The 54,909-nt window shown below is 69.8% G+C and carries 64 protein-coding genes and 1 riboswitch; of the genes, 57 read left to right on the top strand and 7 right to left on the bottom strand.

Annotated features, from left to right (window positions below; genetic code table 11):
* Nucleotides 1-133 precede the first annotated feature (133 nt).
* Nucleotides 134-988 carry an RluA family pseudouridine synthase gene (locus AC08OJ_RS01105; protein WP_476594859.1) on the top strand — a complete coding sequence of 285 codons (855 nt, stop codon included), beginning with the start codon at nt 134-136 and terminating at the stop codon, nt 986-988.
* On the opposite strand, the gene mug is transcribed toward AC08OJ_RS01105, so the two are convergent.
* Entirely contained in the window at nt 965-1,552 is a 588-nt protein-coding gene (gene mug / locus AC08OJ_RS01100; RefSeq protein WP_476591746.1) for a G/U mismatch-specific DNA glycosylase, read from the bottom strand. The genes AC08OJ_RS01105 and mug overlap by 24 nt on opposite strands.
* A gap of 553 nt (nt 1,553-2,105) precedes the next feature.
* On the opposite strand from mug, the gene rpsL reads away from it, so the two are divergent.
* From rpsL to truA, 36 genes are all read left to right on the top strand, one after another.
* Nucleotides 2,106-2,480 carry a 30S ribosomal protein S12 gene (gene rpsL, locus AC08OJ_RS01095; RefSeq protein ID WP_009740532.1) on the top strand — a complete coding sequence of 125 codons (375 nt, stop codon included), beginning with the start codon at nt 2,106-2,108 and terminating at the stop codon, nt 2,478-2,480.
* The gene (rpsG, locus tag AC08OJ_RS01090; RefSeq protein WP_009740531.1) at nt 2,480-2,950 is read left to right on the top strand and encodes a 30S ribosomal protein S7; all 471 of its coding nucleotides are present in this window, start codon (nt 2,480-2,482) and stop codon (nt 2,948-2,950) included. The genes rpsL and rpsG overlap by 1 nt, the downstream gene beginning before the upstream one ends.
* A gap of 6 nt (nt 2,951-2,956) precedes the next feature.
* A complete protein-coding gene (fusA, locus tag AC08OJ_RS01085) occupies nt 2,957-5,053 on the top strand; it encodes an elongation factor G (protein WP_476591747.1) in 2,097 nt (698 codons plus the stop codon).
* A 73-nt stretch (nt 5,054-5,126) separates the two neighbouring features.
* Nucleotides 5,127-6,320 (top strand): elongation factor Tu, encoded by a 1,194-nt coding sequence (gene tuf / locus AC08OJ_RS01080; RefSeq protein WP_011435038.1) that lies wholly within the window; start codon nt 5,127-5,129, stop codon nt 6,318-6,320.
* A gap of 339 nt (nt 6,321-6,659) precedes the next feature.
* Nucleotides 6,660-6,968 (top strand): 30S ribosomal protein S10, encoded by a 309-nt coding sequence (rpsJ, locus tag AC08OJ_RS01075; protein WP_007514815.1) that lies wholly within the window; start codon nt 6,660-6,662, stop codon nt 6,966-6,968.
* A gap of 17 nt (nt 6,969-6,985) precedes the next feature.
* The gene (gene rplC / locus AC08OJ_RS01070; protein ID WP_476591748.1) at nt 6,986-7,693 is read left to right on the top strand and encodes a 50S ribosomal protein L3; all 708 of its coding nucleotides are present in this window, start codon (nt 6,986-6,988) and stop codon (nt 7,691-7,693) included.
* Entirely contained in the window at nt 7,690-8,427 is a 738-nt protein-coding gene (rplD, locus tag AC08OJ_RS01065; RefSeq protein ID WP_476591749.1) for a 50S ribosomal protein L4, read from the top strand. The genes rplC and rplD overlap by 4 nt, the downstream gene beginning before the upstream one ends.
* Nucleotides 8,424-8,720, top strand: a complete 297-nt coding sequence (gene rplW, locus AC08OJ_RS01060; protein ID WP_011435041.1) for a 50S ribosomal protein L23 — start codon at nt 8,424-8,426, stop codon at nt 8,718-8,720. Before rplD ends, rplW begins: the two co-directional genes overlap by 4 nt.
* 46 nt (nt 8,721-8,766) lie before the next feature.
* A complete protein-coding gene (gene rplB, locus AC08OJ_RS01055) occupies nt 8,767-9,600 on the top strand; it encodes a 50S ribosomal protein L2 (protein ID WP_476591750.1) in 834 nt (277 codons plus the stop codon).
* Between the two features lie 93 nt (nt 9,601-9,693).
* Complete coding sequence (gene rpsS / locus AC08OJ_RS01050; RefSeq protein ID WP_011435043.1) at nt 9,694-9,975, top strand: 30S ribosomal protein S19; 282 nt, start codon at nt 9,694-9,696, stop codon at nt 9,973-9,975.
* Complete coding sequence (gene rplV, locus AC08OJ_RS01045) at nt 9,968-10,405, top strand: 50S ribosomal protein L22 (protein WP_476591751.1); 438 nt, start codon at nt 9,968-9,970, stop codon at nt 10,403-10,405. The genes rpsS and rplV overlap by 8 nt, the downstream gene beginning before the upstream one ends.
* Nucleotides 10,405-11,340, top strand: coding sequence for a 30S ribosomal protein S3 (rpsC, locus tag AC08OJ_RS01040; RefSeq protein ID WP_476591752.1), 936 nt, complete (start codon nt 10,405-10,407; stop codon nt 11,338-11,340). Before rplV ends, rpsC begins: the two co-directional genes overlap by 1 nt.
* Nucleotides 11,341-11,342: 2 nt before the next feature.
* Entirely contained in the window at nt 11,343-11,759 is a 417-nt protein-coding gene (gene rplP / locus AC08OJ_RS01035; RefSeq protein ID WP_009740521.1) for a 50S ribosomal protein L16, read from the top strand.
* Nucleotides 11,759-12,025 carry a 50S ribosomal protein L29 gene (gene rpmC, locus AC08OJ_RS01030; protein WP_462185695.1) on the top strand — a complete coding sequence of 89 codons (267 nt, stop codon included), beginning with the start codon at nt 11,759-11,761 and terminating at the stop codon, nt 12,023-12,025. Before rplP ends, rpmC begins: the two co-directional genes overlap by 1 nt.
* Before the next feature lie 5 nt (nt 12,026-12,030).
* Complete coding sequence (gene rpsQ / locus AC08OJ_RS01025) at nt 12,031-12,339, top strand: 30S ribosomal protein S17 (RefSeq protein WP_476591760.1); 309 nt, start codon at nt 12,031-12,033, stop codon at nt 12,337-12,339.
* 76 nt (nt 12,340-12,415) lie between these two features.
* Nucleotides 12,416-12,784 (top strand): 50S ribosomal protein L14, encoded by a 369-nt coding sequence (rplN, locus tag AC08OJ_RS01020; protein WP_009740518.1) that lies wholly within the window; start codon nt 12,416-12,418, stop codon nt 12,782-12,784.
* 2 nt (nt 12,785-12,786) lie between these two features.
* Nucleotides 12,787-13,113 (top strand): 50S ribosomal protein L24, encoded by a 327-nt coding sequence (rplX, locus tag AC08OJ_RS01015; protein ID WP_462185747.1) that lies wholly within the window; start codon nt 12,787-12,789, stop codon nt 13,111-13,113.
* 41 nt (nt 13,114-13,154) lie between these two features.
* Nucleotides 13,155-13,754, top strand: coding sequence for a 50S ribosomal protein L5 (rplE, locus tag AC08OJ_RS01010; RefSeq protein WP_462202438.1), 600 nt, complete (start codon nt 13,155-13,157; stop codon nt 13,752-13,754).
* A gap of 4 nt (nt 13,755-13,758) precedes the next feature.
* The gene (locus AC08OJ_RS01005) at nt 13,759-13,944 is read left to right on the top strand and encodes a type Z 30S ribosomal protein S14 (RefSeq protein ID WP_011435050.1); all 186 of its coding nucleotides are present in this window, start codon (nt 13,759-13,761) and stop codon (nt 13,942-13,944) included.
* Nucleotides 13,945-14,108: 164 nt separating this feature from the next.
* Nucleotides 14,109-14,519 (top strand): 30S ribosomal protein S8, encoded by a 411-nt coding sequence (rpsH, locus tag AC08OJ_RS01000; protein WP_476594858.1) that lies wholly within the window; start codon nt 14,109-14,111, stop codon nt 14,517-14,519.
* A gap of 12 nt (nt 14,520-14,531) precedes the next feature.
* Entirely contained in the window at nt 14,532-15,068 is a 537-nt protein-coding gene (gene rplF / locus AC08OJ_RS00995; RefSeq protein ID WP_476591753.1) for a 50S ribosomal protein L6, read from the top strand.
* A 10-nt stretch (nt 15,069-15,078) separates the two neighbouring features.
* Nucleotides 15,079-15,453: a 50S ribosomal protein L18 gene (rplR, locus tag AC08OJ_RS00990; protein ID WP_476591754.1), complete on the top strand. Its 375-nt coding sequence runs from the start codon at nt 15,079-15,081 to the stop codon at nt 15,451-15,453.
* 71 nt (nt 15,454-15,524) lie between these two features.
* A complete protein-coding gene (gene rpsE / locus AC08OJ_RS00985) occupies nt 15,525-16,133 on the top strand; it encodes a 30S ribosomal protein S5 (protein WP_462185699.1) in 609 nt (202 codons plus the stop codon).
* Complete coding sequence (gene rpmD / locus AC08OJ_RS00980; RefSeq protein WP_011435055.1) at nt 16,133-16,318, top strand: 50S ribosomal protein L30; 186 nt, start codon at nt 16,133-16,135, stop codon at nt 16,316-16,318. The genes rpsE and rpmD overlap by 1 nt, the downstream gene beginning before the upstream one ends.
* Nucleotides 16,319-16,320: 2 nt before the next feature.
* Nucleotides 16,321-16,851 (top strand): 50S ribosomal protein L15, encoded by a 531-nt coding sequence (gene rplO, locus AC08OJ_RS00975; protein ID WP_476594857.1) that lies wholly within the window; start codon nt 16,321-16,323, stop codon nt 16,849-16,851.
* A 261-nt stretch (nt 16,852-17,112) separates the two neighbouring features.
* Complete coding sequence (gene secY, locus AC08OJ_RS00970) at nt 17,113-18,405, top strand: preprotein translocase subunit SecY (RefSeq protein ID WP_476591756.1); 1,293 nt, start codon at nt 17,113-17,115, stop codon at nt 18,403-18,405.
* On the top strand, nt 18,405-19,076 hold the full coding sequence (locus AC08OJ_RS00965; RefSeq protein WP_476594856.1) for an adenylate kinase: 672 nt from the start codon (nt 18,405-18,407) through the stop codon (nt 19,074-19,076). Before secY ends, AC08OJ_RS00965 begins: the two co-directional genes overlap by 1 nt.
* A 142-nt stretch (nt 19,077-19,218) precedes the next feature.
* The gene (gene map, locus AC08OJ_RS00960; protein ID WP_462202436.1) at nt 19,219-20,064 is read left to right on the top strand and encodes a type I methionyl aminopeptidase; all 846 of its coding nucleotides are present in this window, start codon (nt 19,219-19,221) and stop codon (nt 20,062-20,064) included.
* A 282-nt stretch (nt 20,065-20,346) separates the two neighbouring features.
* The gene (gene infA, locus AC08OJ_RS00955) at nt 20,347-20,568 is read left to right on the top strand and encodes a translation initiation factor IF-1 (RefSeq protein WP_006541558.1); all 222 of its coding nucleotides are present in this window, start codon (nt 20,347-20,349) and stop codon (nt 20,566-20,568) included.
* Between the two features lie 79 nt (nt 20,569-20,647).
* Nucleotides 20,648-20,761 carry a 50S ribosomal protein L36 gene (gene rpmJ, locus AC08OJ_RS00950; protein WP_003956441.1) on the top strand — a complete coding sequence of 38 codons (114 nt, stop codon included), beginning with the start codon at nt 20,648-20,650 and terminating at the stop codon, nt 20,759-20,761.
* A gap of 201 nt (nt 20,762-20,962) precedes the next feature.
* A complete protein-coding gene (gene rpsM / locus AC08OJ_RS00945) occupies nt 20,963-21,343 on the top strand; it encodes a 30S ribosomal protein S13 (protein WP_462202433.1) in 381 nt (126 codons plus the stop codon).
* Between the two features lie 81 nt (nt 21,344-21,424).
* Nucleotides 21,425-21,829: a 30S ribosomal protein S11 gene (gene rpsK / locus AC08OJ_RS00940; protein ID WP_011435061.1), complete on the top strand. Its 405-nt coding sequence runs from the start codon at nt 21,425-21,427 to the stop codon at nt 21,827-21,829.
* Between the two features lie 95 nt (nt 21,830-21,924).
* Nucleotides 21,925-22,554, top strand: a complete 630-nt coding sequence (rpsD, locus tag AC08OJ_RS00935; protein ID WP_011435062.1) for a 30S ribosomal protein S4 — start codon at nt 21,925-21,927, stop codon at nt 22,552-22,554.
* 177 nt (nt 22,555-22,731) lie between these two features.
* Nucleotides 22,732-23,781 carry a DNA-directed RNA polymerase subunit alpha gene (locus AC08OJ_RS00930; protein WP_476591757.1) on the top strand — a complete coding sequence of 350 codons (1,050 nt, stop codon included), beginning with the start codon at nt 22,732-22,734 and terminating at the stop codon, nt 23,779-23,781.
* 133 nt (nt 23,782-23,914) lie between these two features.
* A complete protein-coding gene (gene rplQ, locus AC08OJ_RS00925) occupies nt 23,915-24,535 on the top strand; it encodes a 50S ribosomal protein L17 (RefSeq protein ID WP_462185706.1) in 621 nt (206 codons plus the stop codon).
* A gap of 222 nt (nt 24,536-24,757) precedes the next feature.
* A complete protein-coding gene (gene truA, locus AC08OJ_RS00920; RefSeq protein ID WP_476594855.1) occupies nt 24,758-25,582 on the top strand; it encodes a tRNA pseudouridine(38-40) synthase TruA in 825 nt (274 codons plus the stop codon).
* A 40-nt stretch (nt 25,583-25,622) separates the two neighbouring features.
* On the opposite strand, the gene AC08OJ_RS00915 is transcribed toward truA, so the two are convergent.
* Nucleotides 25,623-27,086 carry a hypothetical protein gene (locus tag AC08OJ_RS00915; protein ID WP_476594854.1) on the bottom strand — a complete coding sequence of 488 codons (1,464 nt, stop codon included), beginning with the start codon at nt 27,084-27,086 and terminating at the stop codon, nt 25,623-25,625.
* A gap of 325 nt (nt 27,087-27,411) precedes the next feature.
* Between AC08OJ_RS00915 and rplM the strand changes: the two genes are divergently transcribed.
* From rplM to glmS, 4 genes are all read left to right on the top strand, one after another.
* Entirely contained in the window at nt 27,412-27,855 is a 444-nt protein-coding gene (gene rplM, locus AC08OJ_RS00910) for a 50S ribosomal protein L13 (RefSeq protein ID WP_476594853.1), read from the top strand.
* 93 nt (nt 27,856-27,948) lie between these two features.
* On the top strand, nt 27,949-28,356 hold the full coding sequence (gene rpsI, locus AC08OJ_RS00905; RefSeq protein WP_476594507.1) for a 30S ribosomal protein S9: 408 nt from the start codon (nt 27,949-27,951) through the stop codon (nt 28,354-28,356).
* A 109-nt stretch (nt 28,357-28,465) separates the two neighbouring features.
* On the top strand, nt 28,466-29,833 hold the full coding sequence (glmM, locus tag AC08OJ_RS00900) for a phosphoglucosamine mutase (protein ID WP_476594508.1): 1,368 nt from the start codon (nt 28,466-28,468) through the stop codon (nt 29,831-29,833).
* 105 nt (nt 29,834-29,938) lie between these two features.
* A complete protein-coding gene (glmS, locus tag AC08OJ_RS00895) occupies nt 29,939-31,831 on the top strand; it encodes a glutamine--fructose-6-phosphate transaminase (isomerizing) (RefSeq protein ID WP_476594509.1) in 1,893 nt (630 codons plus the stop codon).
* 96 nt (nt 31,832-31,927) lie between these two features.
* Here the strand turns inward: glmS and AC08OJ_RS00890 are convergent, their stop codons facing one another.
* Entirely contained in the window at nt 31,928-32,497 is a 570-nt protein-coding gene (locus AC08OJ_RS00890; RefSeq protein WP_476594852.1) for an SWIM zinc finger family protein, read from the bottom strand.
* Between the two features lie 136 nt (nt 32,498-32,633).
* Between AC08OJ_RS00890 and AC08OJ_RS00885 the strand changes: the two genes are divergently transcribed.
* From AC08OJ_RS00885 to alr, 4 genes are all read left to right on the top strand, one after another.
* Nucleotides 32,634-33,551: a PadR family transcriptional regulator gene (locus AC08OJ_RS00885; protein ID WP_476594851.1), complete on the top strand. Its 918-nt coding sequence runs from the start codon at nt 32,634-32,636 to the stop codon at nt 33,549-33,551.
* A 128-nt stretch (nt 33,552-33,679) separates the two neighbouring features.
* Nucleotides 33,680-34,036: a holo-ACP synthase gene (locus AC08OJ_RS00880; RefSeq protein WP_476592311.1), complete on the top strand. Its 357-nt coding sequence runs from the start codon at nt 33,680-33,682 to the stop codon at nt 34,034-34,036.
* A 72-nt stretch (nt 34,037-34,108) separates the two neighbouring features.
* Complete coding sequence (locus AC08OJ_RS00875) at nt 34,109-35,737, top strand: NAD(P)H-hydrate dehydratase (protein ID WP_476594850.1); 1,629 nt, start codon at nt 34,109-34,111, stop codon at nt 35,735-35,737.
* Between the two features lie 4 nt (nt 35,738-35,741).
* Nucleotides 35,742-36,896, top strand: coding sequence for an alanine racemase (gene alr / locus AC08OJ_RS00870; protein WP_476592313.1), 1,155 nt, complete (start codon nt 35,742-35,744; stop codon nt 36,894-36,896).
* A gap of 62 nt (nt 36,897-36,958) precedes the next feature.
* Here the strand turns inward: alr and AC08OJ_RS00865 are convergent, their stop codons facing one another.
* Nucleotides 36,959-37,549: a hypothetical protein gene (locus tag AC08OJ_RS00865; RefSeq protein WP_476594849.1), complete on the bottom strand. Its 591-nt coding sequence runs from the start codon at nt 37,547-37,549 to the stop codon at nt 36,959-36,961.
* A gap of 12 nt (nt 37,550-37,561) precedes the next feature.
* A riboswitch (ZMP/ZTP riboswitch) is annotated at nt 37,562-37,648 on the top strand.
* A 27-nt stretch (nt 37,649-37,675) separates the two neighbouring features.
* Here AC08OJ_RS00865 and AC08OJ_RS00860 point away from each other — a divergent pair.
* From AC08OJ_RS00860 to rimI, 5 genes are all read left to right on the top strand, one after another.
* Nucleotides 37,676-38,938: a serine hydroxymethyltransferase gene (locus tag AC08OJ_RS00860; protein ID WP_476592326.1), complete on the top strand. Its 1,263-nt coding sequence runs from the start codon at nt 37,676-37,678 to the stop codon at nt 38,936-38,938.
* A 161-nt stretch (nt 38,939-39,099) separates the two neighbouring features.
* Complete coding sequence (locus tag AC08OJ_RS00855) at nt 39,100-40,341, top strand: alpha/beta fold hydrolase (protein WP_476592314.1); 1,242 nt, start codon at nt 39,100-39,102, stop codon at nt 40,339-40,341.
* Nucleotides 40,338-40,811 carry a tRNA (adenosine(37)-N6)-threonylcarbamoyltransferase complex ATPase subunit type 1 TsaE gene (gene tsaE, locus AC08OJ_RS00850; RefSeq protein WP_476592315.1) on the top strand — a complete coding sequence of 158 codons (474 nt, stop codon included), beginning with the start codon at nt 40,338-40,340 and terminating at the stop codon, nt 40,809-40,811. The genes AC08OJ_RS00855 and tsaE overlap by 4 nt, the downstream gene beginning before the upstream one ends.
* 112 nt (nt 40,812-40,923) lie before the next feature.
* Nucleotides 40,924-41,688, top strand: a complete 765-nt coding sequence (gene tsaB / locus AC08OJ_RS00845) for a tRNA (adenosine(37)-N6)-threonylcarbamoyltransferase complex dimerization subunit type 1 TsaB (RefSeq protein ID WP_476594848.1) — start codon at nt 40,924-40,926, stop codon at nt 41,686-41,688.
* A complete protein-coding gene (gene rimI, locus AC08OJ_RS00840) occupies nt 41,685-42,272 on the top strand; it encodes a ribosomal protein S18-alanine N-acetyltransferase (protein ID WP_476594847.1) in 588 nt (195 codons plus the stop codon). Before tsaB ends, rimI begins: the two co-directional genes overlap by 4 nt.
* On the opposite strand, the gene AC08OJ_RS00835 is transcribed toward rimI, so the two are convergent.
* Nucleotides 42,250-42,531, bottom strand: coding sequence for a hypothetical protein (locus AC08OJ_RS00835; RefSeq protein WP_476592318.1), 282 nt, complete (start codon nt 42,529-42,531; stop codon nt 42,250-42,252). The genes rimI and AC08OJ_RS00835 overlap by 23 nt on opposite strands.
* Nucleotides 42,532-42,832: 301 nt before the next feature.
* Here AC08OJ_RS00835 and groES point away from each other — a divergent pair, with 301 nt between their 5' ends.
* Both groES and groL read left to right on the top strand, forming a co-directional pair.
* On the top strand, nt 42,833-43,138 hold the full coding sequence (gene groES / locus AC08OJ_RS00830) for a co-chaperone GroES (protein ID WP_011435085.1): 306 nt from the start codon (nt 42,833-42,835) through the stop codon (nt 43,136-43,138).
* A gap of 124 nt (nt 43,139-43,262) precedes the next feature.
* The gene (gene groL / locus AC08OJ_RS00825; RefSeq protein ID WP_476592319.1) at nt 43,263-44,903 is read left to right on the top strand and encodes a chaperonin GroEL; all 1,641 of its coding nucleotides are present in this window, start codon (nt 43,263-43,265) and stop codon (nt 44,901-44,903) included.
* Between the two features lie 216 nt (nt 44,904-45,119).
* Here the strand turns inward: groL and AC08OJ_RS00820 are convergent, their stop codons facing one another.
* Both AC08OJ_RS00820 and AC08OJ_RS00815 read right to left on the bottom strand, forming a co-directional pair.
* Nucleotides 45,120-45,452 carry a WhiB family transcriptional regulator gene (locus tag AC08OJ_RS00820; RefSeq protein WP_462185725.1) on the bottom strand — a complete coding sequence of 111 codons (333 nt, stop codon included), beginning with the start codon at nt 45,450-45,452 and terminating at the stop codon, nt 45,120-45,122.
* 408 nt (nt 45,453-45,860) lie between these two features.
* Nucleotides 45,861-46,277 (bottom strand): DUF5319 domain-containing protein, encoded by a 417-nt coding sequence (locus AC08OJ_RS00815; RefSeq protein WP_476594846.1) that lies wholly within the window; start codon nt 46,275-46,277, stop codon nt 45,861-45,863.
* A gap of 383 nt (nt 46,278-46,660) precedes the next feature.
* On the opposite strand from AC08OJ_RS00815, the gene guaB reads away from it, so the two are divergent.
* The 5 genes from guaB (at nt 46,661) to AC08OJ_RS00790 (ending at nt 54,779) form a co-directional block, all read left to right on the top strand.
* Nucleotides 46,661-48,262 carry an IMP dehydrogenase gene (gene guaB / locus AC08OJ_RS00810; RefSeq protein WP_476594845.1) on the top strand — a complete coding sequence of 534 codons (1,602 nt, stop codon included), beginning with the start codon at nt 46,661-46,663 and terminating at the stop codon, nt 48,260-48,262.
* Nucleotides 48,263-48,452: 190 nt separating this feature from the next.
* Entirely contained in the window at nt 48,453-49,583 is a 1,131-nt protein-coding gene (locus tag AC08OJ_RS00805) for a GuaB3 family IMP dehydrogenase-related protein (protein WP_476592322.1), read from the top strand.
* A gap of 194 nt (nt 49,584-49,777) precedes the next feature.
* Entirely contained in the window at nt 49,778-50,965 is a 1,188-nt protein-coding gene (locus tag AC08OJ_RS00800; protein WP_476594844.1) for a hypothetical protein, read from the top strand.
* Nucleotides 50,966-52,812: 1,847 nt separating this feature from the next.
* Nucleotides 52,813-54,090, top strand: a complete 1,278-nt coding sequence (locus AC08OJ_RS00795; RefSeq protein WP_476592324.1) for a hypothetical protein — start codon at nt 52,813-52,815, stop codon at nt 54,088-54,090.
* A gap of 380 nt (nt 54,091-54,470) precedes the next feature.
* Nucleotides 54,471-54,779, top strand: coding sequence for a hypothetical protein (locus AC08OJ_RS00790; protein ID WP_476592325.1), 309 nt, complete (start codon nt 54,471-54,473; stop codon nt 54,777-54,779).
* Nucleotides 54,780-54,909: the final 130 nt, after the last annotated feature.

Below are 54,909 nucleotides of genomic sequence, written 5' to 3'. Positions count from 1 at the left end.
GTGGCGGTGGAAGGTAGCGGCGGTGTGATTCTGACCGGCGACCACGACGACCTGAGTCGGTTGGCCGCGCCTTATCGGACAGTGGTCATCGAGGCGCTCCCCGGCAGTTGACGTGACCGGGGCTGACCGTTTTATGACCGAGTGGACCGAGTGGACCGAGATTCGCCGGGAGCGAATGATCTACGAGGATGAGGCCATTCTCGTGCTCGACAAACCCGTCGGCATCTCGGTTATGGGAGAGCGGCACGACACCGATCTCGTCACCCTCGCCGGGGATGACGGCGAGGAGCTGTTCCCGGTGCACCGCATCGACAAGGTCACCTCGGGCCTGGTGCTCTTCGCCCGGCAGTTGCGGTTCCACGGTGATCTCACCCGGCAGTTCCAGCGTCGCACGGTGGACAAGCGCTACCTCGTCCTGACCCGGACCCGTGGACTGCCCGTCTCGGGGACCATTGATCTGCCGCTGAGCGTGGGGCGCAAGAGTCGGGTCCGGGTGGCGGCGAACCGGGCCGACATCATGGCCGGCCTGGCGGAGATGGCCCCCTTGGCGGAGGTTCCCCGGGCAGGGCTTGCCCCGACCGGCGCGGGCATCGGACGCTGGACGATTCCGCCCGCCGCGGTGTTCTCCCACGTCCGGACATACCCGTCCGTCACGACCTTCATCCGGGTATGGGAGGGCGGTGAGTACACCCTGCTCGCAGTCACGCCGGTCAGCGGGCGGCGCCACCAGATCCGGGTGCATCTGGCCTGGATCGGGCACCCAATCGAGGGCGATCCGCTGTTCGGCCGGGGTGCCACCGCCCGCACCCTGCTGCACTCGTGGCGGCTCGCCTTCGATGCGGCCTGGGCCGGCGGCTCCCGCATCGAGGTCGAGGCGCCCCCCGGAGCCGACTTCTGGGCCCCGGTACGCGCGCATCTGCCGGCTGGCCCGGCGGCGGCCCTCCTCGGGAACGTGGCGGGTGGGTCAGGAATAGGCGGTTTCGCATAGCTCGCCGTAGACCCGGACCAGGTCGGGCAGCTGATAGTGCGCGTTCAGGCCGCTCGGATTGGGCAGGAGCCAGATGCCGGCGGGTCCCAGGGTCTCCGCCTGGCGGCCGACCTTCGCGCTGCGGCGCCCGAACCCGATCCGGTAGGCGGCCAGGCCGAGGAAGGCCACCCACCGGGGCGAGACCCGTTCGACGAGTTCGGTGAGCCGGGGCACGCCGGCGCGGACCTCGTCATCGCTGATCTCGTCGGCGCGCGCGGTGGAGCGGTGGACGAGATTGGTGATGCTGATGCCCCGGCGGGCCAGTTCGTCGGTCTCGCTGGGATGCAGCCGGCGTGGGGTGAAGCCGGCGAGGTGCAGCACCGGCCACAGCCGGTTGCTCGGCGTGCCGAAGTGAAAGCCGGTGGCCCCGGACTCGAGGGACGGATTGATCCCGCAGAGCAGCACGACGGTGGCCGGGGCGACCAGGTCCGGGACGGTGGTCCCGTAGGCCGCGAGCAGCTCGTCCCGGCTCGGCCGGCGTCGGGCGGGGGCGGCCGCGAATCGCGCGCCGGCTGCGTCAGACATGTCCTCGCGGGCCTCCGATGCCGGTATCGTGCTGTCCCGTACAGCGTGCCAGTAGGTGCAGCGTGCCAGTACGTGGGGCCGTGCTGCTGCTCGCCTGTGCCGCTCGTCGAGTGCATGCGCTTGTCGAGTGCCATAGTGCGCGCGGGGTCTGCGGGGGATTTCGCCGGACACCCCCGTTCGACACCTGACGCGGGCGTGGAGTACTATTGAGCCCTGTGATCGGAGTCCACGTGGCTCCGGCGTGCGTCCTGCACTTCGATGTGGCGCCGTGGTGCTCGCTAGGTTGACGTAAAGTCACTATTGGGGTATCCGTCGGCGACTGTCGAGCTCGATTCCGCGAAGCGGACGGGCGGGCTGGCGTGCCCCTCACCGGAACTGGATTACCGCATCGAGGTTCCGGTCGAATGGCGCGACATGCCCGACCGCGTGGGTCGGAAAAGCCGCTCGAGGACACTCCGGTGGGTCGGGTGCGGACCACAGCAGCAGGGAGGCCGGCGTACCGGTCTGGTTGCCCAAGGCAGTACGACGAGGCGTGACAGGAACGGGAGCGGCGTTGCCCACGATCCAGCAGCTGGTCCGCAAGGGCCGGCAGGACAAGGTCGAGAAGACCAAGACCCCGGCACTCAAGGGAAGCCCTCAGCGTCGTGGTGTGTGCACCCGCGTCTACACGACCACCCCGAAGAAGCCGAACTCGGCCCTGCGCAAGGTGGCCCGGGTCCGGTTGAACAGCGGGATCGAAGTCACCGCCTACATCCCCGGGGTCGGCCACAACCTGCAGGAGCACTCGATCGTCCTGGTTCGCGGTGGCCGAGTGAAGGATCTTCCGGGCGTCCGGTACAAGATTGTCCGAGGCGCTCTCGACACGCAGGGCGTCCGTAACCGTAAGCAGGCTCGTAGCCGCTACGGCGCGAAGAAGGAGAAGGGCTGATGCCGCGCAAGGGGCCTGCGCCCAAGCACGCCGTGGTGGTCGACCCGGTGTACGGGTCGCCGCTGGTGACCGCGCTGGTGAACAAGGTGCTGTTGAGCGGTAAGAAGTCGGTCGCGGAGCGCATCGTGTACGGCGCACTCGAGGGTGCGAAGAACAAGACCGGCAACGACCCGGTCGTCACGCTCAAGCGCGCGCTGGACAACGTCAAGCCGACGCTGGAGGTGCGTAGCCGCCGGGTGGGTGGTGCCACCTACCAGGTTCCGGTCGAGGTTCGCGCCGGCCGGAGCACCACCCTCGCGCTGCGCTGGATCGTCGGCTACTCCCGGGCTCGTCGCGAGAAGACGATGACCGAGCGGCTGATGAACGAGCTCATCGACGCGAGCAATGGCCTCGGCGCCAGTGTGAAGCGCCGGGAGGACACCCACAAGATGGCGGAGTCCAACAAGGCCTTCGCCCACTACCGCTGGTGATCCGAGATGCCATCTGACGTACATTCCTTGCTGGCCAGGACTCGCAATATCGGGATCATGGCCCACATCGACGCGGGCAAGACCACCACCACCGAGCGCATCCTCTTCTATACCGGTGTGAACTACAAGATCGGTGAGGTCCACGAGGGCGGCGCCACGATGGACTGGATGGAGCAGGAGCAGGAGCGGGGGATCACCATCACCTCCGCGGCCACCACCTGTATCTGGCGCGACCACACCATCAACATCATCGACACCCCCGGCCATGTCGACTTCACCGTTGAGGTGGAGCGCTCGCTGCGGGTCCTCGACGGTGCGGTCGCGGTCTTCGACGCGGTCGCCGGAGTCGAGCCGCAGAGCGAGACGGTCTGGAAGCAGGCCGACCGTTACAACGTCCCGCGTATCGCCTTCGTCAACAAGATGGACCGGGTCGGTGCCGAGTTCCACCGCTGCGTGGAGATGATGATCGACCGGCTCGACGCGACGCCGGCCGTGATCCAGCTCCCGTGGGGCGTGGAGGCCGACTTCCGCGGTGTCATCGACCTGGTCCGCATGAAGGGCCTCCTCTGGAAGACCGAGGACAAGGGCGCCTCCTACGAGACCGTCGACATCCCGCGGGATCACCTCGAGGCCGCGCAGGAGTGGCGCGACAAGCTCCTCGAGACCGTCGCCGAGAACGATGACGAGCTCATGGAGCTCTACCTCGAGGGTGAGGAGCCCTCCACGGAGCAGCTCATCGCCGCCCTGCGCCGCGCGACCCTGGCGAGCAAGGTCAACCCGGTGCTGTGCGGTTCGGCGTTCAAGAACAAGGGCGTCCAGCCCATGCTCGACGCCGTCGTCGACTTCCTGCCGAACCCGCTGGACATCGGCGCCACCGTCGGCCATGCGGTCGGCGGCGAGGAGACCGAGGTCCGCCGGGAGCCGAGCGAGGACGAGCCGTTTTCCGCGCTCGCCTTCAAGATCATGAGTGACCCGTACGTGGGTAAGCTGACCTACATCCGGGTGTACTCCGGCAAGCTGACCGGTGGTTCGCCGGTGCTGAACTCGACGAAGGACCGCAAGGAGCGCGTCGGCCGCATCCTGCAGATGCACGCCAACCACCGGGAGGACCGGGAGGGCGTCGGCGCGGGACAGATCGTGGCCGTGGTGGGGCTGAAGAACACCACCACGGGTGACACGCTCTGCGACCCGAACGCCCCGGTGATCCTGGAGTCGATGACGTTCCCGGCGCCGGTCATCCACGTCGCGATCGAGCCGAAGACCAAGGCCGACCAGCAGAAGCTGGGCACCGCCATCCAGCGCCTCGCCGAGGAGGACCCGACCTTCCAGGTCCGCACCGACGAGGAGACCGGTCAGACGATCATCGCCGGCATGGGCGAGCTGCACTTGGACGTGCTGGTCGACCGGATGCGCCGCGAGTTCGGTGTCGAGGCGAACGTCGGCAAGCCGCAGGTGGCCTATCGGGAGACGATCCGCCGCAAGGTGGAGAAGGTCGACTACACCCACAAGAAGCAGACGGGTGGATCCGGCCAGTACGCCCGGGTGATCATCAACCTGGAGCCCTCCGGCGGCGACGGCGGCGGCTACGAGTTCGAGAACAAGGTCACGGGTGGTCGCATCCCCCGGGAGTACATCCCCTCGGTGGATGCGGGCTGCCAGGAGGCCATGGAGTTCGGTGTGCTCGCCGGCTACCCGCTGGTGGACGTCAAGGTCACCCTGCTTGACGGCCAGTTCCACGACGTCGACTCGTCCGAACTCGCATTCAAGATCGCCGGTTCGATGGCGTTCAAGGATGCGGCCCGCAAGGCCGACCCGGTGCTGCTCGAGCCTCTGATGGCCGTCGAGGTCACCACCCCCGAGGACCACATGGGTGACGTGATCGGCGACCTGAACTCCCGCCGTGGGCAGATCCAGGCGATGGAGGAGCGGGGCGGTTCCCGGATCGTACGGGCGCTGGTGCCACTGTCGGAGATGTTCGGCTACGTTGGTGATCTTCGGTCGAAGACCTCCGGCCGGGCGAGCTACTCCATGCAGTTCGACTCCTACGCCGAGGTTCCCGCGAACGTCGCCAAGGAGATCATCGCCAAGGCCCGGGGAGAGTGAACGCCCTCGCGGCGTGAGCAACACCCCTACCTGACTACACAGCACGACACCACCCGTCCTTGGAGGGACACCCGTGGCGAAGCAGAAGTTCGAGCGGACGAAGCCGCACGTCAATATCGGCACCATTGGTCACATCGACCACGGCAAGACGACCCTGACCGCGGCGATCACCAAGGTCCTGCACGACGCCTACCCGGACCTCAACCCCTTCACGCCGTTCGACCAGATCGACAAGGCGCCGGAGGAGAAGGCCCGCGGCATCACGATCTCGATCGCCCACGTCGAGTACCAGACCGACACCCGGCACTACGCGCACGTCGACTGCCCGGGACACGCCGACTACATCAAGAACATGATCACCGGTGCCGCCCAGATGGACGGCGCGATCCTGGTCGTGTCCGCCACCGACGGCCCGATGCCGCAGACGAAGGAGCACGTGCTCCTCGCCCGCCAGGTCGGCGTGCCTTACATCGTCGTCGCCCTGAACAAGGCCGACATGGTCGACGACGAGGAGATCCTCGAGCTCGTCGAGCTGGAGGTCCGGGAGCTGCTGAGCTCGTACGAGTTCCCGGGCGACGACGTTCCGGTCGTCCGGGTCTCCGCGCTCAAGGCGCTGGAGGGCGACAAGGAGTGGGGCGCCAAGCTCCTCGAGCTCATGGCGGCGGTCGACGAGTCGATCCCCGAGCCGCAGCGTGACATCGACCGGCCGTTCCTCATGCCGATCGAGGACGTCTTTACGATCACTGGTCGTGGCACCGTAGTCACCGGCCGCGTCGAGCGCGGAATCGTCAAGGTCAACGAGACCGTGGAGATCGTTGGTATCAAGCCGGAGACCACCTCCACCACCGTGACCGGTGTCGAGATGTTCCGCAAGCTGCTCGACGAGGGGCGTGCCGGCGACAACGTCGGTCTGCTCCTGCGCGGTATCAAGCGTGAGGACGTCGAGCGCGGCCAGGTCATCGTCAAGCCGAAGTCGATCACTCCGCACACGGTGTTCGAGGCTCGCGTCTACATCCTCAACAAGGATGAGGGCGGACGGCACACGCCGTTCTTCAAGAACTACCGCCCGCAGTTCTACTTCCGCACCACCGACGTGACCGGCGTCGTGACCCTCCCCGAGGGCACGGAGATGGTCATGCCGGGGGACAACACCGAGATGACGGTCGAGCTGATCCAGCCGATCGCCATGGAGGAGGGTCTGCGCTTTGCCATCCGCGAGGGTGGCCGGACCGTCGGCGCGGGCCAGGTTACGAAGGTTCTCAAGTAGTAGCCGTGGGCGATGGGTCCGGGCGTGTGTACGGACCCACCGCCCACGGCGCTGCCTGACCAGACGGGGCCCGGCTCCACGTGTGGCGGGGTCGCCCCGGCCAGGCAGGGCTCTCGCGAGACTCGGCTGCCGAGGACAACCGGCCGCCGGCAAGGGACGCAGTCCGGTCCCGGTCGACACGTCGAGCGGGACCGGCACGAGACAGCGGTACAACCGGCAGATTCTTTCCGCCGGCGGCGCGGTGCCAGGCTCGCCGCGCGGCCGGCGGTGAGGATCTACGGGCGGTGACCCGGTAGCGATACCGGCCGGACGAGACAGACAGGACAGGCGAAGCCCACCATGGCGGCACAGAAGATCCGCATCCGGCTCAAGGCCTATGACCACGAGGTCATCGACAGCTCGGCGCGGAAGATCGTCGAGACGGTGACGCGGACGGGCGCGCAGGTCGCGGGACCGGTGCCGCTGCCGACGGAGAAGAACATCTACTGCGTCATCCGGTCGCCGCACAAGTACAAGGACAGCCGCGAGCACTTCGAGATGCGGACGCACAAGCGGCTGATCGACATTCTTGACCCGACGCCCAAGACGGTCGACTCGCTCATGCGCCTCGACCTGCCCGCGGGCGTCGATATCGAGATCAAGCTGTAAGAGGGGCCGGCGCAGTCATGCTCATCCGCAACTACAGAGGGCTCCTGGGCACCAAGCTCGGGATGACCCAGGTATGGGACGCGAACAACCGCGTCGTGCCGGTCACCGTCATCAAGGCCGGACCTAACGTCGTCACGCAGGTCAAGACGCCTGACTCGGACGGCTACTCGGCCGTGCAGCTTGGTTACGGCGAGATCGACCCGCGTAAGATCAACAATCCCGCTCGCGGCCACTTCGCCACCAGTGGGGTGACGCCTCGGCGCCACCTCGTCGAGCTGCGGACCGCCGACGCCGGCAACTACCGGCCCGGCCAGGAGCTGACCGGCGAGGTGTTCTCCGCCGGGACCGTCGTCGACGTCACCGGCACCTCGAAGGGTAAGGGGTTCGCCGGTGTCATGAAGCGTCACGGGTTCAAGGGCCTGGGCGCGGGGCACGGCGTCGAGCGCAAGCACCGCTCGCCGGGGTCGGTCGGCGGCTGCGCCACTCCCGGTCGCGTGTTCAAGGGCCTGCGCATGGCCGGCCGGATGGGTCACGTGCGCACAACGACCTCGGGGCTGACGATCCACGCCGTCGACACCGAGCGCGGCTATCTGCTGGTCAGGGGTGCGGTGCCCGGCCCGGACGGTGGTCTGGTCCTCGTGCGCAGCGCGGCCAAGCGCCCGGCGCCCGAGGCCATCGCCCCGGCGGCCGAGCCGGCCGATACCGGTGAGGAGGTCTCGGCATGAGCCGGGTGGCCACATCCGACCCGAGCGTCACCACGCGCACCGTCGCGGTGCACGCGCCGAACGGGGGCGACGGCGGCAGTGTCGAGCTGCCCGGTGGCGTGTTCGACGTGCCGCTCAACGTCCCGCTGATCCACCAGGTCGTGGTGGCGCAGCTCGCGGCGGCCCGCCAGGGCACGCACGACACGAAGACCCGCGGCGAGGTCCGCGGCGGTGGCCGTAAGCCGTATCGGCAGAAGGGCACCGGCCGGGCCCGGCAGGGATCGCTGCGGGCTCCGCAGTTCACCGGCGGTGGCACCGTGCATGGCCCCACGCCGCGCAGATACGACCAGCGGACCCCGAAGAAGATGAAGGCCGCCGCGCTGCGCGGCGCGCTGTCCGACCGGGCCCGCAACAACCGGGTGCACGTGGTGTCCTCGCTGGTCTCCGGCGAGGCGCCGTCGACGAAGAGCGCGATCACCGCGCTGCGGACGATCGCCGACACCCACCGGGTGCTGCTGGTGGCGAGCCGTTCGGACGAGCTGACCTGGAAGAGCCTGCGCAACGTCGCGGCGGTGCACCTGCTCGACCCGGGCCAGCTCAACACCTATGACGTGCTGGTGAGCGACGACGTGGTCTTCACCGAGGAGGCGCTGGCCGCATTCCTTGCTCGTGACACCCGTCCGGCGACCTCTACCGCCGGGACCGAGGCTGCCGCGGGCACCGAAGGTGTGGCCGGGGCGGAGGAGAACAAGTGATTCCCGACCCGCGTGACGTGATCCTGCGGCCGGTCGTCTCCGAGAAGAGCTACGGCCTGCTCGACGAGAACGTCTACACCTTCATCGTGCGTCCGGACGCGAACAAGACCCAGATCAAGCTCGCGGTCCAGCAGATCTTCAATGTGCGGGTCCTGCGGGTGAACACCATCAACCGGCAGGGCAAGCGCAAGCGGACCAAGCACGGCTGGGGACACCGGTCCGCCTCCAAGCGGGCCCTGGTGAGCCTGGCTCCCGGTGACACGATCGAGATCTTCGGAGGCCCCGGTGCCTGAGCGCGTGCGCTCCGCGGCGGCGGTGGGTCCAGGACGGTAGGAAGCCATGGGTATTCGTAGGTACAAGCCGACGACGCCGGGGCGTCGTGGTGCGAGCGTGGCCGACTTCGTCGAGATCACTCGTGACCACCCGGAGAAGTCGCTGGTCCGCCCGCTGCACTCCAAGGGCGGGCGCAACATCCACGGCCGGATCACCACCCGGCACCAGGGCGGCGGCCACAAGCGGGCGTACCGGGTCATCGACTTCCGGCGGGACAAGGACGGGGTGCCGGCCAAGGTCGCGCACATCGAGTACGACCCCAACCGCACCGCCCGGATCGCGCTGCTGCACTACCTCGACGGGGAGAAGCGCTACATCCTCGCGCCGGTGAAGCTCAGGCAGGGCGACACGGTCAGCTCCGGCGTGGGCGCCGACATCAAGCCCGGCAATGCGCTGCCGCTGCGCAACATCCCGACCGGCACGGTGGTGCACGCCATCGAGCTGCGTCCCGGTGGTGGTGCGAAGATTGCCCGCAGCGCCGGCACGAGTGTGCAGCTCGTCGCGAAGGACGGCCCCTACGCCCAGCTGCGGATGCCCTCCGGTGAGATCCGCAACGTGGATGTGCGCTGCCGCGCGACGGTCGGCGAGGTCGGCAACGCGGAGCAAAGCAACATCAACTGGGGTAAGGCCGGCCGGATGCGCTGGAAGGGTCGCCGACCCACCGTGCGTGGTGTCGCGATGAACCCGGTCGACCACCCGCACGGTGGTGGTGAGGGTAAGACCTCCGGCGGTCGTCACCCCGTCAACCCCAAGGGCCGTCCGGAGGGGCGGACCCGCGCGACCCGCAAGTCGTCCGACGCGCTCATCGTGCGTCGTCGCAAGCAGAACAGGCGGCGGTAGTGGTGATCTCCAGGCCCCGGGCCGCGTCGACCACCAGCGCGCCGCCGACCAGCCGCACCCATCGGATCTGAGCAGGAAGGAGGAGACACAGCCATGCCACGCAGTCTGAAAAAGGGCCCGTTCGTCGACGACCACCTGCTCAAGAAGGTGGATCTGCAGAACTCCAAGGGCACCAAGCACGTCATCAAGACCTGGTCGCGCCGGTCGACCGTGATCCCCGACATGCTGGGGCACACGATCGCCGTGCACGACGGCCGCAAGCACGTCCCGGTCTTCATCACCGAGGGCATGGTCGGGCACAAGCTCGGCGAGTTCGCCCCGACCCGGACCTTCCGTGGCCACGTCAAGGAGGACCGGAGGTCACGCCGTGGCTGACGATCTCGTTGACGGCCTGACCCGGGCCGGTCTTCCCGGGGCCAAGGCCTCGGCCCGCTATGTCCGGGTCTCGCCGACGAAGGCCCGCCGGGTCGTCGACCTGGTGCGCGGGCGCTCGGTCGGCGAGGCGCTGGACATCCTCCGGTTCGCTCCGCAGGCGGCCAGCGAGGACGTGTACAAGGTTGTCGCCAGCGCCGCGGCGAACGCCGAGAACAACCACAGCCTCGATCCGGCCACCCTGTGGGTCGGCGAGGTCTACGTGGACGAGGGGCCGACGCTCAAGCGCATCCGGCCCCGCGCCCAGGGCCGGGCCTATCGGATCCGCAAGCGCACCAGCCACATCACCGTCGTGGTGGAGAGCCGGGAGCCGGTCTCCGCGGCCGGCCGGGGCGCGAAGACGACCGCGAAGACGACAAGGAGGGCCCGGTAGTGGGGCAGAAGGTCAACCCGCACGGGTTCCGGCTTGGTATCACCTCGGAGTTCACCTCTCGCTGGTACGCCGACAAGCAGTACAAGGCGTACGTCGGCGAGGACGTGAAGATCCGTAAGATGATGTCGCGGGGCATGGAGCGGGCCGGCATCAGCCGGGTCGACATCGAGCGGACCCAGGGGCGGCTGCGAGTGGACATCCACACCGCGCGCCCAGGCATCGTCATCGGTCGCCGTGGCGCCGAGGCCGACCGTATCCGTGGCGACCTGGAGAAGCTCACCGGCAAGCAGGTGCAGCTCAACATCCTCGAGGTGAAGAACCCCGAGATCGACGCCCAGCTCGTCGCCCAGGGGGTGGCTGAACAGCTCTCCAGCCGGGTCAGCTTCCGCCGGGCGATGCGCAAGGCCATGCAGACCGCGATGAAGGGCGGCGCGAAGGGGATCCGGGTGCAGTGCTCGGGTCGTCTCGGTGGCGCCGAGATGAGCCGGTCGGAGTTCTACCGCGAGGGTCGGGTGCCGTTGCACACCCTTCGCGCGGACATCGACTACGGCTTCTATGAGGCTCGGACGAACTTCGGCCGCATCGGCGTGAAGGTCTGGATCTACAAGGGCGACGTCGTCCAGAGCCGGGCCGAGCGTGAGGCGCAGGAGGCGCTGCAGCGCCAGACCCGCCGGGAGCGCCCGCGCCGCGGGCCGCGTTCCGGCTCGTCCGGCACGACCCAGGGCGGGACCGAAGCGGGCCGGGCGGCGGCCCGCAGCGAGCGCCGGGGCCGTGGTGGTGGCGGCGGGAACGCCCCGGCTGAGACTCCGGCGGGCGAGGCCGCGGCGGCCGAGTCGACGGCACCTGTCGCGGAGTCCGCCACCGCGGCGCCGAGTACGCCGGCCGCGACGCCTGAGGCGGCCGTGGCGAACACTCCGGAGAAGGCGGAGGAATAGACATGCTGATTCCCCGGAAGGTCGCGCACCGCAAGCAGCACCACCCCGGGCGGACCGGTGCCGCCAAGGGCGGAACCCGGGTCACGTTCGGTGAGTACGGGATTCAGGCCCTGGAGTCGGCTTACGTGACGAACCGGCAGATTGAGTCGGCCCGTATCGCGATGACCCGGCACATCCGTCGTGGTGGAAAGGTCTGGATCAACATCTACCCGGACCGTCCGCTGACCAAGAAGCCGGCCGAGACCCGGATGGGTTCCGGTAAGGGCTCGCCTGAGTGGTGGGTCGCGAACGTCAAGCCGGGCCGGGTCCTGTTCGAGCTGTCCGGGGTCGCGGAGCCGGTGGCCCGCGAGGCGATGCGGCGGGCCATCCACAAGCTGCCGATGAAGTGCCGTTTCGTGGTCCGTGAAGGTGGTGCGTAATGGCTGTCGCTACCGCGGACGAGCTGCGGAGCCTGTCGGGCGAGGAACTCGTCGACAAGCTTCGGGAGGCCAAGGAGGAGCTGTTCAACCTCCGGTTCCAGGCGGCGACCGGGCAGCTGTCGAACAACCGCCGGCTGCAGGCCGTGCGGCGCGACATCGCCCGGATCTACACCGTCATGCGCGAACGAGAGCTGGGTATCACCGACGATCCGGCGGTGGCGGCCGGCGCGGCGGACGATGACGCGACGCAGTCGGAACGGGCGTGAGGACAGTGACAGACGAGACGGCCTCCCAGGAGGCTTCGCAGAGCACGGACGCGGCGGCTCTCCCCCGCGGATTCCGTAAGGTCCGAGAGGGCCTCGTGGTCAGCGACAAGATGACCAAGACCGTCGTGGTCGCGGTCGAGGACCGGGTGCAGCACCCGCTGTACGGCAAGACGATCCGTCGTACCAAGAAGGTCAAGGCGCACGACGAGAGCGGCACCACCGGTATCGGCGACCGCGTCCTGCTGATGGAGACGCGGCCGCTGTCGGCGACCAAGCGATGGCGGATCGTTCAGGTCTTGGAGAAGGCGAAGTAGTGAAGTAGTTCTGGCCCGGACGCCGGGGCCGGGCAGGACCGGGTGATCAGTAGTACCGGGTGATCAGGAGCGGAAAGTGATTCAGCAGGAGTCGCGACTTCGGGTCGCCGACAACACCGGAGCGCGGGAGATTCTCTGCATCCGGGTGCTCGGCGGCTCTGGGCGTCGTTACGCGGGGATCGGCGACATCATCGTCGGCACGGTGAAGGACGCCCTGCCCGGCGCCGGCGTGAAGCGCGGCGACGTGGTCAAGGCGGTCGTGGTGCGTACCACCAAGGAGCGCCGGCGGCCGGACGGCTCCTACATCCGCTTCGACGAGAACGCGGCGGTGCTCATCCGGGACGGTGGTGACCCTCGGGGCACCCGCATCTTCGGGCCGGTCGGCCGGGAGCTGCGTGACAAGAAGTTTATGAAGATCATCTCGCTGGCGCCGGAGGTGCTGTGACCGTGGCCACTTTGAAGATCAAGAAAGGCGACACGGTCCAGATCATCACCGGCAAGGACCGTGGGCTCAAGGGTAAGGTCATCCGCGCCTACCCGGAGCAGAACAAGGTCCTCGTCGAGGGCGCGAACCGGATCACCCGGCACACCCGGGTCCAGCAGAGCACGCGCGGCTCGCAGTCCGGGGGCATCATCACCCAGGAGGCGCCGATCCACGTGAGCAACGTGATGATCGTCGACCCGTCTGACGGGAAGCCGACCCGGATCGGTTACCGCATCAACGACGACGGCACCAAGGTGCGTGTCTCGCGGCGCACCGGCACCGAGCTGTAGGCCGAGCGAGCAGTCGAGCAGTTGGGAAACGAGATTAGACCATGACTGTGACCACCGAGGGCCGGACCATCGAAGGCCGGACCACCGGCGCTCGCCCGGTTCCACGGCTCAAGCAGCGGTACCGTGACGAGATCGCCCCGGCGCTGCGGGACCAGTTCTCCTACCGCAACGTCATGCAGATCCCCGGCGTCGTCAAGGTCGTCGTCAACATGGGGGTCGGAGACGCCGCCCGGGACGCGAAGCTGATCGATGGCGCTGTGCGGGATCTCGCGGCCATCACCGGCCAGAAGCCCGCGGTCCGGCGCGCGAAGAAGTCCATCGCCCAGTTCAAGCTGCGCGAAGGGATGCCGATCGGCGCCAAGGTGACGTTGCGTGGTGACCGGATGTGGGAGTTCCTCGACCGCCTCGTCACCATCGCGCTGCCGCGTATCCGTGACTTCCGCGGGCTGTCGCCGAAGCAGTTCGACGGTGCCGGCAACTACACCTTCGGGGTGACCGAGCAGTCGATCTTCCATGAGATCGATATCGACCGGATCGATCGGGTTCGGGGCATGGACATCACGGTCGTCACCACCGCGACCACCGACGACGAGGGCCGGGCGCTCCTGCGGGCGCTGGGCTTCCCCTTCCGGGAGAACTAGAGAGATGGCCAAGAAAGCACTGATCGAGAAGTCGAACCGTAAGCCGAAGTATGCGGTCCGGGGTTATACCCGATGCCAGCGCTGCGGCCGGTCCCGCTCGGTGTACCGGGGCTTCGGGCTCTGCCGGGTATGCCTGCGGCAGATGGCGCATCGCGGCGAGCTGCCCGGCGTCACCAAGAGCTCCTGGTAGGCCGGTACCGGCGCCGCCCCGGACCGGGGCCGGCACGGCTCCACCGGCAGCACGGCTCCACCGCACCACCACCGCACCTCCACCCGATCGCGGCAGGCCCGGCATCCAGCGGCCGAGGACGACCTCGGCGCCGGCGGGAACCGCCGTGAGAAAGGCGTCAAGCCATGACGATGACCGATCCGATTGCGGACATGCTCACGCGTGTCCGGAACGCCAGCCGGGCGTACCACGACCGCGTGGTGATGCCTTACAGCAAGATCAAGACGCACATTGCCGAGATTCTCCAGCAGGAGGGATACATCTCCGGCTGGCACGTCGAGGACGCGACCTCGGCTGGCGGCGTCGGCCACACCCTGGTCATCGATCTGAAGTACGGCCCCAACCGGGAACGCTCGATCGCCGGGATCAAGCGCATCAGCAAGCCGGGTCTGCGGGTCTATGCCAAGGCGACGAACCTCCCGAAGGTCCTCGGGGGCCTGGGCGTCGCCATCATCTCCACCTCGTCGGGTCTGCTGACCGACAAGCAGGCGGGCAAGCGGGGCGTGGGCGGGGAAGTCCTCGCCTACATCTGGTAAGGAGGGCGAGCGATGTCACGGATCGGGCGCCTGCCCATTCCCGTCCCCAGCGGTGTCGATGTCACCGTCCAGGGAGCCACCATCATCGTCAAGGGGCCCAAGGGCACCCTGAGCCACGTCGTGGCCGAGCCGATCGTGGTGAACACCGAGGACGGTCGGCTCCTCGTGACCCGGCCCGACGATGAGCGTCGCTCCCGGTCGCTGCACGGCCTGACTCGCACCCTGGTCTCCAATATGGTCACCGGCGTCACCGCCGGATACTCGAAGACCCTGGAGATCGTCGGCGTCGGTTACCGTGTCCAGGCCAAGGGCTCCGACCTGGAGTTCGCCCTCGGATACAGCCACCCGGTGCCGGTCAAGGCCCCGGAGGGCATCCGCTTCGAGGTGCAGACCCCGACCCGCTTCGTGGTCCACGGGATCGACAAGCAGCTGGTCGGTGAGGTCTCCGCGAAGATCCGCGGGCTGCGCAAGCCCGACCCGTACAAGGGCAAGGGCGTGCGCTACCAGGGCGAGGTCGTCCGCCGCAAGGTCGGGAAGACCGGGAAGTAGGAGATAGATCATGGCAGTGAGCCTCGGCGCCAGCTCGCGCCGACGGACCGCGAAGCTCCGTCGGCACGTCCGGGTGCGCAAGAAGGTGGCGGGCACCCCGTCCCGCCCACGGCTCGTCGTCACCCGGTCCTCGCGGCACATCTACGCCCAGGTCATCGACGACGTCGCCGGCCACACGCTGGCGTCGGCGTCCGCCCTGGACGTGTCGCTGCGCGGCGGCGAGGGGGACAAGACCGAGCAGGCCCGCAAGGTCGGCGCACTGGTCGCCGAGCGCGCGAAGGCGGCCGGGATCGCCGCGGTCGTGTTCGATCGCGGTGGGCGGACCTACTCCGGCCGCATCGCCGCGCTCGCGGACGCGGCGCGGGGGAGCGGGCTGGACTTCTGATGACTTCCCCCAGCCTTTACTGTCAGTCCAGCCTTTACCGCCAGTACAGCCAGAACAGGGAGATGTTGTAGATGCCAGGCCAGCAGCGCCGCGGCGGCGGCTCCGGCGGCTCGGACCGTCGGGAACGCCGGGACCGGTCGGGCAGCGGCCCGGCGCAGGAGAAGAACGCCTACGTCGAGCGGGTTGTCGCGATCAACCGCGTGGCGAAGGTTGTCAAGGGCGGACGTCGGTTCAGCTTCACGGCGCTCGTCGTGGTCGGTGACGCGGACGGGACCGTGGGCGTCGGCTATGGCAAGGCCAAGGAGGTTCCGGCCGCCATCGCCAAGGGCGTCGAAGAAGCCAAGAAGCACTTCTTCAAGGTGCCCCGGATCGGTTCGACGATTCCGCACCCGGTGCAGGGCGAGGAGGCGGCCGGCGTCGTGCTGCTCAAGCCCGCCTCGCCCGGTACCGGGGTCATCGCCGGTGGTCCGGTCCGTGCCGTGCTGGAGTGCGCCGGTGTGCACGACGTGCTCTCGAAGTCGCTCGGCTCATCGAACCCGATCAACATTGTGCACGCGACGGTCGCTGCTCTGCGTGGCCTGATGCGTCCCGAGGAGATCGCCGCCCGTCGCGGCCTGCCGCTGGAGGACGTCGCTCCGCCGGCCATGCTGCGCGCTCGTGCGGCGGGAGCCGGTGTCTGATGGCCAAGCTGCGCATCACGCAGATCCGGTCGGGGATCGGTGGTACCTCGAACCAGCGGGCCACGCTGCGTACCCTTGGTCTGCGGAAGATCAACGCGACGACCGTCCGTGATGATCGTCCCGAGATTCGCGGGATGATCAGAACTGTGACCCATCTTGTCCGGGTCGAGGAGGTGGACTCCTAGCCATGGCCGAACTGACGAAGACCGACGCCGGTGACGACACCGGCGACACCGGCGCAAGCACTGAGGCCGGCTCGGCGCAGGCCGTCCGTGGCCGCGGCCTGAAGGTGCACCACCTCCGGCCGGCCCCCGGCGCCCATAAGTCCAAAACCCGCGTCGGTCGCGGTGAGGGTTCCAAGGGCAAGACTGCCGGGCGGGGCACCAAGGGCTCGAAGGCCCGCAAGCAGGTGCCCGCCCGGTTCGAGGGTGGCCAGATGCCCCTGCATATGCGCCTGCCCAAGCTGAAGGGCTTCCGCAACCGGTTCCGCGTCGAGTACCAGGTCGTGAACGTCGCCACCCTCGCGGAGCTGTTCCCGCAAGGTGGTGAGGTCACCAAGGCCGCCCTCGTGGCCAGGGGTGCGGTGCGGGGCAAGTCGCCGGTGAAGGTGCTGGGCAACGGCGACATCGACGTCGCGCTGCACGTGAGCGCGGACGCGTTCTCGGCCTCCGCGAAGGAGAAGATCGCCGCTGCCGGCGGGAGCGTCACGCAGAGCTGAGAGCATGGGTGGGGGTATGGGCCATGCCACCCCGCTCCCATCCCGGCCCCGCCCGTCCGGACCCCTCGCCAGGCGGCCGTGCGCCTCGGCGTCAGCTGTCTCTTGCCGTCCACCATCGCTTACCCATGGTGATGTCGGGACGAGTGGGCCGGGTGTCCTGTTACAGTCGCCTAACCGACCTCGGCGACCGGCCGGGGGAGGCGATCCGCACTGGGCAGGATGTCCACTTCCCGTCGGTCCGCAATCCCAGCAGGAGGAGCCGTGCTCACCGCCTTCACGCGGGCATTCCGCACGCCTGACCTGCGCAAGAAGCTGCTGTTCACCGTCGGTATCGTGGTGCTGTTCCGGTTCGGCAGCGTCATGCCGTCGCCGGGTGTCTCGACGTCCGCAGTGAACACCTGCCTGGACTCGGCGAGTGCCGACAGCAGCAACGTCTACTCGCTGATCAACCTGTTCAGTGGTGGGGCTCTGCTGCAGCTGTCCATCTTCGCGCTTGGCATCATGCCGTATATCACATCGAGTATCATCATTCAGTTGCTCGTTGTGGTGATCCCTCGGCTGGAGCAGCTGAAGAAGGAGGGCAGCTCGGGCGAGCAGAAGCTTACGCAGTACACCCGGTACCTGACGATCGCCCTCGGTCTTCTGCAGGCCACCGGCATCGTGGCGCTGGCCCGCAGCGGCCGGCTGTTCCCCGACTGTTCGGCCGCCATCATCCCGGACACGAGCCTGTTCCGGATCGCGACAATTGTCATCACGATGACAGCGGGTACCTCGGTCATTATGTGGATGGGTGAGCTGATCACCGCCCGGGGGGTCGGCAACGGCATGTCGCTGCTGATCTTCACCTCGATCGCGGCGAGGCTTCCCTCCGAAGGCGGACGCATTCTCCAGGTCGCCGGCGGTGTGGTGTTCGGCCTGGTGCTCCTGCTCGGTCTCGCGATCGTCGTGTTCGTCGTGTTCGTCGAGCAGTCTCAGCGTCGCATCCCGGTCCAGTACGCCAAGCGTCTAATCGGGCGGCGGATGTACGGCGGGACGTCGACCTACCTGCCGATCAAGGTCAACCAGGCCGGGATCATCCCCGTCATCTTCGCGTCCTCGCTGCTGCAGCTCCCTCAGCTTGCCGGACAGGTGTGGAGCAACCAGAGCTTCCAGGACTTCGAGCAAAGATACCTCTCCAGGGGTGACCATCCACTCTATCTGGTGACATATTTCGCACTCATCATCTTCTTCACCTATTTTTATGTTGCGATCACCTTCAACCCGACGGAGGTCGCGGACAATATGAAGAAGTATGGTGGGTTCATTCCCGGGATCAGGCCGGGGAACCCGACGGCGGAGTACCTCAAACATGTACTCGACCGAATCACACTCCCGGGATCGCTGTTCCTCGGCGTGATCACGGTTCTTCCGTTGGCACTGCTGAACCTGACCAAGGACCAGCCGTTCCCCTTCGCGGGCACGTCGGTTTTGATCATGGTGGGGGTTGGGCTGGAAACCGTGAAGCAGATCGAAAGCCAGCTCATGCTCCGCAATTACGAAGGTTTCCTCCGGTAGTGCGCCTCGTACTGGTCGGGCCGCCCGGTGCCGGAAAGGGCACCCAGGCCGCGTTCATTGCCCAGGCGCGGTCGATCCCCAAGATCTCCACCGGGGACATCTTCCGGGCGAATGTGCGACAGGGAACGGAGCTGGGCGTCAAGGCCAAGGCCTTCATGGATGCCGGTGATCTCGTACCGGACGAGATCACCATCGGTATGATCCGCAACCGCTTGGCCGAGGACGACGCGGTCAAGGGATTCCTGCTCGATGGTTTCCCTCGCAACGTCCCGCAGGCCGAGGTGCTCGGGCAGATGCTCGATGGCATGGGGATGCTCGATGGCATGGGGACCCGTCTGGACGTGGTGCTCGAGCTCGTCGTCGACGACGACGAGGTGGTGCGCCGGCTGTCCGGTCGGCGAACCTGTCGGAACTGCGGTCATATCTGGCACATCGACTTCGACCCGCCGTCGGTCGAGGGCGTTTGTGACCGGTGTGGTGGCGAGCTGTTCCAGCGCGACGACGACCGGTCGGAGACGGTCCGTCATCGGCTCGAGGTCTACGCGGACCAGACGTCGCCGCTGGTGGCGTACTACGCCGAAAAGGGCATCCTGATCGGTATCGACGCCACCGGACCGGTGGACAACGTCACCGACCGCGCGCTCGACGCCCTGCGGCACTACGGCGACTGAACCCGTCGGCCTGGTCCGGGCGCGGACCAGGCTGAACGTGGCTCCCGAGCTTTTCGCGGAAGATCGTTGGAGTACGTCCTGCGGGGGTCGGCGGCTAGCATCGGAAACGGACACAACACGAACACGGACCGGGGCGACGAGCGTGGCGCGACGAGAACACGTCCAGATCAAGACGGCGGCGGAGATCGCCAAGATGCGGGTTGCTGGCCTGCTCGTCGCGAAGACGCTGGCGCGGCTGCGTGACGCGGTCGTCCCCGGGGTCACCACGGCCGAGCTGGACGCCCTTGCCGAGAAGACGATCCGGGACGACGGCGGTATCCCGTCCTTCAAGGGCTATGCCCAGCCGCCGTATCCGGCCTCGATCTGCAGCTCGGTCAACAACGAGGTGGTGCACGCCATCCCCACCCGCAAGCGGGTGCTGCGCGAGGGCGACATCATCTCGATTGACTGCGGGGCGATCGTGGACGGCTGGCATGGGGACGCCGCGATCACCGTGCCGGTCGGTGAGGTCGCCCCGGAGGTTCTCGCGATGATCGACACGTGCGAGGGCGCGCTGTGGGCGGGCCTCGCCGCCGCCCAGCTCGGTGGAAAGCTCACCGACATCAGCGCCGCCGTCGAGCGGCATGTCCGTCCACATGGCTACGGCATCGTCGATCACTACGGGGGCCACGGTATCGGCAGCGAGATGCACCAGCCCCCCCACGTGCTCAACCACGGCCGGCCCGGCCGTGGCATCCGGCTGATCGAGGGCCTTGCGCTGGCCATCGAGCCTATGATCACCATGGGGTCGCCGGACACGGCCGTGCTCCCCGACGACTGGACCGTCGTGACCCGCGACGGCAGCCTCGCCGCCCACATCGAGCACTCGGTGGCAATCACTCCGCGTGGGCCGTGGGTGCTGACGGCGCCGGACGGCGGAGCGGCGAAACTCACCGAGCTCGGGGTCGCCTGCGGGCAGCCGGCTGACGCCCCGTCTGGAACCGGCTGAACCGGCTGAGGTCGCGTCGACTCTGAGCGGGGGTCGTGTTGACCCTTGACGGGGGTCGCCGCGTACACTCTTTAGCTGGCGGTCTTCTCACGCCGGTGTGCTCCACCGTGTCTATAGCAGTCCTGTCTATGGCAGTTGCGGTCGGTGGCAGTGTGGTTGGTGCGTTCGGGCTCCTCTCGGGGTAGTTCAAGCCTCTGACCTTGGCTTTTCCGAATATTTCGGAGGGCCGACCGGTCGCGGCCGAGCCGCCGTCCCATAGTCGACGTCAGGACAGCGGAGGACATGCCGAAGAAGGACGGGGCCATCGAGATCGAAGGCCGTGTGGTGGAGCCGCTCCCGAACGCGATGTTCCGGGTGGAGCTCCAGAACGGTCATCGTGTTCTCGCCCACATCAGCGGGAAGATGCGCCAGCACTACATCCGGATCCTGCCGGAGGACCGCGTCGTGGTCGAGCTCTCGCCCTACGACCTGTCCCGCGGCCGCATCGTCTACCGCTACAAGTAGTCGATCTCTTCTCACTCGCCCGTAGCTCCACTCAATCGCCACGCGCGGCCCGCGGCTGCGCAGGAGGTCCGCAACAGCCGTGAAGGTCAAGCCCAGCGTCAAGAAGATCTGCGACAAGTGCAAGGTGATCCGTCGCCACGGGCGAGTCATGGTCATCTGCGACAACCTTCGTCACAAGCAGCGTCAGGGCTGATGTCCTGACGGGTGCGGCCTCGTCCCGGCGGGTGGCGCAGCACGTGCCGCCCGCCGAGAGGCGGCCCACCGCATCCAAGCGATGCCAGGCGTCCCATCCGGGACGACCTACCCCCGGTCGGAGGCCGGGGCCCGCCCGGCCCGGCGCCGGCCGGGACGGCATCGCCCGAGACCTCCGGCCGCAGGAAGGAAACATCCGTTCATGGCACGCCTCTCCGGCGTCGACCTTCCCCGCGAGAAGCGGGTTGAGATCGCTCTGACCTACATCTTCGGGATCGGCCGCAGCCGCTCCCGGGACACCCTCGCCGCCACCGGGGTCAACCCGGACACGCGTGTTCGTGATCTGAGCGAGGAAGAGATCGTCAGACTGCGCGACTGGATCGACGCGAACTACCGGGTCGAGGGTGACCTCAACCGGGAGATCAAGCAGGACATTCGCCGCAAGATGGAGATCGGGTGCTACCAGGGGCTCCGTCACCGGCGTAACCTGCCCGTCCACGGCCAGCGCACGCACACCAACGCGCGCACCCGCAAGGGCCCGCGCCGCGCCATCGCCGGCAAGAAGAAGGCCGGCAAGAAGTAGTCAGGGTCCCCGGCGGACCGCTCGGGCCCGCCGCCGCCGACCACTGATCGACGACCTCGTACACGGAGACCACACGCGAACATGCCTCCCAAGACGCGCGCAGCCGGCGCCAAGAAGGTCCGGCGCAAGGAAAAGAAGAACGTCGCCCACGGACACGCTCACATCAAGAGCACGTTCAACAACACGATTGTCTCCATCACCGACCCGTCCGGGAACGTGATCTCCTGGGCCTCGGCGGGCCATGTCGGCTTCAAGGGCTCCCGCAAGTCCACGCCCTTCGCCGCCCAGATGGCGGCCGAGAACGCGGCCCGCAAGGCGCAGGAGCACGGGATGCGCAAGGTCGACGTCTTCGTAAAGGGCCCGGGTTCCGGCCGGGAGACCGCGATCCGTTCCCTGCAGGCCGCGGGCCTCGAGGTCGGTGCGATCCAGGACGTCACCCCGACCCCGCACAACGGTTGCCGCCCCCCCAAGCGGCGCAGGGTGTGACCATGCGGCGAGGCGGCCGCGGCCGGAGCTCCACGCCGGCCGGTGTCGTGGCGTTGCGTTCGAGTTCGCGCCAGGAAACGAGAGAGAAGGATTAGATGGCCCGTTACACCGGCGCGGACTGCAAGCGTTGCCGCCGCGAGAAGACCAAGCTGTTCCTCAAGGGCAGCAAGTGCGACACCCCGAAGTGCCCGATCGAGATCCGGCCCTACCCGCCGGGCGAGCACGGCCGTGGCCGCACTAAGGACTCCGAGTACCTGCTGCAGAAGCGCGAGAAGCAGAAGTGCGCCCGAATCTACGGCGTGCTGGAGAAGCAGTTCCGGGGCTACTACGACGAGGCGAATCGCCGGGCCGGCAAGACCGGTGACGAGCTGCTGAAGATCCTTGAGTCGCGGCTCGACAACGTCGTGTACCGGGGTGGCTTCGCACCCTCGCGGGACGCCGCCCGTCAGGCCGTCCGGCACGGCCACGTCCAGGTGAACGGCCGCAAGGTCGACATCCCCAGCTATCGGATCAGCGAGAACGACATCGTCGAGATCGCGCCGAAGGCCCGGGAGCTCACGCCGTTCATCGTGGCCCGGGAGACCGCGGGTCAGGGTCGGGCCGTTCCGGCCTGGCTGGAGGTGATCCCGAGCCAGTTGCGGATCCTGGTGCACTCGCTGCCGGCGCGGCAGGTGATCGACACTCAGGTGCAGGAACAGCTGATCGTCGAGCTCTACTCCAAGTAGGGTCTGCCGGCGTCGTCCCCGCAGTCAGGGGGCGGAGCACACTGGAGTCCGGGCGGGCCTCCGCCCGGACACCACCCCGTGGGCGGAACGGACCGATGTTCCGCCCACCGGCTCCCGTCAGGGGGCCCGCACCACACGGCGTCATATGGCGGTCGCCGTGGTCGGAAGGACGTTCTCATGTTGATCGCTCAGCGTCCCACCCTCATCGAAGACCCGATCTCCGAGTTCCGTTCACGCTTCGTGATCGAGCCGCTGGAGCCGGGCTTCGGCTACACCCTCGGTAACTCGTTGCGCCGGACCCTGTTGTCCTCCATTCCCGGTGCCTCGGTTACCAGCATCCGCATCGACGGCGTGCTGCACGAGTTCTCCACCGTGCCCGGCGTCAAGGAGGACGTGACCGACCTGATCCTGAACCTCAAGGAACTGGTCGTCAGCTCCGACAACGACGAGCCGACCGTGATGTATCTGCGCAAGCAGGGCCCCGGCGAGGTCACGGCGGCGGACATCGCCCCGCCGGCGGGCGTCGAGGTGCACAACCCCGAGCTGCGGCTCGCCATTCTGAACGACAAGGGCAAGCTCGAGATCGAGCTGACCGTCGAGCGGGGGCGCGGGTACGTCAGCGCGGCCCAGAACAAGCAGGCCGGCCAGGAGATCGGGCGGATCCCGATCGACTCGATCTACTCGCCGGTGCTGAAGGTGACCTACAAGGTCGAGGCCACCCGCGTCGAGCAGCGGACCGACTTCGACCGGCTCATCGTTGACGTCGAGACCAAGCCGTCGATCTCCCCGCGAGACGCGATGGCCAGCGCCGGCAAGACCCTGGTCGGCCTGTTCGGGCTGGCGCAGGAGCTCAACGCCGAGGCGGAGGGCGTCGACATCGGCCCGTCCGCCGCGGACGCGGCGCTGGCGGCCGACCTCGCGTTGCCCATCGAGGAGATGGACCTGACCGTCCGCTCCTACAACTGCCTCAAGCGTGAGGGCATCCACACGATCGGCGAGCTGGTCTCCCGTAGCGAGGCCGACCTGCTCGACATCCGTAACTTCGGGCAGAAGTCGATCGATGAGGTCAAGACGAAGCTGGGCGCGATGAGCCTGCAGCTCAAGGACTCCCCGCCCGGGTTCGACCCGCGCCAGGCCGTGGACACCTACGGCACCGACACGTACAGCCCGTCGTTCTCCGACCCGTCCGACGACGGCGCGGAGTTCGTCGAGACCGAGCAGTACTGACTCTCCACGAGGGCCTCCGCTTCCGGCGGGGGCCCTCGGCGACCCTCCGGTGGCGAGAGCCGCGTCCTTCGGGCGGGCAGCCTGGCTAGGCCGGTGACCAGCAGGACAGTGAAAGGAACGAGGAGCACTCATCATGCCCACGCCAACCAAGGGCGCCCGGCTCGGCGGCAGCCCCGCACATGAGCGGCTGCTGCTGGCCAACCTCGCCACCGCGCTGTTCGAGCACGGCGGCATCACCACCACCGAGGCGAAGGCCAAGCGGCTGCGTCCGTACGCCGAGCGTTTGGTGACCTTCGCCAAGCGGGGGGACCTGCACGCCCGCCGGCGCGTCATGCGCCAGGTACGCGACAACTCGGTCGTGCACACCCTGTTCACCGAGATCGGTCCGCGCTACGCGAACCGGAACGGTGGCTACACCCGGATCATCAAGATCGGAAACCGGAAGGGTGACAACGCCCCGCTGGCCCGGATCGAGCTGGTCGAGGCGCTGACTATCGGCCAGCAGGCCGTCAGTGAGGCCGAGCGGGCGCGGGACACCCGTTTCGAGGCTCGTCGTAAGCCCACCGGCGCCACCGCGGAGGCGGCGGAGGACCTGGCCCAGGAGTCGCCGACCGCGGCTGTTGTGGCAGCCGAGGCCGCGGAGCCGGCAGACACCCCCGCCGAAGGGGCCGCCGGCAAGCCGACGACCGGGCAGGCGGACGACTCCGGCACCGGGGAGGACTCCGGCACCGGGGAGCAGAACTCCGCAAACTGAGGTCCGGGCCGAAGGCCGGAATCTTCGGCCTTCGGCCCGGACCTCGCGTCCTGGAGTAGATCCGCGCAGGCCCGCCGCCCATCATGGGCGGCGGGCTTTCGTTTTAGTGCCGTCGCACCGCCGCGTCGTCGCTTGCACGGGGGAGAGACAGATGTCCGATCCGGGAGTTTCCGCGGGACGATGTCCCGCGGGTCGCGAGGCGGCTGCCCGCCGGTGATGACGATGACCGACGGGCTGGTTCGGCTGCGGCTGAACCTCTCCTACGACGGGACGCCGTTCGCAGGATGGGCCCGCCAGCCCGGCCAACGCACCGTGCAGGGCGATGTGGAGGATGCCCTTATGCGGGTGGCGCGGTTGCCGGCGGTACGGCTCACCGTCGCCGGACGGACCGATTCGGGCGTCCACGCCGTCGGCCAGGTAGCGCACGTTGATCTCCCAGACGACGTGCCGCTCGGCGGCCTCGCGCGGCGGCTGAACGGTGTCCTGGACCGGGCCGTGCGGATCATCGGGCTCGCCCCGGCACCGCCCGGCTTCGACGCCAGATTTTCCGCACTCTCCCGCCGCTACGTCTACCGCATCACCGACGCTCCGTATGGAGCCGAACCCCTGCGGCGCTTCGACACCCTGGCCTGGCCTCGTCCGCTCGACGTGCCCGCGATGGCGGCGGCGGCGCTGTTCCTGGTTGGCGAGCATGACTTCGCCGCGTTCTGCCGGCGCCGGGAGGGCGCGACGACCGTCCGCACGCTGCTGCGCCTCGATGTGCTCCGCCGGCCTGACGGGGTCGTCGTGGCCGACGTCGAGGCCGACGCCTTCTGCCACTCCATGGTCCGGGCGCTGGTCGGCGCCCTGCTTGCCGTCGGGGAGGGCTGCAAGCCGCCCCAGTGGCCCGCGGCGGTGCTGCACCGAGGTGTCCGGGACCCTGCCGTCACCGTTGCGCCGGCGCACGGCCTGACGCTGGTGGACGTGCGTTACCCGCCCGATCCTGAGTTGGCCGCCCGGGCCGAGGTCACCCGGGCCGTTCGGATTCCCCCCACGCCGTCCGGTTGAGGGTGGGGCCTGGTCGCCGGTGGGCCCGGTCGCCGGTGGGTCAGTGGCGCGGGCCGTGGCCGAGTACTGCTCGGTCTCCGATGGGCTCGGTCGCGAGTGTGCTCAGATCGGTCTGGGCGTTCCGCAGCGCGGGATCGGTCCCTGCTCCCTGGGTGCCGTCGGTGTAGGCGACCTGCGTGTAGATGAGGTAGTGCCCGCGGGTGATCGCGCCCCGCCACGAGTTGTTCCCACCCGGGCCGGTGGTCCGCGCGTTCGGAATCGAGTTGGCCGGGACGGGGAGGGGCACGATGCCACCGCGCCCCTGGTTGAGGATGTCCGCGGTGGCGGTGGCGGTGGTGAGCTCGTCGAGGACGAAGACGGTGACGCCGGCCAGCACCTGGCGTCCGCCGTCCCCCGGGGTGCTGAGGAACAGCGTCCGCACCACCTGCCGGCAGCGCCGGTCCTTGAGCTGCGTGACCAGACCACCGGTGAGATCTGGGCAACCGTTGTCCAGTTTGCGGGCGAGCCGCCGGTAGTTCCGTCCCTCGGCCTCGACCTGCTCGTCGGAGAAGAACTCGTCGGCGGTCACCGGGTCGGAGTCGAGGGTCGCGCTGTTGAGGAAGCCGGCCGGGATTGGTGGGAGCGTCTGCCGGGTGGTGGGCGTCTCGCGCCCGTTGTGCCCGTTGTCCCCGCTGCGTACCACCACGACCGCGACCGCCGCGACGAGGACGAGGACGGCCCCGGCGACGCCGGCCAGCAACCGCCGAGTGTCGCGGACCCCACGGCCCCCGGCCTGGTCCTGAGTGCTCCGCCCCCACCTCGACGGGTACGCGCCACGGGCGCTCGATGCGGCGGTGGCGGACGGTGCCGACCCGTTGATCGGATCGTCGTCGATCGAATGGATGTCGACCGGATCGCCGTCGCCGAATCCGCCATCAGCCGCGGCGGGTGGGTGAGATTCGCCGGTTTCACCGATGCGGGTGGGACCGCCAGTAACGGCATCTGTGCCGGGGGAGACACCCGGATAGGCCGGCGTGCCCGAGTCCCGTGGACGGGATGCCGGGCGCTCATAGCGGGTCGGACCCGGCTGCGGTACGGATGCGGCGCCGGTCCCGGCTGGCTCCGTGCCCAAGCTCGTGGTGGTCGGGGACGGTGTTATGCCGAGCGATGTGGTGTCGGGCTGCGTGGTGTCGGGCGGTGTGATCCGCAGGGAGGTCGGCTTCGGCGAGAACGAGTACGTCCGGGATCCCCCGAACAGGGGATCGTCGGCGGGGGGAGTCCAGCCGTCGAGGTCGGGGTGCGGGCCACCTGGGCGGGGAATCGTCACTGCTGTCGGGCCCGTGGTGCCTCCCCGGTCGGCCGGACCGGTTGCCGGACCGCCGCCCTCCGGCGCGCCGGCCGACCGCCGGCCCTCAGCCGGCGCGGGAAACGTCCGATCGTGGCCGGCGCCTCCGGACAGCGGGGTCGGCCCCTCGTGCCCGGGGGCTTCGTGCCCCTCGCGCCCGTCGGATCGCCCGCTGCCCATCTCCGTCATCCTGGTGAGAATAGCCAGCTTGTTGGCGGGATTCAGCGCGGTCAGGTGTCCATGGTCGGTGGCCGGGCCGCCTGCATGTCCGTCTCCCCTGCATGTCCGCACTGCCGGTACTGCCGGTACTCCCGCTTTCCGTGCCCCCCGGGTGGACCGGCCTCCCGGGTGGACCGCTCCGATCGCCTGGTAACCTCAAAGACTGCTGCGCGTGACACGTCCCGTCTGCGCGCTCCACATTCTTGACGAGATCATTCTTGACGAGATCCGTGAGAGGCCCCTTGGGAGTCTCCTGGCGGGATCGTCCGAACGAGAAGGCAGACCTGTGCGCACGTACCAGCCCAAGCCCGCGGATGTCCAGCGTGTGTGGCACGTCATCGATGCCACCGACGTGGTGCTCGGTCGGCTGGCGACCCAGGCCGCCACGCTCCTGCGTGGAAAGCACAAGCCGTACTTCGCTCCACACATCGACACCGGCGACTTCGTCATCGTGATCAACACGGGCAAGGTCGCCCTGAGTGGGAACAAGCGGGAGCAGGCCCAGTACCACCGGCACTCCGGCTTCCCGGGCGGTCTGCGCAGCACCTCCTACGGGGAGCTGCTCGATACCCGTCCGCAGATCATCGTCGAGAAGGCGATCAAGGGCATGCTGCCGAAGAACAAACTCGGCCGAGCCCAGGGGACCAAGCTGAAGGTCTATGCGGGTCCGACCCACCCGCATCAGGCGCAGCAGCCCACCCCATTCGAGATCATCCAGGTCGCGCAGTAGCCGCGGACCTCCTGAGCCGGTCGCCGGGCGGGGTCCTCCCGCCCGCCGGTACCGGCCCCGGGAACCACGCATCAACCGAGGAAGGAACGCGACGTGGCTGTCGTGACCGACGTACAGGGCAATCCCCGCGCCACCGGGCGGCGCAAGGAGGCGGTCGTCCGGGTGCGTCTGCTCCCGGGGACCGGGCAGTGGACGCTCAACGGGCGCATGCTTGAGCAGTATTTCCCGAACAAGGTGCACCAGCAGCTCGTCAACGAGCCGCTCAAGGCACTGGATCGGACGGAGTCGTACGACATCGTCGCCCGGCTGCACGGTGGCGGCGTCTCCGGGCAAGCCGGTGCGCTGCGGCTCGCCCTCGCCCGCGCGTTGACGCTGGCGGAGGAGGAGTCCCGGCCTACCCTGAAGAAGGCCGGCTTCCTGACCCGTGACGCTCGGGTCAAGGAGCGTAAGAAGTACGGGCTCAAGAAGGCCCGCAAGGCTCCGCAGTACAGCAAGCGCTGACCTTGGATCCCCTTCGCGGGCGTGCCCCCGGAGGCGCGCTCCTGGAGGGGATCGGTGCCACCGGTGCCCCCCTTGGTCTCCGCCACGATCTTCGACAAGGGAGACCTCAATGGTGAGGCTCTTTGGCACCGACGGCGTCCGAGGTGTCGCCAACATCGATCTAACCGCGGAGCAGGCGTTGTCGCTGGCTTCCGCGGCGGTCGAGGTTCTCGCTGGGCCGAACCGGGCGAGTGGGCCCTCCGGGTCCGGTAAGCCGGTAGTGGTCGTCGGCCGGGACACGCGGCCCTCCGGGGAGTTCCTGGAGGCCGCGGTGGTCGCCGGGCTCGCAGCCTCCGGTGCCGACGTGGCCCGGATCGGGGTGGCACCCACGCCCGCGGTGGCTTACGCCGTCGCAGCCAGCGGCGCGATGTTCGGTGTCATGCTCTCCGCCAGCCACAACCCGATGCCGGACAACGGTATCAAGCTGTTCGCCGCCGGCGGCCTCAAACTGCCCGACGAGGTCGAGGACGCCATCGAGCGGCGGATGGCCCTACCTCCCAGCCGCCGTCCCGTCGGCGCCGACGTCGGTCGGGTCCACGACGAACCGGTTCTCCTCGACCGGTATGCGGCGCATCTGCTGGCCACGCTGCCGGTGCCGCTCGACGGCCTGCGGGTCGTCGTCGACTGTGCCCAGGGCGCCGCCTCCACCTTGGCCCCTCGGGTGCTGCGGGCGGCCGGAGCCGATGTCGTCGCGCTGCACGCCGACGGCGACGGGACAGCGATCAACGACGGCAGCGGTGCCACCCATCTCGACAGCCTGCGTGCCGCGGTCGTGGCGTACGGTGCCGACGTCGGCATCGCCCATGACGGCGACGCGGACCGTTGCCTCGCCGTGGACGCGACCGGTGAGGTCGTCGACGGCGACCAGATCCTGGCGATGTGTGCTCTGGCGCTGGCCGAGCGGGGTGAGCTGGTCGACGACACGGTGGTGGTCACCGTGATGTCGAATCTGGGCTTTCACCACGCGATGCGGGAGGCCGGTATCACCGTCGTCACCACACCCGTCGGGGACCGGTACGTGCTGGAGGCGATGCGCGCCGGAGGCTACGTGCTCGGCGGTGAGCAGAGCGGGCACGTGGTGTTCCTGGACTACGCGACGACCGGCGACGGGTTGTTGACGGCGTTGCGGATCCTGGGCCGGGTCGCCGAGACCGGACAACCGCTCGGCGAGCTCACCAAGGCGATGACCCGGTTGCCCCAGGTGTTGGTGAACGTGCGTGGCGTCGACCGGACGCAGGTGGACACCAATGAGAAACTGCTGCGGGCCGTCGCCCTGGCCAAGGCGGAACTCGGTGACGAGGGTCGGGTGCTGCTGCGGTCGTCCGGCACCGAACCCCTCGTGCGGGTGATGGTCGAGGCGGGCACCGACGCCGCCGCGCGGGCGGTCGCACAGCGGCTCGCCGCCGTCGTGCGCACCGCGTTGCCGCCGGCGCGCTGACCGATCCCGTCGCTGACCGGTCCCGCCGCGGCCACAAGCGGACACCTTGCCCCGAGCGTCCCCCGGTACGCTCTCACTTCCGGGAACCTGCGTACGCTGAGCCGCATGTGCGGGATCATCGGTTACGTCGGCGACCAGGCGGCACTGGATGTCGGATTGAACGGTCTGCGGCGGTTGGAGTACCGGGGTTACGACTCGTCGGGTGTCGCCGTGGTCGGCGCCGGGGCACTGCGGACGGCGCGTCGTGCCGGCAAGCTGTCCAACCTCGAGAAGCTGCTCGCCGAGAATCCGGATTCCAGGCCGATGCCCGGCACCACCGGCATGGGGCATACCCGGTGGGCCACGCACGGTGGACCGACCGACGCGAACGCCCATCCGCACACCGACTGCACCGGCGCCATCGCCGTCATCCACAACGGGATCATCGAGAACTTCGCCGCATTGCGGGTCGAGCTGGAGACGGTCGGCCACGAGCTCGCCAGTGAGACCGACACGGAGGTCGTCGCCCATCTCCTCGAAGTCGAGCTTGCTGGTGCCGGCGCTGGTGCCGACCGCGGGTACGACGGGGGCGCGCATCCGCTGACCGCCGCGCTGCGACGGGTCTGCCGGCGGCTGGAAGGCGCGTTCACCCTGGTCGTGCTGCACCGCGACTTCCCGGAGGTGGTTGTCGGGGCCCGGCGCAACAGCCCGCTAGTCGTGGGGCTTGGTCAGGGGGAGACCTTCCTCGCCAGCGACGTCTCGGCCTTCATCGCCCACACCCGGGAGGCGCTGGAGATCGGGCAGGATCAGGTGGTCGAGGCTCGCCGGGACGGCGTGACGGTGACCGACTTCGGCGGCCAGATCATCGAGGGCCGGCGGTACCACGTCGACTGGGATGCCAGCGCCGCCGAGAAGGGCGGCTACCCGTACTTCATGCTCAAGGAGATCAGCGAGCAGCCGACCGCCCTGGCAGACACGCTGCGCGGTCGGCTTTCCGCCGATGGTGCGATCGTGCTCGACGAGGAGCGGCTGTCTGTCCAGGATTTCCGGGACGTGGACAAGGTCTTCATCGTCGCCTGCGGTACCGCCTACCACGCCGGCCTCATCGCAAAGTACGCGATCGAGCACTGGACCAGGCTGCCCTGCGAGGTCGAGATGGCCTCGGAGTTTCGCTACCGCGACCCGGTGCTCGACCGGTCCACCCTCGTCATCGCGATCAGCCAGAGCGGCGAGACGCTGGACACGCTGATGGCGGTCAAACACGCGTGCGAGCAGAAGGCACGGGTGCTGGCCATCTGCAACACCAACGGTTCTACGATCCCTCGGGAGTCCGATGCGGTGCTGTACACCCGCTGCGGCCCGGAGGTGGGGGTCGCGTCCACCAAGACCTTCCTCGGGCAGGTCGCCGCGTGCCTTCTCGTTGGCCTGTTCCTGGCCCAGGTGCGCGGCGTGCTCTACGGCGACGAGGTCGCTGCGTACGTCGAGCGGCTCCAGCGTATGCCCGAGCTGATCGAACGGACGCTGGGAACGGTCGAGCCGGTGCGGGAGCTCGCCCGTGCCTTGGCCGACGCGAGGGCGGTGCTCTTCCTCGGTCGTCATGTGGGGTACCCGGTGGCCCTGGAAGGGGCCCTCAAGCTCAAGGAACTCGCCTACATGCACGCCGAGGGGTTCCCGGCAGGGGAGCTCAAGCACGGGCCGATCGCGCTCATCGAGCCCGGCCTGCCGGTGTTCGTTGTTGTGCCGTCCCCACGGGGTCATGCGAACCTGCACGGAAAGATCGTTTCTAACATCCAGGAAGTCCGGGCGCGTGGCGCCCGCACGATCGTGATCGCGGAAGAGAGCGACACCGCCGTCGAACCGTTCGCCGATCATCTCATCCGCGTGCCCGCGACCGCGTCGCTGTTCGCGCCCCTGGTCACGACGCTACCGCTGCAGGTCTTCGCGTGCGAGCTGGCGCTTGCGCGCGGCCTCGATGTCGATCAGCCGCGTAACTTGGCGAAGTCGGTCACAGTCGAATAAGCCCTTCCCCACACTGCGCCTTCGGCGCGGTGTGGGGACCCCTGGCATCGGGCGGCGTACCGGCGCGGCGGGGGGGCTGGGCTCGGGCCTGCCTGGTCAGGTGGACGGCGTCGCTCCGTGCTGACGGCCGTGCCAGGCGACCGTCGCCTCCCACAGCGCATCGGCGACGGCGTCGTTGTCGTCGGCGGCGTCGAGCAGGGTCTCGACGAGTTCGGCGCGAGGGGCGCGGCTGAGGAAGACGCGCATCGCGGCGTGGACCGGGTCGTCGGTGAAGAGGGTCTCCTCACCGAGGATCGCGCCGTCCTCCCCCTCGATGTCCTCGTCGTCCTCGGCGAGTCCCGCCGAGCTGGTGGCCACGAGGGCGACCGCGACCGCATGCCGGCAGAACGAGCCGGTGGATCCCTCGGTGCAGGTACAGCCCGTCCGTGGCCCGTCGTCGGCCGCCTCCAGGCGGACCTCGTACGAACCGTCGTCGTCCACCGTGCCGGATGCGTTGGTGGGGCGGATGCGGAGTTGTTCGACTCGACCGAGAAGGGCCAGATTCACCCCTTCTATGAAGACGTCGGTGCCGGCGTGCTGTGCGCAGGCACGTTCCTCGAAGGCTGCCTCGAGCGGGGTGACGGCGTCTCCGCCGTGCCCGTTCTCCCCGGACCCCGAAATGATCACTGCTCAATCCTACGGAATTCGCGCGGTTCGGGGATGCCTAGGCGAGTAGGTCTTGTTATCGATTGCATCGCGATATATCGTGAGCCTACGTGATGAGGTGTGAGCGGATGGCTCCGGTCGCGCCGACCCGAAGGGAATGATCGTGGTTTCACAGGTGATGTCGGGCCCATGGGGCCGCTGGGGATGCGAGGCCGGGTTCGGCCCGTCCCGGCTGCGGGACTTCTTCGAGGCGGTGAGCGCCTGGGGGGAGTGTGGTGGCCGGTCGGAGGCGGTGGCCGGCGAGCAGGACCACTCCGAGAGCGGTCGCGCCGGCCGTGGTGGCCACGGCGGGCATCGTGAGCACGGTGGGCACGGAGGAGGCGGGCCGAGAGGCCGCCGGGGCGGACCGGGCTGGCCGTTCGGCGGCTTTCCCGGCCCGGGGTTCGGTCTGGGGTTCGGCGGCCCCGGTTTTGGCGGTCCCGGCAGCTTCGGCCGTGGGCCGAAGGTGGGGCGGGGTGACGTCCGGGAGGCGCTGCTCGCGCTGCTGGCCGAGGAGCCCATGCACGGCTACCAGATGATCCGTGAGCTCGCGGAGCGTAGTGGTGGCATCTGGCGGCCGAGCCCGGGGTCGGTCTACCCGGTCCTGTCGCTGCTGGCCGACGAGGGGCTCGTGCGCGCGGAGGAGGCGGAGGGCAAGCGAGTCTTCCATCTCACCGACGCCGGGCGGGCGCACGTCGAGGCACGCGCAAGGGGGCGCAAGCCGTGGGAGACTGCCGCGGCGGCGGTCGATGACGATCTCACCAGTTTGCGAACGCTGGCGTTCGCCGTCGGTGCGGCCATCGTCCAGGTGGCCCAGGCCGGAGACGAAGCGCAGATCGCCGCGGCGCGGTCCCTGCTCGCCGAGACCCGCCGTGGTCTCTACCAGATCCTCGCCGGGGACGATGTCGAGCCCCCGATGAGACCGGAGGGTGCCGCCACGGGTACCGGCGCGGACAAGGGCCGCACCGCTCCCGATGGTGGCAGCAAGGACGACGGCAACGGCGGATCGGCCCCGGGGCGGGCTGCGACGCGCTGATCGACGAAGCGTTGATCAGCGGGGCGCGGGCGCCTCGGCGAGGTGGGCGTGAACCGGCTAGCGGGGACCTCACCGGCCGTCCCGGTGCCGACGGCGGGGTAACACCGCGTTTGTGGGAACCTTCCCAGGTGGCGGTGGTGGGCGTCGGCGTGGACGTGGTGGATGTTGACCGGTTCGCCGTGACGCTGGCACGCACGCCGGGCATCGCGATGAGGCTGTTCACCGCGACCGAACGGAGCCTCGCCCGGCCCGAGCGGTTGGCCGCCCGGTTCGCGGCGAAGGAGGCGGTCGCCAAGGTTCTCGGCGCACCCCCCGGTCTCGAGTGGCACGACACCGAGGTGGTTCTCGGTACTGGGGGGCGACCGTCGTTACGGATTATCGGCACGGTGGCCGCCGCGGCGGCCCGGCTCGGCATCGCGTCCTGGCATCTCTCGCTCACCCACGACGGCGGCGTGGCCGTGGCGATGGTCGTTGCCGAGACCTGAGCACGGTCGGGTCCGGTGGGCCCGTGCCGGCCTGTCGGGCGCCCGCGGATCGGAGCGGGGCAGCATGTCGGCATGCGCAATGCCCATACGGTTGAACAGGTTCGAGGTGCCGAGGCGCCGCTGCTCGCCTCGCTGCCCCCCGGCGCTCTGATGCAGCGGGCGGTGCACGGGCTCGTCGCGCACGCCGCACGACGCCTCGGGCGGGTCTACGGTGCCCGCGTCGTCGTGCTCGCCGGCGGTGGCGACAACGGTGGTGACGCCCTCTGGGCCGGAGCGCGGCTGGCCGCCCGAGGGGCGCGGGTTGATGCGGTGGCACCCGGCCGCACCCATCCGGAAGGCACCGCCGCCCTGCTCGCGGCCGGTGGTCGACTGCACCATCCGGGTCCGGTGGTGGGCGGGAGCGGTCCGGCGGGTGCGGGGCAGCCGATCGACGATGAGCGGCTGCGTATTCTGTTCGCCGCCGCCGATCTGGTGCTGGACGGGTTGCTCGGCATCGGTGGCCGGGCCGGGCTGCGCGAGCCGTACGCCCGGCTCGCCGTTCTGGCGCCCCCCGAACGGACGGTGGCGGTCGACGTCCCCAGCGGGGTGGACGCGGATACCGGGGCCGTCGCGGGGCCGGCGGTCCGGGCGAGCAGTACCGTCACCTTCGGTACCCGCAAACGCGGCTTGTGGCTCATGCCCGGTGCCGCCCACACCGGTCCCGTCGAGCTGGTCGACATCGGACTGAACCTGCCTGAACCCGACCTGTGCGCTCTCGACGATGCCGACGTTGCCGCGGCGCTGCCCGTTCCCAGCCCGAGGGCGTCCAAGTACAGTCGCGGGGTCCTTGGCCTCGTTGCCGGCAGCGGCGCCTATCCGGGCGCCGCGGTGCTCGCGGTCGGCGGCGCGCTGCGCGGCGGCGCCGGGTATCTGCGGGTAGTGACCGAGGGGCACGCTGAGAAGGCCGAGGGGCACGCCGAGAAGGTCGCGGGCGAGGCCGTCGGCGCGGTCGTGAGCAGGGCCGGCGATTTCGTGCGGATGTCGCATCCCGAGGCCGTCGTGACCGCCATCGAGGCCGGTGACGCCGACGCGATGCTGGCCGCTGGCCGGGTCCAGGCCTGGGCGATCGGCCCGGGCCTGGCGCCGGGACCCGCGGTCCGTACCTTGCTGACGGCGTTGCTGGCGACGGACCTTCCGGTCCTGGTCGACGCGGGAGGCCTCGACCCGCTTGCCGAGATCATCGCGGCGCGGCTCGCTGCCGTCGTCGAGCGGGCGGCGCCGGTGCTGATCACACCGCATGAGGGCGAGTTCCAGCGGTTCGTCTCGGTCGCCCTTGGCGGGGATGCGCAGACCACCGCCGCCGAACTCGCCGACGATCGGCTCGCCGTTCTCCGGCGGGCCGCGGCGGCGACGGGAGCGGTGATCCTGCTCAAGGGCGCCCGCACGCTCGTCGTGCGGCCGGATGGATCGGCGCTGGTCAACACGACCGGATCGGCATGGCTGGGAACCGCCGGGACCGGTGACGTGTTGACCGGCCTGATCGGGTCGCTGCTCGCCGCCGGGCTCGCCCCGGCGACGGCCGGGGCGGTCGGCGCCTATCTGCACGGCCGGGCCGCCGAGCGGGCCCCCGTGCCGCTGGCAGCGAATGATCTGCCCGCCATCCTGCCCCAGGTCATCGGCGACCTGCTCGACCAGCGACGGATGCCACGCGGAGTAGCGTGACGGCGTGACCGAACAGCGGGCCGATCCTCCTGCCGGGAATGATCTTCGTTCCTATGTCGCCATCGATCTCGACGCGGTCCGCACGTCGGTGGCCGCCCTCGTCGCCCGGGCAGGCGACGCCGCCACCATGGCGGTCGTCAAGGCTGACGGCTACGGCCATGGCATGATCCCGTGCGCGCGGGCGGCCCTGGAGGGCGGGGCCACCTGGCTCGGCACGGCGTTCCTCGAGGAGGCGCTCGCCCTGCGCGCGGCCGGGTTCACCGTCCCGGTGCTGTCCTGGCTCGCGGCGCCCAGTGAATCGTTCGCCGCCGCCATCGCCGCGGATGTCGACCTGTCCGCGTCCGCGGGCTGGGCGCTCGAGGAGACCGCCGCGGCGGCCCGGCGGACCGGCCGTACCGCCCGGGTGCACCTCAAGGCGGACACGGGCCTCGGCCGGGCGGGAGCCACGGAGGCCGACTGGCCGGCGCTGTGCGACGCCGCGGCGGCACTCGAGGCCGAGGGCGTGATCGAGGTGATCGGCGTGTGGAGCCACTTCGCGTTCGCCGATGCCCCCGGGCATCCCACGGTGCAGGGTCAGATCGGGCGTTTCCGGGATGCGATCGACATCGCCACGAAGGCGGGGCTACACCCATCCGTGCGGCATCTGGCGAACTCGGCGGCCACCCTGGTCAGCCCGGAGGCGCATTTCGACCTGGTCCGACCGGGAGTGTCCGTTTACGGACTGTCCCCGGGCCCGGAGGTCGGGCCGCCGGCGGCCTTCGGTCTGCGCCCCGCGATGACGCTGACGACGCACGCCGCGTTGACCAAGCGGGTACCGGCGGGAACCGGCGTCTCCTACGCGCACCGGTACACGACAACACGCGAGACGACGCTCGCCGTGGTGCCGCTGGGCTACGCCGACGGCATCCCCAGGTCCGCGACGAACACCGCGGAGGTGCTGTTCGGCGGGCGGCGCCGCCGCATCGCCGGCACGGTCTGCATGGATCAGTTCGTCCTCGATGTGGGTGACGACCAGGTGGCGGCCGGCGACGAGGTGCTGCTCTTCGGCCCCGGTGACCGCGGCGAACCGACCGCGGACGACTGGGCTGCGGCGCTGGGCACCATCAACTACGAGATCGTCAGCCGGGTCGGGGCTCGGGTCCCCCGCCGCTACGTCTGATGACAGCCCGTCGGGCGGCCTCTCGGGCAGCGCCGGACGAGTCGAAGATGCGGGATGCGGGCTCAGCCGCAGCCGCCGGGGCCGCAGGCACCGCCGGAACCGTGACCGCCGGTGGGCGACACGTGGCCGCCGAGCGAGCCGCGCTCCATCCGCCGACGCACGGGGCGGGAGACGGCGGCCTCGCGCTCGGCCTCCTCGAGACGGGAACGGGTAGTCAGTGTCAGCATCACCGGCCCGGCCGACACCGGAGCCGGAGCCGCGGCGCCGGGGCCCTCGGCCGGCTCGGTGTCGTCCGGCACCCCCAGCGCGGCGGCGCGCTCCGGGCCCGTCAGACGACGGCCGGCGCTCGCCGGGATGTCCTTGCTCCTGTGCCACCTCAGCCGCACGATCTCCGCCTCCGGTCCACATCCGCTGATCGATCTGATCCCACCGGATCCGCCCGCTCCCGGCTTCTCGATCCAGTCGATCCAGTCGATCCAGCCGGGGGCAGCACTTCCACGGTAGTCGGCCCGCTCCCACCCGGTCCGGCGGGCGTCGGCGCTGTGGCCTACGCCCGGCTTGTCTTCTTCACGATATTTGTCGTCTTCACGACGCCCGGTGCCGTCGCGACGCGTCGCACCGGCGTGGATCCGGTGCCGTGGGGCGGGGCCCATTCCCTAGACTCGGCCCGGAGTCGTGACTGGCGCATCGAGGTGGAACTGACCACCGGGGAGCGATCGAGCGGAACGGTGCCGCGCGCCTGGGCACCCCCGGCCGGATCAGACCTGCCGGAGGTCAAGGTGCATCAACCACCGATTCCCCACCTCGCCGTCGCCGATCCCGAACTCGCCGGTCTCGTCGAGGCCGAAGCCACGCGCCAGTTCTCGTCGATCAGGCTGATCGCGTCGGAGAACTACGTCTCTACCGCGGTGCTGGAGGCGTCCGGCTCCGTGCTGACCAACAAGTACTCCGAGGGCTACGTCGGTCGGCGTTACTACGAGGGCCAGCAGGTCATCGATCCGATCGAGACGCTTGCGGTCGACCGTGCCAAGGCGCTGTTCGGGGTCGAGCACGCCAACGTCCAGCCGTACTCGGGTTCCCCGGCGAACCTCGCCGTCTATCTGGCCTTCGCCGAGCCAGGGGACACCGTGATGGGCCTGTCGTTGCCGATGGGCGGCCATCTGACCCACGGCTGGAGCGTCTCCGCGACCGGCACGTGGTTCCGCAGCGTCCGGTACGGCGTGCGCGCCGGCACCGGCCGCATCGACCTGGACCAGGTGCGCGACCTCGCCCTGGCCGAGCGTCCCAGGATTATTTTCTGCGGCGGTACGGCGATCCCGCGGACGATCGACTTCCCGGGGTTCGCCGCGATCGCGCGGGAGGTCGGGGCGGTGCTCGTCGCGGACATCGCGCACATCGCCGGGCTGATCGCGGGCGGGGCACACCCCTCGCCGGTGGGGCACGCCCCGGTGATCTCCACCACCACGCACAAGACGCTGCGCGGCCCGCGCGGGGCGATGCTCCTCTCCGACGCCGAGCACGCCACCGCGATCGACAAGGCGGTGTTCCCGGGCCTGCAGGGCGGGCCGCACAACCACACCACCGCGGCGATCGCCGTCGCCCTGCGTGAGGCGGTGGCACCCGCGTTCCGCGACTACGCGCACGCGGTCGTGGCGAACGCCCGCGCGCTGGCCGAGGCCCTGGTGGAGCGGGGCTTCGACCTGGTCACCGGCGGTACCGACAACCATCTGATCCTGATCGACCTGACCGGCAGGGACATCGGCGGCAAGCCCGCGGCCCGGGCGCTCGACCAGGCCGGGATCGAGCTGAACTACAACGCGGTGCCCTTCGACCAGCGCAGGCCCTTCGACCCGTCCGGTATCCGACTGGGAACCGCCGCCATCACCACCCGCGGCCTGGGCGCCGGTCACATGCCGGTGCTCGCCGGCTGGATCGACGATGTCGTCAAGGCCGCCGTGGCCGGCGACACCGCGACCATCACCCGGGTCCGGGAGCAGGTCACCGAGCTGACCGCCGCCTTCCCGATGCCGGGCTTCGCCTGAGCACGGGATCCGCGTACAGGCCCGGTAAGCGGCCCCGGCCGCACATCCGACGCTCCCCAGGCCCCGGCTGACGCCCCCCACGTCCCGGCCGGGGGGCCCGTCGGCCGGCGTGGCCGGGTGCATCATCGGTGCAGAAGAGGCACCGAGGAGAGGTGGCGCCGATGGCGAAGACCGTGGGTGCGATCGCGGGTTTCCGCTCGGCTCGGGCCACGGGGTCGCTCGGGGTGGTCGGTGCCGCTGCCGTCGCGGCGGGCCTGGTCGCCGAGCGGCGGATGATCCGCCGTCGGCGTGGGATGGCCGATCTCGCGTCCGACGCGCGGATCGAGCCGATCAGGGGTTGGGTCACCACCGTGATCGCGGGGGACGGTATTCCGCTGTACATCGAGGAGATCGGCCCGTCGGACGCCCCGGTGACGCTGGTGTTCGTCCACGGGTTCTGCGTCACGGCCGATTCCTGGATCCTGCAGCAGCGGGCGCTCACGGACCTCGGCCGGATGGTCTTCTATGATCAGCGGGCGCATGGGCGTTCCGGGCCGTCCGAGGTCAAGAACTGCACCATCGACGTACTCGCCGACGACCTCTTCCGAGTGATCACCGAGCGGGTCCCCCGGGGGCCGATCATCCTGGTGGGCCATTCGATGGGCGGCATGACGGTGCTGGGTCTGGCCGACACCCACCCGGAACTGTTCGATGACCGCATCGTCGGGGTGGCCCTGCTCGCCACCAGCGCCGGTGAGCTGGCCCGGCTGACCTTCGGGCTGCCGGCGTCGGTGACCGGGGTGGTGCGCCGCGTTCTGCCGGGTTTCGCGGTCGGTATGCGGCACGCGCCGAGCCTGCTCGAACGTGCCCGGCGGCGGGGCAGCGACCTGTCGTGGGAGCTGACGCGGCGCATCGGGTTCGGATCGACCGAACTACCGCCGTCGGTGGTCTCCTTCCTGGCGACCATGGTCGCGGACACCCCGATCCCGGTCATCGCGGCGTTCCTGCCCACCCTGCTCGACCACGATCGGCTCGTGGCGGCCGAGCGGCTGGCGGAGATCCCGACCGTGCTCATCGTCGGGGACGCCGACCTGATGACCCCGCTTGCCCACAGCCGCACCCTGGCGGAGGTGTTGCCCCGGGCGGAGCTCATCGTCGAGGAGGGCGCCGGGCACGCCATCATGTTGGAACGCCCGGACGTGGTGAACGCCGCCATCCGGGAGATGGCACGGCAGGCGATGGTGCCACGCGCCATGCCGCGCCCGCGGTCGGTACGGGCCGACCGGTCGGCGCCGGCACAGACCGGTCGGTCGGGACGGACCGGTCGGTCGGGGTCGGCACGGGCCGGTCGGTCGGCACGGTCCGAGACATTCTCCGTCTCCCCACGCGGGCCCCGGAGCGAGGCGACGACGGAAGGCACATGAACACGGTCGAGGTGTCCACGGCGGAGCGCATGCGGGAGTTCGGGGCCTGGTTGGCCACCCTGCTGCGACCCGGGGACCTGCTCGTGCTCTCCGGCCCGCTTGGCGCGGGCAAGACGGTCCTGGCCCAGGGGATCGCGGCCGGGCTGGGCGTGCGGGAAACGGTCACCTCGCCGACGTTCGTGCTGGCCCGGATCTACCCGGATGGGCGGATTCCCCTCGTGCACGTGGACGCCTACCGGCTCGGTGGGGTCGCCGAGGTCGACGATCTCGACCTCGACGCCGACGTCGACACCTCGGTCACCGTGGTCGAGTGGGGCGTCGGTCTTGTGGAACGTCTCACGCAGGATCATCTGGAGATCGTGATCTCCCGGCCACGTGCCGATGAGGTCGGGGAGACTCGGATAGTCCGCCTCGTCCCGTCCGGGGCCAGCTGGATCGAACGGCTGCGCGCACGTGCGCCGGTGAGTTGAGACTCCCCGCATCGACCCGCCGCGCGCGGCGTGACATCGGTGGCATCGTGGTGGTGGAGCGGGTGCCCGCCGTGGTCGGCGAGGCGATCCGTAGTCTGGACGAGTGCTGGTGATGGCTCTTGACACATCCACGGCAGCGTGTTCGGTCGCGCTTGCCGAGCTGACGTCGTCCGACCCCGCGCGGCCGGTGAGTGGGACGGGTGGCGAGCGCGCCGCGCTCGGGGTGCACGTGTGGCCGCGAGCGGTCATGGTCACCGTCGACGCCCGCCGCCACGGGGAGTTGCTGGCGTCGTCGATGCGCGCGGTGCTTGCCGAGGGGGGTGCCCGCCCCACCGATCTCGACGTCGTGGTCGTGGGCGCCGGTCCCGGGCCGTTCACCAGTCTGCGGGTCGGGATGGTGACCGCCGCCGCCTTCGCTGACGCACTGGGCGTGCCGGTGCACGGGGTGTGCTCACTGGATGCCATCGGTGCCGCCACCGGCGGCTCCGTCGCCGTCGTGACGGATGCCCGTCGGCGCGAGGTCTTCTGGGCCTGTTACCGCGACGGGGTGCGGGTCGGCGATCCGGCCGTTGGCCGTCCGGCCGACGTCGTCCGGTTCCTGCGCGGCCTCGGTGTCGACCGCGTCGTCGGCCCGGGAACGGTGCTCTACCCGGAGCTCTTCGTCGAACTCGCCGCGGCCACAGCCGGTACCACGGCCGGGGAGGCGCCCGTGCCCGGCGCAGACCAGGCGGACGACGGCTATCCCCGGCCAGAGCTGCTCGTCGGTCTCGCCGGGGCCGACGTGCTGGCCGGGCGCGCTCCCCAGCCCCTCGTCCCGCTCTACCTGCGGCGGCCGGACGCGACCGAACCGCACACACCGAAGCCGGTCACGGTTTGACGCAGCCGCGATCACACCCTACCGGTCCGGATGGGCCGGATCTGCTCCTCGTTCCAATGCGCTGGTGGCACGTGGCGATGGTCGCCGAGCTGGAGCAGACGGTATTCGACATCGATCCGTGGACGGCCGAGCTGTTCTGGTCCGAACTCGCGCAGGGCGAGCAGCGACGGTACCTGACGGCGCTGTGGCGTCCACAGGGCGTCCCGACGCACGACACGTCCGCGATCGTCGGTTATGCGGGGCTGGCGCTCGCCAAGGACGGCGCCTACATCCAGACGATCGGCGTTGTGCCCCGGATGCGCGGGCGGGGGGTGGGCGCCCGTCTGATGATCGCCCTGCTGCGTGACGCCCGGCGGGCGGGTGCCCGCAGCTGCGGGCTGGAGGTCCGCACCGACAACCAGGCGGCCCGCGCCCTCTACAGCCGGCTCGGTTTTGTCGACATTGGGCTGCGTCGCGGTTACTACCAGCCTTCCGGCGGAGATGCCTACGTGATGCGGGTCCGGAAGATCGACACCATTGGTTACGCGGAGCTGCTCGACCGCGTCGAGGCGACGTTGCTCATCACCTCTCGGGCCGAGCCCTGACCTGTTCGAACCGCCAGGCACGCGGATCGCCGTTCGTCAGCTCGGCCGGTGGCTCCGGCAGCGGGCAGCGGGTGTCCCCGGTAGTCTGCGCGGACGTGCCCGCATCGGGCGGCGTCCGCAGCATGATGACGATGAGATCCTCGCCCCGTTGGCTGCTGACGTAGACCTCGCCGTCTCGCTCCGCAAGCGCATCGATCGCCCAGTCCCGCAGGCCGCCCGCCCGGCCGGCCGCCGCCTTGGCCTCCCACATCCAGATCATGTCCTCATGGTGCCCCATGTCCCCGTGCGCTCATGTGCTCATGGGGCCCCGTGGCGCCGGGCGCCGACCGGTGGGAGCGGGCCGCCGCGAAGGGGGCCGGGTCTTGGCCAGGGGTCGGCTCGGGACGACCTGAATTCCCGCCGTCTTGTCAGATCCGACCGTCTTGGTTGACGTCTGCGGCGCGGGTGCTAAGTTGGCACTCGGCACGTGAGAGTGCCAGCGACAACAGGCGCCTGTTCACCCGCGACGGCAGGCCGCCAGGGTCGCTCTCTCATCCAGCGCAGGAAGGGGGAGGTCGATCGTGACGACCGCCACCAAGGTTGCTATCAAGCCTCTCGAGGACCGTATCGTCGTGCAGCCCTCCGACGCGGAGCAGACCACCGCGTCCGGGATCGTGATTCCGGACACGGCGAAGGAGAAGCCCCAGGAGGGCATCGTTCTCGCGGTCGGCCCGGGTCGGTTCGAGGACGGCAAGCGCGTCCCGCTCGACGTCAAGGTCGGCGACGTGGTGCTCTACAGCAAGTACGGCGGCACCGAGGTCAAGTACTCGGGCGAGGAGTACCTCGTGCTCTCCGCTCGCGACGTTCTCGCGATCATCGAGAAGTAGGCCGCTCGCCGGTAGCACCAAGGGGCGCGTCCCGCTGGCGGCCGCCCGGTTCCCGCCGGGCCCGCCGGCGGGGCGCGCTCCTGCTGTTTTCCACCGGTATTCGGTGTCGGGAGGACAACCAGGTATGCCGAAGATTCTGACGTTCAACGAGGACGCCCGCCGCGCGCTCGAGCACGGGGTGAACGCCCTGGCCAACGCGGTCAAGGTGACGATCGGCCCGCGTGGTCGCAACGTCGTCATCGACAAGCACTACGGCGCCGCGACGATCACCAATGACGGGGTGACGATCGCGCGCGAGATCGAGCTGGAGGACCCCTACGAGAACCTGGGTGCCCAGCTCGCGAAGGAAGTCGCCACCAAGACCAACGACGTGGCTGGCGACGGCACCACGACGGCGACCGTGCTAGCCCAGGAAATGGTGCGCTTCGGTCTCAAGCAGGTGACCGCGGGGGCCGCCCCACTGGCGCTGAAACTGGGCATCGAGGCCGCCGTCGAGGCCGTCTCCGCGGCCCTGCTGAAGCAGGCCATCGAGGTCAACTCGAAGGAGACCATCGCCCAGGTCGCCGCCATCTCCGCTCAGGACTCGCAGGTCGGGGAACTGATCGCCGAGGCGATCGACAAGATCGGCAAGGATGGCGTCATCACGGTCGAGGAGAGCCAGACCCTCGGGCTGGATCTTGAACTGACCGAGGGCATGCAGTTCGACAAGGGCTACATCTCGCCGTACTTCGTCACGGACGCCGAGGCCCAGGAGGCCGTGCTTGAGGACGCCTACGTCCTGCTCTACCCGGGCAAGATCTCGGCGCTGAACGAAATCCTGCCCGTGCTGGAGCAGGTCGTCCAGGAGCGCAAGCCGCTGCTGATCATCGCCGAGGAGGTCGAGAGCGAGGCCCTGTCCACCCTGGTGGTGAACTCGATCCGCAAGACCTTCCAGGTCGTCGCGGTCAAGGCTCCCGGGTTCGGGGACCGCCGCAAGGCACTGCTGCAGGACATTGCCGTGCTTACCGGCGGCCAGGTGGTGGCCTCGGAGGTCGGTCTCTCCCTCGATGCGGTGACGTTGGCCGACCTGGGCCGGGCCCGGCGGGTCACGGTGGACAAGGACAACACCACCATCGTCGACGGGGCTGGCGAGGCCTCCTCGATCGCAGATCGGGTGCGTCAGCTCAAGCAGGAGATCGAGGTCAGCGACTCCGACTGGGACCGCGAGAAGCTGCAGGAGCGGTTGGCCAAGCTCGCCGGTGGGGTCGCGGTCATCCGCGTCGGCGCCGCCACCGAGGTGGAGCTCAAGGAGAAGAAGCACCGCCTCGAGGACGCCGTGTCGGCCACCCGCGCGGCCATCGAGGAGGGCATCATCGCCGGCGGCGGTTCCGCGCTCACCCACGTGGCGTCCGTGCTCGACGACGGGCTTGGCCGTACCGGGGACGAGCTCGCCGGGGTACGGATCGTGCGCTCCGCGCTCGACGCTCCGCTGTCGTGGATCGCGCGCAACGCTGGTCTGGAGGGCGCGGTCATCGTCTCCAAGGTCAAGGAGCTCGAGCCGGGTCGTGGGTACAACGCGGCCACCGGCGAGTACACCGATCTGATCGCGGCCGGCGTCGTCGACCCGGTCAAGGTCACCCGGTCGGCGGTGGCGAACGCCGCCTCGATCGCGGCTCTGCTCATCACCACCGAGGGTCTGGTCGTCGAGAAGCCGGCGGAGCCCGCTCCCCAGGACGGCCGCGGCCACGGGCACGGGCACAGTCACCCGCAGGGCCCGGGTTTCTGACCGGATCGGCGTCGTGGGGCCTCGCCGGGTGCGGCCCGGCCCCCGGGCCCTGGTACGTCCGGAGCCCGGTCGGTCCTTGATGATCGACCGGGCTCCGGCGCGTTGGGTCGCTGCCGCGTCGGGTCGCTGTCGGGTCGCTCACCCGTCGTGGGTGGTCCAGGAGACCAGGACCGGCTATCCCGACCCGTCCGCCTATCGGCCCCTGGCCGCCCTCTCTCAGCAGGCCGGTGCGAGTCCGGGCCGGGCCGGGGTGCGTCTCGTGGCCCCCCGCCGGGAGCGGCCGGTGAGGATCGCATCCCGTTCGGACTCGCTCAGCCCGCCCCATACGCCATAGGGCTCCCGGGCGGTCAGCGCGTACTCACCGCAGGCGCGGATGACTGGGCAGCGGGCGCAGACCGCCTTGGCCGCGGCCTCACGGGCGGCTCTGGCCGGCCCCCGTTCGCCCTCCGGGTGGAAGAAGAGCTCCGTGCTCTCACCACGGCACGCCCCGTGCAGCTGCCATTCCCACTTCTCCGCGCCGGGGCCTGGAAGTCGTCGGACGTCGGTCATCGATCTGAGCCCCCTTTCGACCTGAGCGGCAAGCGCCGCCACTTCACCGTAGTACCGGGTCACCCTCTGAGTGATCTTGAAATTTCACCCGGGTGAGCCCGCGTCACGGGTCGTTCCGCCCGGCCGTTGCACGGTCGGGAAGTCCCTGGATGTCCAGGGATCTCAGGCGGATCAGGGTCCGAGTCGGCCGCGGGACTTCCGGCCGGCGCCGTGTTCCGTCATGGCTGACCGACCGCGCCGGATCCGCAGGTCCGGCGGAACTTTTGTTGACGGTCGAACGCCTACCCCGGTGGTCGGCTGGTCACACGGCCTGAGCGGGAATTAGCGTGGCCACCGCCGGCCGCGCTCCGTCGGCGCGCAGCATCCACCCCGGCCGGGTGTCCGGTCAGGCGGCGACGCGAGTCCGCCTCAGCGCGAGTCCGCCTCCGAGGCGGCGGATGCCTCGTAGATCCCGTCGGCGAAGCCGCGGGCGTAATCCCAGCTGACGTAGCACGACGGGTCCGGCGCGAACGCCGGCTCGTGGACTCTCGTCCGCCCCTCGTTGAGAAGGTTGCGCAGGTTGCCAGCCAGCAGGTCCCAGTCGAAGAAGTGGGGCTCGGCGCAGCCCTCGCAGTCGACGACAAGGCCGCGGTAGCCGCGCGGCTCGAGCAGCGTGCGGAAGACGTCGAGGTCTCCCAGCTCGGCGAGGACTTCCTCCCGCTCGTGCAAGGACAGCGGTTCGAGCAGGTCGAGGTCGTCAATGGAGTCGAGGCGCGCGAGCTCGGCAGCCGGATCCTCGGGGTCGCCCGCGAAGGGGTCGACAGGCTCGTCGCTCACGACGACCACGCTACGCTTGCCCAGACTGCTTAGTGGTCCCGATCCGGAGTCTCGGCACCGATGCGCGGCGCTCTGGACATAGTCCGTCGCGGTCGGTCCGCTGTTCTGCTGGGCGTGCGGGTCCCGATCAGGCCCGGTGGGTGGCGCTGTGGTATAGAAAAATGTTATCCATGGCGATGTCGGTCACGGGCGATGTCGGTCACGCCGGAACCGCCGATATGTGCCGGTGACCTCTACGATGGAGTCTGTGCCGCCGCTCGGTGCCCGGTTCTGGTAGTAGGTATACTTTTCCGCCGTTGCGCGCGACCCGTCGCTCCAGGACGGCGGGCGGGGCTCGTGCCGCGGCGTCGGTCTGGGTCCGCGGCCTCGGTCAACGCGGAATGGAAGGTGCCATGAACGGTCCCCTCGCCACCGATTTCACGTTGCCGGCCGGGGTGGGCACCCACGTCGGCGCGCGTCCCGACCTGCTGGGGGCCGATGCCGCCGCGGTACCGCCGAAGCTGGCGATGCTCGGGCTGACCTTCGACGACGTGCTGCTGCTTCCGGCCGCCTCCGACCTGGTACCGGCGGAGGCGGACACGACGACCCGCCTGTCGCGGAGCATCGATCTCGCCGTGCCGTTGGTGTCGTCGGCCATGGACACGGTGACCGAGGCCCGCATGGCCATCGCGATGGCGCGCCAGGGCGGGGTCGGGGTACTGCATCGCAACCTCTCGATCGACGAGCAGGCGCAGCAGGTCGACATGGTGAAGCGTTCCGAGTCCGGGATGATCACCGCACCGGTGACCTGCGGGCCCGACGCCACCTTGGAGGACGCGAACGTCCTCATGGCGAGATACCGGATCTCGGGTGTCCCGGTGACGGAATCCGACGGCCGGCTGGTCGGCATTGTGACGAACCGGGACATCCGCTTCGAGCGGGACTACTCGCGTCGAGTGCAGGACGTCATGACCCCGATGCCGCTGATCACCGCACCGGTGGGCGTCTCGCCGGAGGACGCGCTCGCCCTGCTCCGCCGCCACAAGGTCGAGAAGCTGCCGATCGTGGACGAGCGTGATCGGCTGCGCGGTCTGATCACAGTCAAGGACTTCACCAAGCGGGAGCAGTACCCGCACGCCACCAAGGACACCGATGGCCGGCTGATGGTCGGCGCCGCCGTCGGTGTGGGGGAGGACGCCTACAAGCGCGCCCAGGTCCTCGTCGCCGCCGGGGTCGACTTCCTCGTCGTGGACACCGCGCACGGGCATCATCGAGCCGTGCCCGACGTGGTGCGCCGGATCAAGACCGACATGCCGACCGGGGTGGACGGCCGGCCGCTCGACGTGATCGGTGGCAACGTGGCGACCGGGGCCGGTGCGGCGGCGCTGATCGCGGCCGGGGCGGACGCCATCAAGGTCGGGGTCGGGCCCGGCTCGATCTGTACCACCCGGGTGGTGAGCGGCGTCGGCGTCCCCCAGGTCACGGCCATCTACGAGGCATCGCGCGTCGCCCGGGAGCACGGTGTGCCGGTGATCGGAGACGGCGGCCTGCAGTACTCGGGTGACATCGCGAAGGCCATCGCCGTCGGCGCCGACACGGTCATGCTGGGCAGCCTGCTGGCCGGTGTCGACGAGAGCCCAGGAGAGTTGATCTTCATTAACGGCAAGCAGTACAAGGCTTACCGGGGCATGGGCTCGCTCGGCGCCATGCGTAGCCGCGGCAGCGCGCGGTCGTACTCGAAGGATCGGTACTTCCAGGACGACGTGCTCTCCGATGACAAACTGGTTCCCGAGGGCGTCGAGGGTCAGGTGCCCTATCGGGGTCCACTGGAGGCCGTGGCCCATCAGCTGGTCGGCGGTCTGCGGGCGGCGATGGGCTACACCGGCTCGCCCACCATCCGGCGGATGCAGGACGAGGCGCAGTTGATCCGTATTACCTCGGCGGGGCTGATCGAGAGTCACCCCCACGACATCCAGATGACCGTCGAGGCGCCGAACTACAACTCCGCGCGCTGACGTCGTCGCGCCGCGCGACCGACCAGGCCGTCGCCGGGCCGTCCCCAGGCCGGTGACGGCCGTCGCGTCTCGTGCGCGGTCACCTGGTCATCTGGTCACCGGGTCACCGGGATGTTCGGTCAGTCGTGGAGCAGATACGTCGGTTTTCCGGTCGGCACGCGCCTGCCGGCCCAATCAGGAGGCGCCAGTAGTGGCAGAGATCCAGATCGGCATCGGCAAGAGCGCGCGGATCGCGTATGGTCTCGACGCCGTCGGCATCATTCCATCCCGTCGGACCCGTGACCCGGCGGACGTCTCGCTTGCCTGGGAGATCGACGCCTACCGGTTCGACCTGCCGCTCGTGGCCGCTCCGGCCGACGCGGTGACCTCACCCGCGTCGGCGATCGCGCTCGGCCGGCTCGGTGGTCTCGGTGTTCTGCACATCGAGGGGCTGTGGACCCGGTACGAGGAGCCGGAGAACCACATCGCCGAGCTCAGCAAGATCGGGGCCGCCCAGGGCCCGGACGCGGCAACCGATCGGCTGCGCGCGTTGTACTCCGCGCCGGTCCAGCCGGGGCTGATCGCGCAGCGTCTCACCGAGCTTCGGGACGCTGGGGTGGTCGTGGCCGCGGCGCTGCGCCCGCAGAAGGTCAAGGCCCTGTGCCCGCACGTACTGGCCGCCGGGATCGATCTGCTCGTCATCCACGGTACGGCGGTTTCGGCGGAGCATCAGTCCCGCCGCAGCGAGCCGCTCAACCTCAAACGGTTCATCGGGCAGCTGGACATCCCGGTGCTGGTCGGCGGGTGCGCGTCGTTCTCCACCGCCTTGCACCTCATGCGCACCGGGGCGGCCGGTGTCATCGTGGGCGTCGGGTCCGGCTTTGGTGACCGTACCCGGGACGAGCTCGGGGTCGGCGTGCCGCTCGCCACCGCCATCGCGGACGCGGCCGGTGCGCGCATGCGTTATCTCGACGAGTCGGGCGGCCGCTACGTCCACGTCGTCGCGCATGGTGACCTTCGGACTGGCGGTGACGTCGCGAAGGCGGTGGCCTGCGGCGCGGACGCGGTCATGGTGGACGCGGCGCTCGCGGCCGCGGGGGAGGCCCCGGGCCAGGGCGGGGTCTGGCCGATGGACGTGCTGCACTCCGACCTGCCGCGGGGACGCTGGTCGCCGGTGGCCCCGACCGGGATGCTCGCGCAGATCGTGACCGGTCCGGGCACGGCGACCAGCACCGGTGTCCTCAACCTGGCCGGCGGCCTGCGCACGGCAATGGCGACGACGGGATACGCAACTTTGAAGGAGTTCCAGAAGGCGGAGATCATGGTGACTGCCAGTCCGTGACCGACGATGCACGTCATGCGTGGTCGTCGGGCGTCCTGCGAGGCGGTAGCCGTCGCGTGAGGTATCGCTCGCTGGTGCGCGAGCCCGACGGGCGTGCCCGTGGTGTGTCAACCACCGGCGGTACCCGGTCGATCCGGGCTCTTACCCGACATGGCACCCTGGAAGCGGTCCGTCTCCGGCATGAAGGACGACAGATGCGTCTCGACGAGCACGGCCGTTGGGTCAGCGATGACGGTGCCTATGTCTGGGACGAGGCCGCCCAGACCTGGCAGCCGTCATCGGCAGCGCCGCCGGCCGGTCCGTCGGCCTTGGCGCGATTCGGTAACCATCCCGGTGGGCCCGCCTTCGGTACCGGTCCGGTCGGGGAGCCTGGATCCGGTCGGGCCGGGTCCGACGTAGGAGCGCAGGGCGGTTCGTTCGGTGGGCGGCCCGGCGCTGCCGGCTCGTCGCCCGATTCCGGGCCCAGTGCGGTGGAAGCGGCTCCGGCACCGCCGAGCTGGGGCGGGGCGCTCACCGATTCACCCCGCCCCCTGAGCGGCCCGGTGGCCACGCCATCAGCGCCGGACACACAGGGGCTGGCACCCTACGGCCCCACCGGCCAGCGCGGCCGGTGGGGGGAACCGGCCGCGGACGTCATTGCACCGCGCGGGCCGTCGGAGTGGGGCGATCTGACCGGTCCGGCCCGCCGCGCGGGTGCGGCGGATCCCGTCGATCCGGTGGCTGCGCCCGCAGGGCCGGCCGCAGCGCAGACGACCTGGGGCGACGGCGACTCGACTGGCGAGATCCGGCGTGTCGGGGGCATGGCGGCGACGTACGCCCCGTCCACCGGTGGTGCGGCGGACGGCACACCGCGGTGGGACGGCGATCCGGACGGCGGGCCGGAGCCGTATGCCGGGTCGTTCGACGAGCACGACAGTGGATGGGCACCGTCCGGGCCCACCTCCCGGCGCGGGGCGACGGCTCGGCGCGGGGCGACGGCCCGGCGTGCCGAGGCCGGCGGGCTGCCGGCACGGGTCACCGCGCTCGTCCAGTACGTGCGCGACCGTCCGCCGCTGCTGATCGGCGCTGCCGTCGTTCTCGTCTGCCTCGGGCTCGGCGTCATCGGATTCCTCGCCCTCGGCGGCGGTGGATCGGGCTCCGGGACCGCGGCCGGGCCGGCCGCGGTGGGGAAGGGCCGTTACTCCCCGGAGGTCCGTCGGGCATATCTCAGCTCGTGCCTCGACGTCAGCAACGGTAACGAAGGCTATTGCACCTGCACGCTGGAGAAGCTGGAAGCCGACTACACCCAGGAGGAGTACCAGCGGTTCAGCGACAACGTCCAGTCCGAGTCGTCGCAGCGCATCGTGCGGGAGATCTATGCCGCCTGCCGTGACAAACGATGACGATTACCGGTGTACAGTGGGTTGACAGAACTATTATCACATGCCTAGATGGGCTGCGGGACGACGGACGAGAGTGCTATTGCTTTTTCGTTGGCGATGTGATTAAGACGTCCTTCACGTATCAACGGGCGGTCATGGCGGTGCGGTTCTCCGGGACACATCCCGAGACCGCTCCTCCCGGAGCGAGGCTGCCCCACGTGCATTCGTCCGCCCGGGCGGGGGACCCGGTGGCGTGGCCAGATCACACATTTACCCGACGCACGTCCACACGATGACTGCCCGCATCGTGCTGACCAGGGGGGCAGGAGATGCCGCCCTATGATCAAATACAGCGGTTCAGTGGCCATGATGCCTGAATCCGGGATAACGTCGCCGACGTCCGGCGCCCGCGCCCGGAGGCGGGTGACAGTTCTGTGACGACCTACGACACCGACCGCGACGGTGCCACGGGGCGCCCGGCTGCCTCCCGTCGTGACGACGATTTCTTCGCGGTGGAGCGGGTGGGCGAGCAGGCAGCCCGTCCTGTCTCCCGTGAGCCCGCGCCCACGTCCTGGGATTCGACTCCCTGGCCCCGGCGTGAGCCGGCGCCGGGACCGGGACCGGCCATGCCGCCGGCAGGCGGCGGTGCGCGTCCCGCCGATCCCTTCGACGTGACCACCACCTGGGACGGTCCGGCGCCGGGACCCGCCGGTGGACGCCCGCCGGGCATCTCGGTGACCCCCCCCGCTCCCGCTGGCCCGTCTACCCCGGCGGTGTCATCCGCCGCTCCGGTGGCTCCTCCTGTTCCTTCTGTTTCCAGGGGTCCTCGGGTTTCCGCCGGTCCGCCACCGACCGCGTCCCGGCCGACGTCCTACCTCCCCTCGGCGTCCCCGCCACCGCCCGCGGCGTCCAGGACGGCTGCGAGGCCGCCCGACCTGCAGGTGGGCGGGCCCGCTCGAGAGGCCTATCCGGTCCCGACCGGTCCGCCGTCGGGACCGGTGCAGATGGGCCGTTCCCCACGGGCCGGCGGGGCGGCGGGGACCACCTCCGGGACGAGATCGGGGGGTGGCGCTTCCGCAGACCCGTTCACCGGCGGGTTTCCGATCTCCGCCCGACCGGTTCCCGCGCCACCGTCCCGGGCTGTCCCCACATCGTCGGCGGACCTCAGGAGAGCTCCGGGCCAGTCGGGCACCCCGAGCCGGGTCACCGGCCCGGCCTTCCCGGTGGTGCCCGGGAGCTTTGGCGTGACCGCCGCCGCACCGCCGCCCGATGCCGGGCCCCGAACCGCATACTCCTCGACGGATCCTTGGAACGGGCACAGCTCGCCCCGCGTTCAACTGCCCGGTGCGGGCGCGCCCGCAGCGGGCCCGGGCCCCCTGAACCGGGAGGCCGGCGGGGTCCGTCCCGGTGGCGGTGGATCCGCCGGTCCGGGCGCGACCTCATCAACTCCGCCCCGCGGATTCGGGGGCGCGGCAGCCTATCTGTCGGGATCGGCGTCGAGTCGTCCCGGCAGGGACCCGGGTCCGGGAAGAAGGGGCCCGAACGGCGGTTCTGGGGGCAACGGCGGTTCCGGGGGACTGCCCCCACACTCCCGCCAGGACCGTCTGCGCTCCCGCCAGGATCGTCCGCGGGACCCCCGCGACGGCGGAGCGGATCTCGCAGGCTGGCGGACTCCCCTGTCCGGCACCGAAGACGTCGTCCGTCCTCTCCCGTCCAACGGGCCCAACGGGATCGCCGGACTGGTCCCCGGCCGTGAGGACCCGCTCTCCGGACCGCTCCCGGTGGCCCGGCGACGATCGTCGGTGGAGACTGCGACGGGGAGCGACTGGCGGATGCCGGCGAATCGGGCATCTGGACCGAGGGACTCGTTGGCCGGTCCGACTGACCGGTTGCCCGGCCAGAACGGGCTGCCCGCTCCGGCCCGCGGCCGGGCGCTCGCGGCCCCGGAGCGGCGGGCGGCTCCCGAGGCCGGCGCCGATGCGTCGCGGGCCAGCGGTCGGCCCGCCGACCTGGCTGTACCTCGGGTCGAGGAGACGATGACGACCGCTCGTCCGCTGTATCGGCCAGACGCCTCCGCGCCGCCGGCCGGGACCGGTGCGCGTGGCCTGGTCGGAACTCCGTTGCCGCCGGTGGGGCGCCGACCCGAGTCTCCCTCGGAGAGGACGTCCCTGGTGCCCCGGCGGGGATCGGGAAAGGCCAGAGGTGCCGGCCCCGCGCCGGATGACGACAGCGGCTGGCAGCCCTCCCGGTCGGTGCGCAAACCGAGTGGTCGCAGTGTGCCTGCCGACCGCCGCCGCACCCCGAATCCAGTGACCGACACCAACAATCTCCAACCGGTCTCGGCTCCTCAGCCCATCCGGTCATCCGGATCGACGCGATCGGGTGAGCGGGGTGCGGCGAACGGCGGCGAGCGCCGGCGTGGCACCGCGGACCGGGCCGGTCGCGCTGGCGGAACCGGCGCCAGGAGCCGTGGGCATGCTGGCCGGCATGAGGAGGGCGCCGGGGCCGGCGGCCATTCCGGGCCTGGGCGGCGGGCCTCCGGACGTGATGCCCGCGCGGTGGGGCTGCGGGAACCGGGGGATGCCCGGGATGAGCCGGACGACGAGGACCTCTCCGGCGAGGATCGCCTCGCCTGGCTTCATCAGGGTTGGATCGGTCCTTTGGCCGTTGCGTTGGCCCTCGCGTTGCTCGCGGTTGGCGGCTATGCACTCCTGCGCGGCGATGGCGACGGCAAGAGCGCGCCGTCGGTTTCGCCGGCTCCCCCCATCGGCTCGCCGACGCCCACCACGACCAGCCCGGACGCGATCAATGGCAAGGCGATGATTGATGGCAGCTGGGAATGCCGGCTTGTTACCGGGACGAATCCCCTGAAGCTGTCCGACAATGTCGTCGGTGTGCTCGTGGTCGAACGGACCGCCGGTGCCTACAGTTGGGGCGGCACCGCCGGTCAGTACACGATCACGCCGGTGGCCGGTAATGACGGCGGGAATGTGATCGGCAACGTGAAGTTCACCGGCGGGCCACTGAAGGATCTTTCCGGGGTGCACATCGCCAAGCCCGGGGCCGGAATCCGCGACAAGGCGCAGGGCACGCTGGAACTCACCGCGAGTGGCAGTGCGCCGCACCGATACTGCGGGGTGAACTGAGAAGATCCATCCCCATGCTGACGGTAAGTGAAACACCGATATGTCGGATCTAAGGCGCCCCTGGTCGCCCGGGATCTGCCGAGTTCCGACCCCGGCTGTCGGATTCAGGGTGGCGTGGGGCAGGATCAGGTGCCATGCTCAGGTCTGACCGTAGTGAGGGTGGCGGACGGTGTCCCGCCGCTGGCAGGACGGATGTGGCTGGCGGTGCGGACGGGGGCGTCCCCGCTCCCCGGGAGAGCGGCCGACGGGCCGTTAACCGGCGCGGCCTGCTTCGCTGGGCCGGGACTGCGGCGGTCGCGGCACCGGCCGCCGGGCTATTGGCCGCGTGCGGGGGTTCATCCTCCTCGGCTAGCGCGACGCGCAAGGTACGTCTCGGCTATGTGACGTCCCGGACGGGGGCGTTCCGCAGTTACAGCGTGGTCGACTCGTATGTGCTGCAAACGATGCGCACGATCCTGGCCGACGGCGTGAAGGTGGGGAACCGCACCTATCCCGTCGAGATCTTCGTCCGGGACTCCGAGTCGGACCGCCATGGCGCCGGGACCGCGACAACCGACCTGATCTTCAAGGACAAGGTCGACATCGTGCTGGTCGGTGGCACCTCCGACACCGCCATTCCTGTCGCGGACCAGTGCGAGATCAACCAGGTTCCCTGTATCTCCACAATCGTCCCGTGGCAGGCCTGGTGAATGGCCGGGGCGGCAACGTCGAGATGCCCTTCCGCTGGACCTACCACTTTTTCTGGGGCATGGAGGACCTGGTGGCGACTTACGTCGCGATGTGGAGCCAGCTCGGGATCACCAAGGTGGGGCTCATGTG

Source organism: Frankia sp. CgKIO3, assembly GCF_977946435.1.
This window is presented reverse-complemented; position numbering and strand designations above follow the sequence as displayed.

Excerpts from the sequence above, each read along its gene's own strand:
- rplO (WP_476594857.1), top strand. The coding sequence starts at position 16,321 with ATGGCCGAACTGACGAAGACCGACGCCGGTGACGACACCGGCGACACC.
- AC08OJ_RS00835 (WP_476592318.1), bottom strand. The coding sequence starts at position 42,531 with ATGATCTGGATGTGGGAGGCCAAGGCGGCGGCCGGCCGGGCGGGCGGC.
- AC08OJ_RS00820 (WP_462185725.1), bottom strand. The coding sequence starts at position 45,452 with ATGACCGACGTCCGACGACTTCCAGGCCCCGGCGCGGAGAAGTGGGAA.
- rpsK (WP_011435061.1), top strand. The coding sequence starts at position 21,425 with ATGCCTCCCAAGACGCGCGCAGCCGGCGCCAAGAAGGTCCGGCGCAAG.
- guaB (WP_476594845.1), top strand. The coding sequence starts at position 46,661 with ATGAACGGTCCCCTCGCCACCGATTTCACGTTGCCGGCCGGGGTGGGC.
- rpmD (WP_011435055.1), top strand. The coding sequence starts at position 16,133 with ATGGCCAAGCTGCGCATCACGCAGATCCGGTCGGGGATCGGTGGTACC.
- AC08OJ_RS00800 (WP_476594844.1), top strand. The coding sequence starts at position 49,778 with ATGCGTCTCGACGAGCACGGCCGTTGGGTCAGCGATGACGGTGCCTAT.
- rplC (WP_476591748.1), top strand. The coding sequence starts at position 6,986 with ATGCTCATCCGCAACTACAGAGGGCTCCTGGGCACCAAGCTCGGGATG.
- AC08OJ_RS00915 (WP_476594854.1), bottom strand. The coding sequence starts at position 27,086 with ATGGGCAGCGGGCGATCCGACGGGCGCGAGGGGCACGAAGCCCCCGGG.
- rpsE (WP_462185699.1), top strand. The coding sequence starts at position 15,525 with ATGCCAGGCCAGCAGCGCCGCGGCGGCGGCTCCGGCGGCTCGGACCGT.
- infA (WP_006541558.1), top strand. The coding sequence starts at position 20,347 with ATGCCGAAGAAGGACGGGGCCATCGAGATCGAAGGCCGTGTGGTGGAG.
- AC08OJ_RS01005 (WP_011435050.1), top strand. The coding sequence starts at position 13,759 with ATGGCCAAGAAAGCACTGATCGAGAAGTCGAACCGTAAGCCGAAGTAT.
- AC08OJ_RS00875 (WP_476594850.1), top strand. The coding sequence starts at position 34,109 with ATGCGCAATGCCCATACGGTTGAACAGGTTCGAGGTGCCGAGGCGCCG.
- AC08OJ_RS01105 (WP_476594859.1), top strand. The coding sequence starts at position 134 with ATGACCGAGTGGACCGAGTGGACCGAGATTCGCCGGGAGCGAATGATC.
- rpsG (WP_009740531.1), top strand. The coding sequence starts at position 2,480 with ATGCCGCGCAAGGGGCCTGCGCCCAAGCACGCCGTGGTGGTCGACCCG.
- tsaB (WP_476594848.1), top strand. The coding sequence starts at position 40,924 with ATGGCTCTTGACACATCCACGGCAGCGTGTTCGGTCGCGCTTGCCGAG.
- rpsM (WP_462202433.1), top strand. The coding sequence starts at position 20,963 with ATGGCACGCCTCTCCGGCGTCGACCTTCCCCGCGAGAAGCGGGTTGAG.
- AC08OJ_RS00855 (WP_476592314.1), top strand. The coding sequence starts at position 39,100 with ATGGCGAAGACCGTGGGTGCGATCGCGGGTTTCCGCTCGGCTCGGGCC.
- rplF (WP_476591753.1), top strand. The coding sequence starts at position 14,532 with ATGTCACGGATCGGGCGCCTGCCCATTCCCGTCCCCAGCGGTGTCGAT.
- rpsJ (WP_007514815.1), top strand. The coding sequence starts at position 6,660 with ATGGCGGCACAGAAGATCCGCATCCGGCTCAAGGCCTATGACCACGAG.
- AC08OJ_RS00885 (WP_476594851.1), top strand. The coding sequence starts at position 32,634 with ATGATCGTGGTTTCACAGGTGATGTCGGGCCCATGGGGCCGCTGGGGA.
- rplP (WP_009740521.1), top strand. The coding sequence starts at position 11,343 with ATGCTGATTCCCCGGAAGGTCGCGCACCGCAAGCAGCACCACCCCGGG.
- rpmC (WP_462185695.1), top strand. The coding sequence starts at position 11,759 with ATGGCTGTCGCTACCGCGGACGAGCTGCGGAGCCTGTCGGGCGAGGAA.
- mug (WP_476591746.1), bottom strand. The coding sequence starts at position 1,552 with ATGTCTGACGCAGCCGGCGCGCGATTCGCGGCCGCCCCCGCCCGACGC.
- rplE (WP_462202438.1), top strand. The coding sequence starts at position 13,155 with ATGACTGTGACCACCGAGGGCCGGACCATCGAAGGCCGGACCACCGGC.
- AC08OJ_RS00930 (WP_476591757.1), top strand. The coding sequence starts at position 22,732 with ATGTTGATCGCTCAGCGTCCCACCCTCATCGAAGACCCGATCTCCGAG.
- rpsH (WP_476594858.1), top strand. The coding sequence starts at position 14,109 with ATGACGATGACCGATCCGATTGCGGACATGCTCACGCGTGTCCGGAAC.
- fusA (WP_476591747.1), top strand. The coding sequence starts at position 2,957 with ATGCCATCTGACGTACATTCCTTGCTGGCCAGGACTCGCAATATCGGG.
- AC08OJ_RS00865 (WP_476594849.1), bottom strand. The coding sequence starts at position 37,549 with ATGGGCCCCGCCCCACGGCACCGGATCCACGCCGGTGCGACGCGTCGC.
- truA (WP_476594855.1), top strand. The coding sequence starts at position 24,758 with ATGACCGACGGGCTGGTTCGGCTGCGGCTGAACCTCTCCTACGACGGG.
- glmS (WP_476594509.1), top strand. The coding sequence starts at position 29,939 with ATGTGCGGGATCATCGGTTACGTCGGCGACCAGGCGGCACTGGATGTC.
- rplB (WP_476591750.1), top strand. The coding sequence starts at position 8,767 with ATGGGTATTCGTAGGTACAAGCCGACGACGCCGGGGCGTCGTGGTGCG.
- groL (WP_476592319.1), top strand. The coding sequence starts at position 43,263 with ATGCCGAAGATTCTGACGTTCAACGAGGACGCCCGCCGCGCGCTCGAG.
- glmM (WP_476594508.1), top strand. The coding sequence starts at position 28,466 with ATGGTGAGGCTCTTTGGCACCGACGGCGTCCGAGGTGTCGCCAACATC.
- rpsD (WP_011435062.1), top strand. The coding sequence starts at position 21,925 with ATGGCCCGTTACACCGGCGCGGACTGCAAGCGTTGCCGCCGCGAGAAG.
- rpsS (WP_011435043.1), top strand. The coding sequence starts at position 9,694 with ATGCCACGCAGTCTGAAAAAGGGCCCGTTCGTCGACGACCACCTGCTC.
- rplQ (WP_462185706.1), top strand. The coding sequence starts at position 23,915 with ATGCCCACGCCAACCAAGGGCGCCCGGCTCGGCGGCAGCCCCGCACAT.
- rplR (WP_476591754.1), top strand. The coding sequence starts at position 15,079 with ATGGCAGTGAGCCTCGGCGCCAGCTCGCGCCGACGGACCGCGAAGCTC.
- tsaE (WP_476592315.1), top strand. The coding sequence starts at position 40,338 with ATGAACACGGTCGAGGTGTCCACGGCGGAGCGCATGCGGGAGTTCGGG.
- rplD (WP_476591749.1), top strand. The coding sequence starts at position 7,690 with ATGAGCCGGGTGGCCACATCCGACCCGAGCGTCACCACGCGCACCGTC.